General features: G+C 40.2%; 59 protein-coding genes and 2 riboswitches (1 of these 61 running past the window's edge). Of the genes, 46 read left to right on the top strand and 13 right to left on the bottom strand.

Features of this window, described 5'->3' with window-relative positions; translation table 11 throughout:
- Positions 1 to 3 precede the first annotated feature (3 nt).
- Together AE2B122_RS16650 and AE2B122_RS16655 are read right to left on the bottom strand one after the other, a co-directional pair.
- The gene (locus AE2B122_RS16650) at positions 4 to 372 is read right to left on the bottom strand and encodes a DUF3139 domain-containing protein (RefSeq protein ID WP_175074779.1); all 369 of its coding nucleotides are present in this window, start codon (positions 370 to 372) and stop codon (positions 4 to 6) included.
- An 11-nt stretch (positions 373 to 383) separates the two neighbouring features.
- Complete coding sequence (locus AE2B122_RS16655) at positions 384 to 1,220, bottom strand: hypothetical protein (protein ID WP_175074780.1); 837 nt, start codon at positions 1,218 to 1,220, stop codon at positions 384 to 386.
- Positions 1,221 to 1,633: 413 nt separating this feature from the next.
- On the opposite strand from AE2B122_RS16655, the gene AE2B122_RS16660 reads away from it, so the two are divergent.
- From AE2B122_RS16660 to AE2B122_RS16670, 3 genes are all read left to right on the top strand, one after another.
- On the top strand, positions 1,634 to 2,830 hold the full coding sequence (locus tag AE2B122_RS16660; RefSeq protein WP_175074781.1) for a class I SAM-dependent rRNA methyltransferase: 1,197 nt from the start codon (positions 1,634 to 1,636) through the stop codon (positions 2,828 to 2,830).
- 12 nt (positions 2,831 to 2,842) lie between these two features.
- Complete coding sequence (locus AE2B122_RS16665; protein WP_175074782.1) at positions 2,843 to 3,031, top strand: hypothetical protein; 189 nt, start codon at positions 2,843 to 2,845, stop codon at positions 3,029 to 3,031.
- Positions 3,032 to 3,105: 74 nt separating this feature from the next.
- Positions 3,106 to 3,882 (top strand): putative hydro-lyase, encoded by a 777-nt coding sequence (locus AE2B122_RS16670; RefSeq protein WP_175074783.1) that lies wholly within the window; start codon positions 3,106 to 3,108, stop codon positions 3,880 to 3,882.
- Between the two features lie 99 nt (positions 3,883 to 3,981).
- Here the strand turns inward: AE2B122_RS16670 and AE2B122_RS16675 are convergent, their stop codons facing one another.
- A complete protein-coding gene (locus AE2B122_RS16675) occupies positions 3,982 to 4,587 on the bottom strand; it encodes a hypothetical protein (RefSeq protein WP_175074784.1) in 606 nt (201 codons plus the stop codon).
- Between the two features lie 327 nt (positions 4,588 to 4,914).
- Here AE2B122_RS16675 and AE2B122_RS19390 point away from each other — a divergent pair, with 327 nt between their 5' ends.
- The 3 genes from AE2B122_RS19390 (at position 4,915) to AE2B122_RS16685 (ending at position 8,263) form a co-directional block, all read left to right on the top strand.
- The gene (locus AE2B122_RS19390; RefSeq protein WP_256366467.1) at positions 4,915 to 5,040 is read left to right on the top strand and encodes a hypothetical protein; all 126 of its coding nucleotides are present in this window, start codon (positions 4,915 to 4,917) and stop codon (positions 5,038 to 5,040) included.
- Positions 5,015 to 7,360, top strand: coding sequence for an ABC transporter permease (locus AE2B122_RS16680; RefSeq protein WP_175074785.1), 2,346 nt, complete (start codon positions 5,015 to 5,017; stop codon positions 7,358 to 7,360). The genes AE2B122_RS19390 and AE2B122_RS16680 overlap by 26 nt, the downstream gene beginning before the upstream one ends.
- A 135-nt stretch (positions 7,361 to 7,495) precedes the next feature.
- Positions 7,496 to 8,263: an ABC transporter ATP-binding protein gene (locus AE2B122_RS16685; protein ID WP_175074786.1), complete on the top strand. Its 768-nt coding sequence runs from the start codon at positions 7,496 to 7,498 to the stop codon at positions 8,261 to 8,263.
- Positions 8,264 to 8,708: 445 nt separating this feature from the next.
- Here AE2B122_RS16685 and AE2B122_RS16690 read toward each other — a convergent pair whose 3' ends face one another.
- Entirely contained in the window at positions 8,709 to 10,394 is a 1,686-nt protein-coding gene (locus tag AE2B122_RS16690; protein WP_175074787.1) for a methyl-accepting chemotaxis protein, read from the bottom strand.
- A gap of 374 nt (positions 10,395 to 10,768) precedes the next feature.
- Here AE2B122_RS16690 and AE2B122_RS16695 point away from each other — a divergent pair, with 374 nt between their 5' ends.
- The 5 genes from AE2B122_RS16695 to AE2B122_RS16715 all read left to right on the top strand — a co-directional run bounded on the left by AE2B122_RS16695 (position 10,769) and on the right by AE2B122_RS16715 (position 16,399).
- Entirely contained in the window at positions 10,769 to 10,939 is a 171-nt protein-coding gene (locus AE2B122_RS16695) for a hypothetical protein (RefSeq protein ID WP_170937620.1), read from the top strand.
- Positions 10,940 to 11,985: 1,046 nt separating this feature from the next.
- Positions 11,986 to 12,072: riboswitch (cyclic di-GMP riboswitch) on the top strand.
- 106 nt (positions 12,073 to 12,178) lie between these two features.
- On the top strand, positions 12,179 to 12,547 hold the full coding sequence (locus AE2B122_RS16700; protein WP_095218992.1) for a hypothetical protein: 369 nt from the start codon (positions 12,179 to 12,181) through the stop codon (positions 12,545 to 12,547).
- A 42-nt stretch (positions 12,548 to 12,589) separates the two neighbouring features.
- Positions 12,590 to 13,300 (top strand): hypothetical protein, encoded by a 711-nt coding sequence (locus AE2B122_RS16705; RefSeq protein WP_095218991.1) that lies wholly within the window; start codon positions 12,590 to 12,592, stop codon positions 13,298 to 13,300.
- Between the two features lie 44 nt (positions 13,301 to 13,344).
- Complete coding sequence (locus tag AE2B122_RS16710) at positions 13,345 to 14,469, top strand: methyl-accepting chemotaxis protein (RefSeq protein ID WP_175074788.1); 1,125 nt, start codon at positions 13,345 to 13,347, stop codon at positions 14,467 to 14,469.
- Positions 14,470 to 14,764: 295 nt separating this feature from the next.
- Positions 14,765 to 16,399: a pyridoxal-dependent decarboxylase gene (locus tag AE2B122_RS16715; protein WP_175074789.1), complete on the top strand. Its 1,635-nt coding sequence runs from the start codon at positions 14,765 to 14,767 to the stop codon at positions 16,397 to 16,399.
- 341 nt (positions 16,400 to 16,740) lie between these two features.
- On the opposite strand, the gene AE2B122_RS19540 is transcribed toward AE2B122_RS16715, so the two are convergent.
- Both AE2B122_RS19540 and AE2B122_RS16725 read right to left on the bottom strand, forming a co-directional pair.
- A complete protein-coding gene (locus tag AE2B122_RS19540; RefSeq protein WP_371809677.1) occupies positions 16,741 to 17,007 on the bottom strand; it encodes an HAD hydrolase-like protein in 267 nt (88 codons plus the stop codon).
- Entirely contained in the window at positions 16,934 to 17,428 is a 495-nt protein-coding gene (locus tag AE2B122_RS16725) for a hypothetical protein (protein WP_175074791.1), read from the bottom strand. Before AE2B122_RS16725 ends, AE2B122_RS19540 begins: the two co-directional genes overlap by 74 nt.
- A 180-nt stretch (positions 17,429 to 17,608) precedes the next feature.
- Between AE2B122_RS16725 and AE2B122_RS16730 the strand changes: the two genes are divergently transcribed.
- Complete coding sequence (locus AE2B122_RS16730; RefSeq protein ID WP_175074792.1) at positions 17,609 to 18,841, top strand: MFS transporter; 1,233 nt, start codon at positions 17,609 to 17,611, stop codon at positions 18,839 to 18,841.
- 55 nt (positions 18,842 to 18,896) lie between these two features.
- On the opposite strand, the gene AE2B122_RS19395 is transcribed toward AE2B122_RS16730, so the two are convergent.
- The 3 genes from AE2B122_RS19395 to AE2B122_RS16740 form a co-directional block, all read right to left on the bottom strand.
- Positions 18,897 to 19,031, bottom strand: a complete 135-nt coding sequence (locus AE2B122_RS19395) for a hypothetical protein (protein ID WP_255212167.1) — start codon at positions 19,029 to 19,031, stop codon at positions 18,897 to 18,899.
- 118 nt (positions 19,032 to 19,149) lie between these two features.
- Positions 19,150 to 19,290 (bottom strand): hypothetical protein, encoded by a 141-nt coding sequence (locus tag AE2B122_RS16735; RefSeq protein WP_175074793.1) that lies wholly within the window; start codon positions 19,288 to 19,290, stop codon positions 19,150 to 19,152.
- 15 nt (positions 19,291 to 19,305) lie between these two features.
- Positions 19,306 to 20,358: a tetratricopeptide repeat protein gene (locus tag AE2B122_RS16740; protein WP_175074794.1), complete on the bottom strand. Its 1,053-nt coding sequence runs from the start codon at positions 20,356 to 20,358 to the stop codon at positions 19,306 to 19,308.
- A 368-nt stretch (positions 20,359 to 20,726) separates the two neighbouring features.
- On the opposite strand from AE2B122_RS16740, the gene AE2B122_RS16745 reads away from it, so the two are divergent.
- From AE2B122_RS16745 to AE2B122_RS16770, 6 genes are all read left to right on the top strand, one after another.
- Entirely contained in the window at positions 20,727 to 22,061 is a 1,335-nt protein-coding gene (locus AE2B122_RS16745; protein ID WP_175074795.1) for an alpha-glucosidase/alpha-galactosidase, read from the top strand.
- A gap of 61 nt (positions 22,062 to 22,122) precedes the next feature.
- On the top strand, positions 22,123 to 23,370 hold the full coding sequence (locus tag AE2B122_RS16750) for an ABC transporter substrate-binding protein (protein ID WP_175074796.1): 1,248 nt from the start codon (positions 22,123 to 22,125) through the stop codon (positions 23,368 to 23,370).
- A 60-nt stretch (positions 23,371 to 23,430) separates the two neighbouring features.
- A complete protein-coding gene (locus AE2B122_RS16755; RefSeq protein WP_095272809.1) occupies positions 23,431 to 24,345 on the top strand; it encodes a carbohydrate ABC transporter permease in 915 nt (304 codons plus the stop codon).
- A complete protein-coding gene (locus AE2B122_RS16760) occupies positions 24,345 to 25,175 on the top strand; it encodes a carbohydrate ABC transporter permease (protein ID WP_038558293.1) in 831 nt (276 codons plus the stop codon). Before AE2B122_RS16755 ends, AE2B122_RS16760 begins: the two co-directional genes overlap by 1 nt.
- A 93-nt stretch (positions 25,176 to 25,268) precedes the next feature.
- Positions 25,269 to 26,165, top strand: coding sequence for an AraC family transcriptional regulator (locus AE2B122_RS16765; RefSeq protein ID WP_175074797.1), 897 nt, complete (start codon positions 25,269 to 25,271; stop codon positions 26,163 to 26,165).
- Positions 26,166 to 26,253: 88 nt separating this feature from the next.
- Positions 26,254 to 26,475 carry a hypothetical protein gene (locus AE2B122_RS16770; RefSeq protein ID WP_095233258.1) on the top strand — a complete coding sequence of 74 codons (222 nt, stop codon included), beginning with the start codon at positions 26,254 to 26,256 and terminating at the stop codon, positions 26,473 to 26,475.
- 131 nt (positions 26,476 to 26,606) lie between these two features.
- Here the strand turns inward: AE2B122_RS16770 and fbp are convergent, their stop codons facing one another.
- A complete protein-coding gene (gene fbp, locus AE2B122_RS16775; RefSeq protein WP_175074798.1) occupies positions 26,607 to 28,538 on the bottom strand; it encodes a fructose-1,6-bisphosphatase in 1,932 nt (643 codons plus the stop codon).
- Positions 28,539 to 28,809: 271 nt separating this feature from the next.
- Here fbp and AE2B122_RS16780 point away from each other — a divergent pair, with 271 nt between their 5' ends.
- From AE2B122_RS16780 to AE2B122_RS16795, 4 genes are all read left to right on the top strand, one after another.
- Positions 28,810 to 29,220, top strand: coding sequence for a hypothetical protein (locus tag AE2B122_RS16780; RefSeq protein WP_175074799.1), 411 nt, complete (start codon positions 28,810 to 28,812; stop codon positions 29,218 to 29,220).
- 164 nt (positions 29,221 to 29,384) lie between these two features.
- A complete protein-coding gene (locus tag AE2B122_RS16785; RefSeq protein WP_175074800.1) occupies positions 29,385 to 30,257 on the top strand; it encodes a YitT family protein in 873 nt (290 codons plus the stop codon).
- A 186-nt stretch (positions 30,258 to 30,443) separates the two neighbouring features.
- Positions 30,444 to 31,586, top strand: a complete 1,143-nt coding sequence (locus AE2B122_RS16790; protein ID WP_175074801.1) for a winged helix-turn-helix domain-containing protein — start codon at positions 30,444 to 30,446, stop codon at positions 31,584 to 31,586.
- 71 nt (positions 31,587 to 31,657) lie between these two features.
- Positions 31,658 to 32,896: an MFS transporter gene (locus tag AE2B122_RS16795; RefSeq protein ID WP_175074802.1), complete on the top strand. Its 1,239-nt coding sequence runs from the start codon at positions 31,658 to 31,660 to the stop codon at positions 32,894 to 32,896.
- Between the two features lie 95 nt (positions 32,897 to 32,991).
- Here AE2B122_RS16795 and AE2B122_RS16800 read toward each other — a convergent pair whose 3' ends face one another.
- Entirely contained in the window at positions 32,992 to 33,639 is a 648-nt protein-coding gene (locus AE2B122_RS16800) for a zeta toxin family protein (RefSeq protein ID WP_175074803.1), read from the bottom strand.
- A gap of 176 nt (positions 33,640 to 33,815) precedes the next feature.
- On the opposite strand from AE2B122_RS16800, the gene AE2B122_RS16805 reads away from it, so the two are divergent.
- From AE2B122_RS16805 to AE2B122_RS16825, 5 genes are read left to right on the top strand one after another with little or no spacing between them, the layout of a single operon-like run.
- Positions 33,816 to 34,880 carry an LLM class flavin-dependent oxidoreductase gene (locus tag AE2B122_RS16805; protein WP_175074804.1) on the top strand — a complete coding sequence of 355 codons (1,065 nt, stop codon included), beginning with the start codon at positions 33,816 to 33,818 and terminating at the stop codon, positions 34,878 to 34,880.
- A gap of 12 nt (positions 34,881 to 34,892) precedes the next feature.
- Positions 34,893 to 35,792, top strand: a complete 900-nt coding sequence (locus AE2B122_RS16810) for a carbon-nitrogen hydrolase family protein (RefSeq protein WP_175074805.1) — start codon at positions 34,893 to 34,895, stop codon at positions 35,790 to 35,792.
- 21 nt (positions 35,793 to 35,813) lie between these two features.
- Positions 35,814 to 36,356 (top strand): NADPH-dependent FMN reductase, encoded by a 543-nt coding sequence (gene ssuE / locus AE2B122_RS16815; RefSeq protein WP_175074806.1) that lies wholly within the window; start codon positions 35,814 to 35,816, stop codon positions 36,354 to 36,356.
- Positions 36,357 to 36,392: 36 nt separating this feature from the next.
- Positions 36,393 to 37,133 (top strand): sulfite exporter TauE/SafE family protein, encoded by a 741-nt coding sequence (locus AE2B122_RS16820; RefSeq protein ID WP_175074807.1) that lies wholly within the window; start codon positions 36,393 to 36,395, stop codon positions 37,131 to 37,133.
- Between the two features lie 16 nt (positions 37,134 to 37,149).
- Positions 37,150 to 37,794: an isochorismatase family protein gene (locus AE2B122_RS16825; RefSeq protein ID WP_175074808.1), complete on the top strand. Its 645-nt coding sequence runs from the start codon at positions 37,150 to 37,152 to the stop codon at positions 37,792 to 37,794.
- Between the two features lie 50 nt (positions 37,795 to 37,844).
- On the opposite strand, the gene AE2B122_RS16830 is transcribed toward AE2B122_RS16825, so the two are convergent.
- Positions 37,845 to 39,278, bottom strand: a complete 1,434-nt coding sequence (locus AE2B122_RS16830; RefSeq protein ID WP_175074809.1) for a PrpR N-terminal domain-containing protein — start codon at positions 39,276 to 39,278, stop codon at positions 37,845 to 37,847.
- 242 nt (positions 39,279 to 39,520) lie between these two features.
- Between AE2B122_RS16830 and AE2B122_RS16835 the strand changes: the two genes are divergently transcribed.
- The 8 genes from AE2B122_RS16835 (at position 39,521) to AE2B122_RS16870 (ending at position 44,950) form a co-directional block, all read left to right on the top strand.
- Positions 39,521 to 39,778, top strand: coding sequence for a YesK family protein (locus tag AE2B122_RS16835; protein WP_175074810.1), 258 nt, complete (start codon positions 39,521 to 39,523; stop codon positions 39,776 to 39,778).
- Between the two features lie 46 nt (positions 39,779 to 39,824).
- Complete coding sequence (locus AE2B122_RS16840; protein WP_175074827.1) at positions 39,825 to 40,115, top strand: DNA-binding protein; 291 nt, start codon at positions 39,825 to 39,827, stop codon at positions 40,113 to 40,115.
- 21 nt (positions 40,116 to 40,136) lie between these two features.
- Positions 40,137 to 40,577, top strand: a complete 441-nt coding sequence (locus AE2B122_RS16845) for a GNAT family N-acetyltransferase (RefSeq protein ID WP_095270611.1) — start codon at positions 40,137 to 40,139, stop codon at positions 40,575 to 40,577.
- A 237-nt stretch (positions 40,578 to 40,814) separates the two neighbouring features.
- Positions 40,815 to 41,651, top strand: coding sequence for a transketolase (locus AE2B122_RS16850; RefSeq protein WP_175074811.1), 837 nt, complete (start codon positions 40,815 to 40,817; stop codon positions 41,649 to 41,651).
- Positions 41,648 to 42,598 (top strand): transketolase family protein, encoded by a 951-nt coding sequence (locus tag AE2B122_RS16855; RefSeq protein WP_175074812.1) that lies wholly within the window; start codon positions 41,648 to 41,650, stop codon positions 42,596 to 42,598. The genes AE2B122_RS16850 and AE2B122_RS16855 overlap by 4 nt, the downstream gene beginning before the upstream one ends.
- Positions 42,599 to 42,619: 21 nt before the next feature.
- Positions 42,620 to 43,378 (top strand): SDR family NAD(P)-dependent oxidoreductase, encoded by a 759-nt coding sequence (locus tag AE2B122_RS16860; protein ID WP_175074813.1) that lies wholly within the window; start codon positions 42,620 to 42,622, stop codon positions 43,376 to 43,378.
- A gap of 58 nt (positions 43,379 to 43,436) precedes the next feature.
- Entirely contained in the window at positions 43,437 to 44,768 is a 1,332-nt protein-coding gene (locus tag AE2B122_RS16865; RefSeq protein ID WP_095270622.1) for an MFS transporter, read from the top strand.
- A gap of 38 nt (positions 44,769 to 44,806) precedes the next feature.
- Positions 44,807 to 44,950: a GapA-binding peptide SR1P gene (locus tag AE2B122_RS16870; RefSeq protein ID WP_141230063.1), complete on the top strand. Its 144-nt coding sequence runs from the start codon at positions 44,807 to 44,809 to the stop codon at positions 44,948 to 44,950.
- Between the two features lie 32 nt (positions 44,951 to 44,982).
- On the opposite strand, the gene AE2B122_RS16875 is transcribed toward AE2B122_RS16870, so the two are convergent.
- The gene (locus tag AE2B122_RS16875) at positions 44,983 to 45,678 is read right to left on the bottom strand and encodes a FadR/GntR family transcriptional regulator (RefSeq protein ID WP_217468096.1); all 696 of its coding nucleotides are present in this window, start codon (positions 45,676 to 45,678) and stop codon (positions 44,983 to 44,985) included.
- Positions 45,679 to 45,959: 281 nt separating this feature from the next.
- Between AE2B122_RS16875 and AE2B122_RS19295 the strand changes: the two genes are divergently transcribed.
- From AE2B122_RS19295 to AE2B122_RS16925, 11 genes are all read left to right on the top strand, one after another.
- A complete protein-coding gene (locus AE2B122_RS19295; protein ID WP_255212168.1) occupies positions 45,960 to 46,046 on the top strand; it encodes a putative holin-like toxin in 87 nt (28 codons plus the stop codon).
- A 630-nt stretch (positions 46,047 to 46,676) separates the two neighbouring features.
- Positions 46,677 to 46,779, top strand: a riboswitch (SAM riboswitch).
- An 89-nt stretch (positions 46,780 to 46,868) separates the two neighbouring features.
- On the top strand, positions 46,869 to 48,056 hold the full coding sequence (locus tag AE2B122_RS16880; RefSeq protein WP_175074815.1) for an acyl-CoA dehydrogenase family protein: 1,188 nt from the start codon (positions 46,869 to 46,871) through the stop codon (positions 48,054 to 48,056).
- 264 nt (positions 48,057 to 48,320) lie between these two features.
- Positions 48,321 to 49,028: an AAA family ATPase gene (locus AE2B122_RS16885; RefSeq protein WP_175074816.1), complete on the top strand. Its 708-nt coding sequence runs from the start codon at positions 48,321 to 48,323 to the stop codon at positions 49,026 to 49,028.
- 221 nt (positions 49,029 to 49,249) lie between these two features.
- Positions 49,250 to 50,047, top strand: a complete 798-nt coding sequence (locus AE2B122_RS16890) for a MurR/RpiR family transcriptional regulator (RefSeq protein ID WP_175074817.1) — start codon at positions 49,250 to 49,252, stop codon at positions 50,045 to 50,047.
- 52 nt (positions 50,048 to 50,099) lie between these two features.
- Positions 50,100 to 51,494: a PTS transporter subunit EIIC gene (locus AE2B122_RS16895; RefSeq protein WP_175074818.1), complete on the top strand. Its 1,395-nt coding sequence runs from the start codon at positions 50,100 to 50,102 to the stop codon at positions 51,492 to 51,494.
- An 86-nt stretch (positions 51,495 to 51,580) separates the two neighbouring features.
- Complete coding sequence (locus tag AE2B122_RS16900; RefSeq protein WP_175074819.1) at positions 51,581 to 53,017, top strand: glycoside hydrolase family 1 protein; 1,437 nt, start codon at positions 51,581 to 51,583, stop codon at positions 53,015 to 53,017.
- A gap of 111 nt (positions 53,018 to 53,128) precedes the next feature.
- On the top strand, positions 53,129 to 53,596 hold the full coding sequence (locus AE2B122_RS16905) for a GNAT family N-acetyltransferase (protein WP_175074820.1): 468 nt from the start codon (positions 53,129 to 53,131) through the stop codon (positions 53,594 to 53,596).
- Between the two features lie 12 nt (positions 53,597 to 53,608).
- Positions 53,609 to 54,037 carry a GNAT family N-acetyltransferase gene (locus AE2B122_RS16910; protein ID WP_095218950.1) on the top strand — a complete coding sequence of 143 codons (429 nt, stop codon included), beginning with the start codon at positions 53,609 to 53,611 and terminating at the stop codon, positions 54,035 to 54,037.
- Positions 54,038 to 54,061: 24 nt separating this feature from the next.
- Positions 54,062 to 54,649 carry a type 1 glutamine amidotransferase family protein gene (locus AE2B122_RS16915; protein ID WP_175074821.1) on the top strand — a complete coding sequence of 196 codons (588 nt, stop codon included), beginning with the start codon at positions 54,062 to 54,064 and terminating at the stop codon, positions 54,647 to 54,649.
- Positions 54,650 to 54,768: 119 nt separating this feature from the next.
- Positions 54,769 to 56,640, top strand: a complete 1,872-nt coding sequence (locus tag AE2B122_RS16920; protein WP_175074822.1) for a BglG family transcription antiterminator — start codon at positions 54,769 to 54,771, stop codon at positions 56,638 to 56,640.
- Positions 56,641 to 56,728: 88 nt separating this feature from the next.
- Positions 56,729 to 57,671: the 5' portion of a PTS sugar transporter subunit IIC gene (locus AE2B122_RS16925; protein ID WP_254593542.1), read on the top strand. The gene runs 395 nt beyond the window's last position; the window shows 943 of its 1,338 coding nt (coding positions 1–943); its start codon is at positions 56,729 to 56,731; the stop codon falls past the right edge of the window.

Consider the following 57,671-nt stretch of genomic DNA (forward strand, 5'->3'; position numbering starts at 1 on the left):
ATATTATGGTAACACTTTATCAGAAGGTTGATGTTTGAGTTCCTTGAAAAATTCATCATCCATTGAAACTTCATTGCCACGTACATTTGCAAAGACATCAACTCTATCATTATCTTCGTCATATTCAAAAATATAAAAGTTTTCCCCATCATCTTTAGTATAGATTATTTTAACAAACCCCGGTGGTGAATTGAGGGATCCGAATAATGGATAATTCTCGTCGCTTATATCTTCTTTAGAAATACCATAGTCTTCTATATACGAGTCTATTTTCTTTTCTGCAGTGTATCTATCGATGAAGTAATTTCCAAAAGATACAACACCTACAATTACAATGATTAGTAATATTATTATCATTAATTTCTTCTTCATATAAACTCCTATTAATAAGTATGGACTTTTGATGGCTTATAGCTTCTGTTAAAAAATGTGATTAGATCATAAGGAAATACATAACCAGAGTGTTTCTTCATTACACTTTTTGACCCTGAACCATAATAGTATGCATCATACACTAGCTTTGAGCAATAGCTTGGAGTCAATGAATACAAATGTGGAGTCAATCCATATTTTATATGAATATCTTTCGTTGTTGTTCCTTTAGAAGAATAATAGTGAGTATCCGCGTAGCGAGCTACTTGAGCTGCCAAGCTACTGTTCTTTATTCTATACACTTTTATCCAACCATCACTATATTTTGATAACCATTGGGAAACAGTCAACTGACGATTATTATTCTCTGGGGATGCCCCTCGTTTAACTCCTGGCATATCTAAAATATGGTTTGATCCGTTAGCTATTGCTGCATGCCCAACAATTCCGGCTGCAGAAGTTGCATTAGTGACAAAAATATCTCCTGGTTTTATAGTGAACTTAGCTTTTGATTTAGCGTTTATTCTGAAAGAAACTACTTCCTCATTATTTTCATCTTTTGGCTCCTGCCCGTAATTATTTAATTTTAACCATTCGCCATATTTAAGAGAAGTAGAATCAAGAACATCTAGTTCAACCCCCTCATCATAAATCTGTTGAAACTCTTCATTCTGTTTTAACCATTCATCTAAGCTTAATTCATCTTTATTTACAATACCTTCTTGTATTGCTTGATTATAAAGCGCCTCATAATCTGACTCAGTATTTTCTGCTGCGTTAGCAGTCACGGGTAATAATAGGGTTAAGGTAAATATTGTTGCCAGTAAAACTGATATAAATTTGTTCAAAGGACTACACTCTCGATTTCTTAGTATTTTTTTGGTTTGATTACTAGGCGTAAGACGTCAAAATACCTAATAATACGCTAAAAAATCGGCCGATTTGAATAATTTACCACCCTATTGTGTTTTTGGTGTGTCTTTCTAGGTGAAATTACATGCTACAACCTCCTTTTTACCTAATTACTACACGGTCACCTCTTTGTACATGCCCCACCTTTACCACGCTTCGTATCACGATTGGTTCCATAAGTTCTAATCAGGCCTTCTCAGTCAATGGTTTGATAAATGACTCTTCTTAGTAAGATTTTTTGGGAGATGTACTGCGCGCTTAGCCAAACAAATGAATATATTACTACTTTCGCTTATTCTATAAAATAATGGCATAATAAAGAGAAATCATAAAAATTAAGGATGACAAAATGAAACAGTTAGTAGAAGTAAAAGTAAAACCGAAATCGGTTAAAAATATTAAAAATGGTTATCCGTTACTCTCAAAAGAAGCGATTGAAACTTCAGGAGTGATCATGGATGAGGGTAGCATATTGCGCTTAATTGACACCAACGGCAAGTACATTGCAACAGCCTATTATGGTCTACAAAATAAAGGAATGGGTTGGGTATTAACTCGTAAAGAACAAGAAAAAATCGATACTAAATTCTTTGTTAAGAAGATTAGTGAAGCTGTTTCAAGACGTAAGAATTTATATGAAACCGAAGACACAACTGCTTTCCGTGTGTTTAATGGGGAAGGAGACGGAATTGGCGGATTGATCATTGATTTCTATGACGGCTTTTATATGGTGAGTTGGTATAGTGAAGGTATTTATTCTTTCCGTGAAGATATATATCAAGCTTTGAGTGAAGTGGTACAAGTACGTGGTTTATATGAAAAATTACGGTTTAATACGAATGGGCAATACGTGGAACAAGATGATTATGTGTCAGGTGAAAAGGGAGAATTTCCTTTAATCGTGTTGGAAAACGGAATGAAATATGCGGTAGATTTAAATGATGGCGCTATGACAGGGATATTCCTAGATCAACGTAATGTACGAAAAGCATTACGTGACCATTATTCAGAAGGAAAAACGGTTTTAAACACATTCTCTTATACAGGTGCGTTCTCTGTTGCAGCAGTTCTTGGTGGTGCGATAAAAACAACTAGTGTGGATGTAGCAAAACGCAGCCTGCCAAAGACGATTGAGCAATTTACAGTCAACGAAATTGATTATGAATCACAGGACATTAAGGTGATGGATGTCTTTGATTACTTCCGATATGCGGACCGTCATGAATTGAAATTTGATGTTGTCGTATTGGATCCGCCAAGCTTTGCGCGGACTAAGAAAATAACATTCAGCACGGCTAAGGATTATCCGAAGCTGCTAAAAGATACATTGAAAATTACAAATGATGGTGGAGTAATTATTGCGTCCACAAATAACGCAAGCTTCAACATGAAAAAGTTCAAAACATTTATCGATAAAGCATTTTCGGAAGCTAACACACGTTACAAAATCTTAGAAGAGCATCAATTGCCAGAAGATTTTACGGTACCGCACAACTATCCCGAATTTAACTATTTAAAAGTCGTGTTTATAAAGGTAATGAATTAAGGATGTGTTCAAATGAAATACAATAAAACAACAATGACGAAATTAATTAATCAACAGAGAGAATTACATGATGAGTTAAAGAGGCTGAAAGCTGAAATGGGCTTAGAGAAAAATTTAGCAATTAAAGCACTGTATCATTCATTTGTAGCTAATAGTGGTAAATATATGGATGAATATAAAAAAATAGATCGTCCGAGATAATAGGATACAAAGCTATACAATCAAGATCAGTGAGTTAGTACTGGAATTAAATAGACAGACTGGGGGAATTACAAATGAATCCAAGCACCTTAAGAGAAAAAATCAGAAGTGGCGAACACAATACCCATACTTCTGGATTAGGCAGTGATTATGTTCAAGCGAATTTAGCGATTGTACCAAAGGAATATGCTTTTGATTTTCTGTTGTTTGCTAATCGAAACCCGAAGTCTTGTCCGATTATTGATGTATTAGAACCAGGAGTGGTTGAATCTGCTCTTGCTGCTGGCTCAGACATCCGTAGTGATATTCCTCTTTACTTTGTTTATGAGAATGGCAAACTAACGGAGAAACGTCAGGATCTTAAGGAAATCTGGCGGGATGACTTTGTATCGTTTTTGATAGGCTGCAGCTTTACCTTTGAAAGTGCATTACTAAAGGAAGGCGTTCCTTTAAAACATATCGAACAGAACAGAAATGTTGCGATGTATATAACGAACCGGCAAACGAAGCAAGCAGGTGAATTTAGTGGGCCTGTCGTAGTCTCAATGAGACCAATTAAAAATGAGCTCGTTCAAAAGGCAATTGATGTCACTGCACAGTTTCCGAACATGCATGGATCTCCAATTCACGTTGGAGATCCAAAAGAAATTGGTATCGACGATATTAGCAAGCCTGATTTTGGTGAATTTACGGAGTTTGGAGAAGGAGAAACACCTGTATTTTGGGAATGCGGCGTAACGCCTCAATCTGCAGCAATTCACTCACAAATTCCGTTTGTAATTACGCACGCACCGGGTCATATGTTTATTACAGACATCACCAATGGTGAATTTTTACGTAATAATTCTTGAATACATTGCTTCTAGTTAGCTCTAAAAAAGCGCCGAACTTAAAGGTTTGGCGCTTTTTCTGCCTTGATTTTTACTTCAAGGATGTATGTATTAATGAAATTACTGCTCTTCAACACTTAAGATAGTGCCGCTCCGTTCCATATATGTGAACCGGTATGTTGTGCCTTCTTCTATCTGATAATTATTGATCAGCAGCGTAAGCTCTCGTTCATCCGTTGTGATGAGTGCAATAGTTGAGTGGCCACCAGTGTATACATCCACAACTTTAAAGTCATCCACTTTCATTTCACCATTTGCGTAATCCTTCATATCTCCCACACTATTAATTGTTAAAGAACTTAATTGTGAAACAATGAAAACACCTATGGTAAAACAAACTATCCCTGTTAAACCAAAATATAATACCTGTCTTTTGCCAACTTTTTGGGGATTTTTTATTGTAATAACAAGACTTGTGTAAACAAAAAAGGCAATAAGAGTCAAGGCAGCCAAGTACAACAAGGCAGTTCCTATCCAATCATAGATGAATGCCTGATAAAGACTCGAAGCAAAAAATGTTCTTAAAACCATAAAAGTTACACCTAAAATAACAAAAGCAACCATTACCATGATGAAGCCAAATATAATTCTTCTCCTCTTGCTATTAGCAACCTCACGTTTCAATTGATCTGAGCTTTGTAAATGCCATCGTTTTTTCCTGCCCATTAAATCTCCCCTTTAAAATATCTATATCTTTTTTATGAAATATAATCTAGTTCTTGTAGCCTCTCATAAGATTTATGAGAGGTTATTTAATTTGTAATATCATTACTTAAAACTTATGTTTTGAAATACCAAGTGTCAAGGTTTATCACAGTTGTCAAAATATCTTTCACTCCTTTTTTTAAAATTTCTACATTCTCCAATAGCCGATTTACTAAAATAAGGCTGAAGGCGTAGTAATTAATCAGCCTTAATCAGGTTTTTCAAATAAATACCATTTTGTATGATTACTTTAATACAATAAAAATCATTCAAGGAAAAATATGATCCATGATAAAAGTAGCTGAGAATTATTCCTCTGAAGAAATGTCAAAGAGTGATAGGTACAAGGATAGAATAAAAATAGATGCTGTAGGAAGGAGAAAAAATCATGTTTTTGAAAATGGTGAAGAATGATTTCATCAGGAACAAAATTATAACGATGACAGTATTTGTATTTATCACAATGGCCGTTATTTTGGCAGCCAGTGCAGTTAATAACATTGGAAATCTGATTCAGGGGATCTCAAAATTCCAGCAAAGTGCAGTGCCAGCTGACATTACGGTGATGCATGCAGGAGAATATGATCAAGGGAAGATCGATCGATTCACAGATCAATATCGGGACCATATAGCGATGCAGGAGACGATGGTACTCCAGAATATTGATGGAAGTAATATTCATTTTGGTCAAAATCAAACGATGGCTGGAACGATACAGGATATTTCATTTGTGGTACAGAATAAGAATTTTGACTTTATATTGAATCTGGATAATAAAAGGTTGGATGTAAAGAAAGGTTTTGTAGCTGTTCCAATCTATTTCATGGAACAACATGACCTAAAAATAGGTGATACGATTACGGTGAAAAGCGGCTGGTATGAGAAGGCGTTTGTCATTTCAGATTATGCAAGGGATTTTGAGATGAACTCGCCCCTTACTTCTTCGAAACGGTTTGTGATTAATCAGGATGATTATAATGAAATGCTTAAAATGCAGGCTGGGGAACTGGAATATCTGATTGAGTTCAAGCTGAATGAAAGCGGAGATTCTGCTGCTGTTCAGACTGCCTATAACGAAGCAGGTCTTCCGGCAAATGGTCCTATATTGGAAGGTAAGATATTTGCGATTTTCAATAGCATGTCGGATATGATAGTTGCGATTGTCATTATATTTATAAGTATGCTGCTTCTTGTGATTGCTTCGCTCTGTATCAGACTTACATTCTTGGCAACGATTGATGAAGATATGAGAGAAATCGGTGTTATGAAAGCGATGGGGATATCCAGAAAAGATATAAAGAAGGTTTATCTTAATAAGTACAGAATCATCGCAGCAGCTGCCGGAATTATCGGTTATCTCATGTCCTTTGCAGCTGTAAATCTGTTAAACAGTAATATGAGACTTTATATAGCTTCCGATTTATCAGGGAGCTTAAATTATATACTAGCCCTTATAGCTCCATTACTCGTGTATGTCATAATTGTGATGTACTGCAAGCGAGTACTAAAAAGAATCGATAAAATTTCTGCGGTGGAAGCTTTGCGTTCAGATATCATGGAGCGCGGAAAGAACAGTTTCCCACTGCTAAAGAACAAATTCTTCAGCACTAATATTTACATGGGGCTGAGGGATGTAGGCAAACGATTCAGGTTATACAGGTTGCTGTTAGTGATTTTTATCGTATGTACGTTCATTGTCATACTTCCTGTAAATATTTATAACACTATGAGTTCACCTGAATTTTCCTCATATATGGGTATAGGAAAACAGGATATGAGAATCGATCTTCGAAGGACAGATTCTATTACAGAAGATTTTAAAAAGCTGCAGGAAGAACTGCAGAATGATTCGGATATTGAAAAGTTTGCACCCTACATCACAAGTTCCTACCAAGTCAAAAACGCAGAAGGTTCCTGGGACTATATGAATATTGAAACCGGAGATTTTTCCGTATTTCCATTAAAGTTTCTGGAAGGCAGAGCACCGGAGCGGGAAGGGGAAATCTCGCTTTCACTAGCCAATGCTGCAAAAGACGGATTAAACAAGAAAGTAGGAGATGAAGTAACCGTCAAGACTGGCGGACAAGAACAGAAGTTAACAGTTACGGGTATTTATCAGGATATTACAAATGGAGGGAAAACAGCAAAAGCGCATACAAGTCTTGGGGTAAATGAAGAAGCCATTCTTTGGTATATTGTGAGTTTGGATTTAGCTGAAGGTGTTGATGCTCGTAAGAAAATGGAATACTACCAGAATGCTTACAGCACAGCGCAGGTAAATGATATTAAAGAATATACGCAGCAGACATTAGGAAATATCATCGACCAGATGGGTACCGTCGTGGTAGGTGGAATCTCCGTCGCGATCATCATAGCTGTATTAATCACGGCATTATTTCTTCGAATGCTATTATCAAAGGATATGTCTCAGATTGCCATCATGCGAAGTATGGGGTTAACTTTAAAGCAAATTAGTCATCAATATATGGCAGGCACTCTGATGGTACTAATATTGGGTATTATACTTGGAGTTTTGACTGCGAACCTTCTAGGAGAATTTCTTGTAAGTTTGGCCATGTCCTCTATGGGAGCGGCAAAAATTGAATTTGTTCATATTATATGGCAGACTTGGCTACTTTGTCCGTTAGCGCTGATCATAGCCGTTGGATTGACGATATATATCTCCTGTAAGGTAGCCGTAAAAGATGATTTATCTGTCGTTTTGAGAAGTTGACAGTACTGAAGGCACAGGTAGAAAGCTTTGGAGAAATACTCTGCGCATAGACACCAGCTGTTTTTCTGAAAAGCATGCCAGAACCCTCTGAGAAAATACTTTTTGATAGTAATATTTGCTATGGGAGGAATTTAGGTGACCAATATAATAGAAGCTAGAAGTGTGACCAAAAAAGTAGCATTAGGAAAAGATAATGAGCTTCATATCTTAAAGGATGTAAACTTAGAGGTGGAAGAAGGAGAATTCGTATCGGTCATGGGACCGTCCGGAAGCGGGAAATCAACACTGCTATATAATATAAGTGGTATGGATAGAATTACCTCTGGTAGTGTGAAGATTAAAGGTCGTGAAATCGGCAGTCTAAAAGAAGAAGAATTGGCGAAGATTCGACTGGAAACAATGGGATTTATCTTTCAGGATATTAATCTATTAAAGAATCTGTCCCTGATTGACAACGTTATGTTTCCTGCACTTGTGTCAACAGATGCGGATAAAAATGTAGTCAATCAAAAAGCAAAAGAACTGATGAAAATGACAGGAATTGAAAAGCTTGCAGATCATACAATCACGCAAGGCTCTGGAGGACAGCTACAGAGAGTGGGCATTTGCAGAGCATTGATAAATGATCCGGCTATCATATTTGGAGACGAACCGACCGGAGCATTAGACTCCAAATCGACAGAGGAAATTATGTCAATTCTTGCTGAGATTAATAAAGACTGCACAACGATAGTGCTCGTTACGCATGATGTAAAGGTAGCAGCAAAAACGGAAAGAATACTGGTTATGGCAGATGGAAATATTGTTTCACAGAAGAAAATGCGTAAGTATGATGCACAGAAAGACGATAGTAAGGAAAGAGAAGAAAGCATTATAAAATGGTTAATGGAGAATGGGTTATAAGTTTTCATTGGCATAAAGTTCATATGGGAAATTTCTAAAAGAAAAGTCTATAAGAAAATTAAAAACTCGCTATTATTTTGCTAACACATGTTAAAGCGTCTTCAAAGAATGAAGATTACTCTTCTAATGAGATCGTAACAATTTCTGACGCATTAAAAAAGCGGCTGGGACAAAAGTGTTTTAGCCATATAAAAAAACCGAACTATATTGTAAATCTTCTTAAGAAAATTGCATAAGTTCGGTTTTTTGATTAGTTATCCATCTAGCGTAGGCAGAACACGGAGACTCCTGCGGGAACAGCACGAGCTGAAGACCCCGCAGTGGTGAACTTTCCACGAGGAGACTGAGGCCGTGCCCGTGGAAAGCGGAGTGTTCTGCCGAAGCGGCGCTCAAGAATAACATCCGGTCTTAAGTAATGGGAATTTAGTTATGTCCCAGCCTCTTTTTAGTACTTAAACCGGTTAACAATCGTCTGTAACTCTTCCGCTAAATCTGAAAGAGAAACAGCCGCATTCGAGATATCTTCCATGGAACTCAATTGTTCCTCTGTTGCTGAGGCAATTGCTTTAGAGTTAGATGATGTTTCTTTTGTTCCTGTTTCAAGAGTTGAGAGACTATGCTGCACGACTTCTACACCTGCAGTTAATTGCTGGGTGGCAGCTGCAACTTCTTGGATTTGAGCTGTTACTTGTCCAACAAGATTTAATATCTCACTAAACTGTTGCTGGCTTTCGCTAGCGTAACTCATGCCTGAATCCACATTTTGCTGCACGTTATGGATATTGCTTACGGTATCTTTTGAGTCCGTTTCTATTGTGGAAACTAAATGTTTAATATGGCTGGCAGATTGATTTGTTTCATCAGCCAGCTTTAGAACTTCTTCTGCTACAACGGCAAAACCTTTTCCTTGTTCTCCGGCTCGCGCAGCTTCAATGGCTGCATTTAATGCAAGGAGATTGGTTTGTTCCGAGATGTCTGTGATGAGAGAGGACATATGACTTATTTCTGTTGTGCTTCTCACTAATGACTCTAATCCGCTCCCAGCTTCTTGAACAGACTGATTGATTACAGTCATTTGTTCTGACATCATATTTACAGAAGATGCGCCCACTTCGGCTTTGTCTTTCATAAAGGAGGCATTTTCAGCAATGCTGTTTGTATTGTCTGCTACATTGGAAAGGCTCTCTAATATCTCTGTTATGGATCCGGAGCTCTGTTCTGTCATATTGCTTTGATTTGTACTAGTTAAGGCAATTTCCTTCATTGATTGTGAGATTTGGTCCGATGTAGCTCTAGACTGTTCGGAGCTTGCCGATAATTCTTCTGAAGCGGCCGCGACCTGTTGGGATGAACTACTGATTTGCTTTACGATACCTGCTAGTGAGTGAACAAAAGCATTAAAAGATGCAGCAAGCTGACCAAATTCATCCTTACTTTTAACGGCGACTTTTTGGGTCAGGTCCGCATCTCCCTGTGCAATATCTTCCAGCTGTTTATTTAGACTTCTTAGAGGTACCAAGATGGACCTTAAAAGAAGCATACTCAAAAGGATTCCTATAATGATAGAAAGTATTGTCACTGCACTAATGAACCAACCACTGACAGTTCCGTATCTATTAATCTCTGTTTCTAAATCATCTACATCATTATTTAATTGATCGACTAACTCATTTACGGATGGATCTAATACTTCCTTCCGTAATGTTCTTTCTTCTCCTAAGTGAAGGGATTCCGCTTGTTCTGGACTGGAGGCAAATTGAGATATCACCTCCTGATTGATACTCCAAAACTCTGTGAAGTTATCTCGGATATCATTCACGTTCGTCATATAATCCTGATTGTGGATGAGTGATTCCAATTGATCTAAAGTAGAGAAGATATCATCAGATTTCTCTTCCATTCCGTCTGCAAAATCCTGTTCACCAGTGATGATGAATCCTCTTTCATCATTCGATAAGCCAGCTAACCTATATTGGACATGCTTGATTTTGTTTTGAAACTCCATCTTATCCTTTAAGATATCATTCTTCTCGGTAATGGAAGAATTGATGAAAATGGATGAAACCCCAATTAATAATAAGGAAAATATTAAAATTGAAATTATCCCTAGAAGTTTTGTTTTGATTTTCACAATTAAATTCCTTTCTAATAAAAAAAGCTCTTCAAACTAACATATTAATTAGCTGCTCAAAGCTATCAAGGCGCCCAAACCGAGATACTCCTTTCTGATTAATTAATATGCACGGTATATATATCGACCAACCTAGGTAATCTTAAAGGCTCTTACGAGATATAAAAAGAGAGCTAGGTGTTCCGGGTTAATTTAAAAAGCCCCAGTTTAATCTATAGCTAGCTATTATTGTTCAATAACTGCCTCTTTCATGTCGATTAACGTCAATAATGATCGTTCGCATTAACAGCCTGTTTACAAATAATTGACCTGTCCTTAACAGGCTTCTGGTATCTTACTTATGTACCTTAATTTCTTAAAAGGGAGAGGCTTCAATGCTTAAAAAATGGATGGTAGCATTGGGAATGGTATCAGTACTTACGTTGGCGGCATGTAATAACAATGATGATGAAGATCCAGCTGATGATGAGCAAATTGAGGAACAAGAACAGGATCAAGATCAAGATACTGATGATACAGAAGAAGATACAGATCAATCTGAATAATATGTAGTGTCAAAAGGCGTTCCATCATGGGACGCCTTTTTTATTCTTACATTGGGAGCATAGAAGTGAAAAAAGGTATGAGTGTAGAAAGTAAACATATACGTAGTTACTAGCCTATATAACAAGAGGCTAAGCGCGAAACAGAGGTGATTTCTTGTTTAACACTACTAGGTACGTAAGTATGAAAACAGCGGTATTATTAGGGATTTGTTTTTACTCTTTCACAATCTTAATTCATATTTTGGTTATTAGCGGCATTCTCCCATATACATGGGTGAATGGTGGACGATCTGATTCGTTCGCAACTCAATTCCAACTATCTATCATCAGTATTATTATTTGTATTATAGGAGGACTTTTTACTTTTTTTGCTGCTGAAAACAGAGTAGGAAGATTCAATAGAGCCATAACCATTATATGTTGGTTTCTTGTTGTGCTGTGTGCAGTTGGTTTTATCCAACAACTGTTAGGAACATCCTTTGAAAAGTTGGTTTGTTCGTTCATAGTGCTTCTTGGAATTATCTCGAACTTACGGATAGCAGTTGAAATAAGAAAGTAGTAAATGAAGATATTATAACCAAAAAAAAGCGTGAAATCTCGTTCAAGAGACTTCACGCTTTTTTAACCCAATAAGGAAGGGTTTGCTGGGATGCTTTTAAGGTAGGTGATACAGCAAAATTCATTAATGATCCTGATTTATATTCAACTAGAATTTATAACAGCCTTCCATATTTGGAATTTTGATTAAATGTTTGTATGAGGACTCACCTATTCTTTTGAACTAGCTGGAACGATACTATATCGTGAACATCTTTAAACATTTAACAATTTCTATTTAAATTGTCTGTAGTTGACCGATATAAGGAAGGTAGGTGGTTTTAATGTATAGTAAATTAGACCTGCGACATCACCCTTAAAATGGTGGTTGGTGAATTAATATACCTATAAACCAGAGAGGTAGTTATAATTAGACAAGAAAATATGAGTAATTTATAATGCAAAAGGGAACGTGAAGTTGTGGTGGAGTGTATTTAGAACTATAAATCAAAATTATTAGGCAAACTTATCGAAAGATAGGGACGCAAAGCTACGAGTCTAATATCCGTATGGATGATGATAGTCGGGTTGCCAAGTATGAAATTATATCATTGGCTATCCTTGTCTATATTAGGATAGCTTTTTTTCACACTTAAGCGGTAATAATAGTTTTATCAGGCTATAGAAAAAGGAGCGAACGAAATGATAGTAGTAGATAAAAAGAAGTATAAGATGGCGATTGATGAAAATTCCAAAGAAGTACATGTCCAGGTGCATGGATTAATGAGGGAGGAAGATGCAGAAGGATATATGGTCGATTTGCAGGATACGATCAATAAAGTATCTAGAAAAGATTATACTTTTGTTGTCGATGGAACTCATCAAACACCTGTACCTTCGAAGGTTGTACCGCAGTTGGAACAAACAATGCAATTCTATTCTACTTTAGGTTTTAAAGATACAATTGTAATAAAACCTTCTTCTAAAATTGCTCAAGTGCAAATTAGGAATGCCCTTGAAAGAATTGAATTCACTGGAAGGTTTATGGATAAAGTAAATCATTCTATGTAACATCCGGTTCGCCAAATTTGCAGTTAAAAGGGAGAGTAAAACATGCAAGCAACTCAAGAATTGTATACATATGAAATTTTAACAAAGAATCAAACAGAAATGATTCAAAAAGCTGCCGAATGTCTTGCCCGTACATTTATTGGTGTTGATGTTGCAGGGAAATGGGTTCAGGAACCGATGGTTGGACAATTAAGTATAGCGTATGAAGATTTCTATGCTTTTACCAAGGATTATTTGGATTCAACTGTAGACCAAGGATATTGTGCAGTCGCTCTAGACACTGATAATCATGTTGTAGGTGTACTTGCCGGTGATACCAATGCACCCGAAATTATCGGAGAGGATGTATTCGAAGGTTCTTTCTATGATATGAATGTTATTCTTCACGTACTGGAAGACGTAGATAAACGCTTTATCGAAGACTATAAAAGACGTAGCGGAAAAGATATTTCCAATGGGGATATGTTGCACCTATTTATGTTGGGCGTGATAGCTGAACAAGAGCGTCATGAAGTAATTAAGCAATTAGGAAATAGATTGATTACAAAAGCAGCGACGCAGGGGCTGAAGGCAGTAGTGGGCGAAGCGACAAACCCTAAATCGATTCGTGTGATGGAAAAATATCACAACATGAAAAAATACCAAGATATCGAAGGTAATCATATTGTTCATATGTATAAAGACAATAGCAAACTGCAAGCCATTCCTGCGAATGTAGCTGATGGAACATACATTATTATAAGAGAACTATAAAAATATAATTCTGATTGAAACAGAAAGTAGGAGTTTAATTTATCATGGAATTTTACTTGATAGGAATAATAGTCATTCTATTGATAGCTTTAGGTTATTTTGCTTACCAATATGTTGCACTGAAACGTCGTGCACAATTTAACACTTCAGGCAGTGGCGATGAAATTATTTTGAATAGCGCTGGGAATGAGCAGCGGCTTGAGAACTTCAGCCATATAGAAAAGAAACTACTATCGTTATCAAAAGATGTGAATGAAAAAGGCATAAATCTTGCGGAAACAGGTGAATATGCTTCTGAACAAGCTGATATTGTCAGAGCAGCAATTGACGAAGTAGGCAGAGGATTAGAGAAACAATTAGTAGCCACAGAAGAAAGTGCTGCCTCCATGGAAGAAATGACACAAGCGATAGAAAATTTATCAGTTAGATCTAATCAGATTTCAGAACAATCCAATACTACGCTAGAATTAACGCAGCAAGGAAATGAGAAATTAAAAGATTCCTTGGTAAAGATGGATCAATTTAATCAAACAGTAAATACAACCTCTAATGCAATAAACAAACTTGGAGAAAAATCTTATGAAATCAGCAGTATTGTTAAGGTGATTACAGAGATCTCTGAACAAATTAATCTGCTGGCGCTGAATGCTGCGATAGAAGCTGCTCGAGCAGGCGAAAATGGTAAAGGATTTGCTGTTGTTGCAGATGAGGTAAGAAAATTAGCAGAACAAACTCGCCAATCTACTTCAGAAGTATCACATATCGTGAAAAATATACAAGAAGAAACAGCTATAGTGGTTAAGTCAATGAACCAGGGGACCGAAGAATTTAAAGATACGAATGCAGACATTTTAGAGGTTGGAAATATGTTCGAAAAGATACTATCTACTACAAAAATTATTGCTGAAAACAACGAGAACTCTTCTGCAAACACAGAAGAATTATCTACTGCTTCACACCAGATCATGACAACAATTGTTGAGATTGCATCTATCTCACGAGAATCGGTGGAGATGTTTGAGGAACTAATTGAGATTAATGATGAGGAACTTCATACGATACAAAACCTGGTTGAGAAAGCAAGGAATCTTATAGACCACAAAAACGTAGTAGGCGAACTACTAAAAGAGAATGATGATGTCAAAGCAGAGGAAGTAAAAGCGAGTTAGAAATGCCAGAATAAAAGGTCAAGGTAGCAGTTTGACAATATTCGCCTTACAGAATAAAAATATAAGGCTTCTCCATAATTTTTCTAATATGGGATGATCCCCTTTTAGTGAACAGATTTAAAAATAAAGAGAGCATTCTGATCTGTTTACAAAGGAGGGGATCTTTTTCTTATGAGAAAATTACTTGCGCTTGTCTTAATTTATTCTTATAGCTAACATTCCCCTTTTATCTACCTAAAACATAAAATCTCAATCAGTAATTTCTATAATTATTTAGACATTAGGAGGTAAAACAATGAATGAAATTCAAAAATTATATCCTAGTATGGACGGGAATGACCTTCAAAGAGAGGAATTATTGTCCTTTTTCAAGTCGATTTTAACAAAAATAGATGAATTAAAAGATCCTAACAAACTAACGCTAGGAGAAATGCCTGAGTACACAGAGGATTACTATAATCGCGTTATTCAAAAGGCGTCTGTTCCGAATACAGGAGTGTCGATGGAGGAAGTGGTTCAGGAGCTTCTAAAATTAGTAGAAGGGCACCGGTTCGTCAATCGAAACTATGTAGCCAATGCAGCTCCCCTTCCCAATATTGCTAGTATCCTTGGTAATCTGGTGATGGTTCTAGTTAATGGTAATAATCTATGGGATGTGGAGGGACCAGCAGCAGCAAAAGCAGAAGTCGAAGTAGCTGCAATGCTATCCAAACTTATCGGATACGATGAAAGCATCAGCGCAGGATATACAACATGGGGAGGACAAGGGGCTGTCTTTAACTCTTTACGTCTTGCCATTGCCCGTTACGAGCCGTTCTCTAATCAAAATGGTGTACCGCAAAATCTCTATTGTTTCTGTTCAGAGCTATCACACTACAGTCTGCTTAAATCTGTAGAAGCAACTGGGATTGGCATAGAAAACATGATTCGAGTGAAAGTTAATGCTGATCATTCAATCAATCTAGAAGATCTAAAAGAAAAAATGGAGCATATTATTGCAAAAGGCGGTGTTCCGCTTTATGTCCTTGCCACAATGGGAACTACTGATACATTTGGGGTTGATGACATTAAGGGGATTAAGCATATAGCGGTAGAAATGGAACGCACATATGGCATAGATCCAATCTATATCCATGCAGACTCTGCTATGGGGGGCATGTATACTTTCTTTAATAATTACAGCTTTGAAAGCAATACTTTGCAATTTACAGACAACGTTATTGAGGTATTGAAATCCTATCAACAAAAATTTAAAAATATAAAGCTTGCAGATAGTATGGTCTTTGATTTCCATAAGCTTGGACAAACGCCATATATCACAAGTTTATTTTTAATCAAAAACAAAGAGTATCTTAAGAATGTTGATTTAGATGCAGTAGAAACGCCGTATGTTGGGAATCGCGGTTATGGTAGTTATCATACAGGCTACACACTCGAATGCTCGCGAATGGGAAGTGCTTTGGCGATTTATGCATCTTTACTAGCATTTGGAATCGAAGGCTATCAAAAGCTTTTAGCCAATTATATTCATGTTAATATTGCATTTAGAGAGACACTAAAAAGGGAATTTCCGAATGTGGCAATCACGAATGAGGTTTCTCCTATTACAACATTCCGTTTTTATCCCGAGAAGAATAAATGGAATGGTGAATTGAATGGACTGCTAACTATAGAAGAAATGACGGAAATTAATCAATTTAATGACGAGTTTGCAGAGATGATTGGAACCGAACGAGATACCGTCTACTTTGGATTTACAAAAAAGCAGTGTCTCGTGGAAGCAGCAAACTCAAACGATCGAATATCCATATATGCTCATAAATTTTTTGCAATCTCGCCATACTCGACAATAGAAGAAGTCGACCGTTATGTTGGATTCTTAAAAGAACACTTAGAATTATTTATGAAGACGACAGTAGTAAAAGTATAATTGTAAGATTCTGTTCCACTCTCTAACTATTTCTCCTGGTTTATAGGAGAGGGAATCTTTATATTAGCATGTACTATGAAGTAGCTGACAAGTCAGAAGAAACAGCTGGCAGCAGTCCTTACCTTACATGATGTAATATCATTTCTCAAAAAAACATCAAACCTTGATACACTAAGGTTTGATGTTTTTTTATCGGAATATGTTATAGGTGTATTTAAAATTGTTAAATTCAATCGTCCTTATCCCAAACCAAGCTTCTACTATTAATCGCATCACTGACGGTACAACATCTTCAAACAGCTCTAATAAATTCTGTATTATATAATTTGGTTCTATTTTCGTTATTTAAACATAGTGCAGGCAGATATACCAGTCAAGACGAGGCAGGTAGGTACGTTATAGCTTTTGCCCATCAAGATATCCGTTTCTAACCGGTCGCCAATGATTAAGCATTTTTCCTTTGAAACATATAAGTGTTCCTGGATTTTTTGAATGCAATAAGCTGATGGTTTACCGATCACCTCATCAACTGCATTATAAACTCTTACACAAAACAATGACCCAATAAGGAGTAGCTTGAGCTGGGATGCTTTTTGTTGTGGGTCCATATACAACAATCAAATCCCGGTTCCCAAGGTCACCAGTAAAAGCTTGCCCATTCGTTAATACTAGCGGTGTAAACTGTGATATATTCAGCTGCAATTGTCCATCACTGCTAACCAGCTGATTATTAAAGAAACTAACTTTCACATTTTGATTCTGGTTTTCCTTCACCATAACAAGTGCTGGGAACTGGGGAGGATAAATAAGAATCGCAGGTGCATCTCCATCATAATAGCCAGTTACACGATCACCTAGGGATACCATTGCATGATCAACGAAGTAAGTAGTAGGTGATACAACAAAGTTCACTATTGATCCTGTATCGTTTTCGACAGTAAAGAATTTAAAACAGCCATCCGCTCGGCCATTCCCCTGGAAATCACTAATCATCGTTACAGTTCCATGGAAGGAATAAAAATTGGTCATATACATACCTCCATTGTTTTCCATGTACGATATGTAGGTCATTGCCTAAGGGACTGTGCGAATGCCTATAGGGAGACGCGATATTCATAATAATTATTAACTGTTGAATAAACTTCTTCTTCCAGTTTAAATTATTTGTTATGATGAATTATTGCATCTAACTTAGGAAGGATATTTTATGTGAACAGATCTAATACAAATACGCAAAAACGTTATTATACATTTTTATTGATACTAGCAATTCTTTTCATTGCTGCTACCTTGCGTTCACCGCTTACTTCCGTTGGGCCGCTTATACCATTCTTCCGGGAAGAACTGGACGTTTCCAACTCCATGGTTGGTCTGGTAAATACATTACCGCTGCTTGCTTTTGGTGTTTTTTCATCATTAGTACCTAAGATATCGAGTAAGTTTGGCATGGAGTTAACGCTGTTAGCTGCAATGTTCATGCTGACTGTAGGTATTTTTATTCGGGCTTTGAGCGGTCTTCCGCTATTGTTATTCGGTACGATTTTGCTCGGAATGGCGATAGCTTTTGGTAATGTGCTGATGCCTGGTTTGATTAAGTCTAGTTTTCCTTATCAAATCGGGCTGATGACAGGCATATATTCCGTTTCGATGAACATTTTCGGAGCGCTTGCTTCAGGTATTTCCGTGCCGATAGCATCTGTACCTAGCTTTGGCTGGCGGAATGCGATGCAAATATGGAGTATCCTCTCCTTAATAGCAATAGTTATCTTATTGCTTCGATTACCGGCAGCACGTTCGGAAAAGAAAGTATTTGTGAAAGTAGAGAACAAGGCCTCTTGGGGGATTTTCAAATCTAAGATTGCATGGGCAGTAACGCTCTTTATGGGTTTGCAATCCTTCATACCGTACAGCCTGTTTACGTGGCTGCCAGATATACTAATGTCCAAAGGGTTCGATGAAAGTGAAGCAGGTTGGCTCATTGCCATTTATCAGCTAGGGCTTATCCCTACGACATTCATTGCACCTATCATTGCGGGCAGAATGAAAAACCAGCGGCTGCTTGGCTGTATTGCCGGCCTATTATTTTTCTTTGGTTTAGTGGGAGTTACGTTTATTTCCTCTCAGCTGATCATCGCACCGCTTGTACTAACGGGGGTTGGTGCAGGAACAGCATTCAGCTTAGCCATGATGTTCTTTGTTCTACGGACTAATTCTATTACGGAATCTTCCCAGCTATCAAGTATGGCGCAATCGGTCGGCTACTTGGTTGCTGCCATGGGGCCGCTTCTGCTTGGTACTATCGCTGAAAAGACGAATGGATGGTTGGTCCCGCTCATTATTCTTATGATCGCCGCCTTATGTATTGCCTTTTTAGGGACGATTGCAGGTAAGAATCAAAAAATATCTGTTGGTACACAAGGAAAGGATAGAGAGAGAATCTAGGGAACAGTAAATATGTACAAAAAAAGAAGATCAACATGTGATCTTCTTTTTTTGTTTAAAATCTAATGGATAAACCAGCACCACCGGGATCCCCTTGTTTTTCAGCGGTATCAGAGTGTTCTGCATATCCTGCAATTCCACTTACAATAACCGTAACAGCTAGAAACAAAGTGAAAACTACTTTTTTCATAAAAAGCCCTCCTTTTAATGTAGAGCAAGATAAAAGTATCGTACGGCAATTTTCTAGATTTACTTGGAAGTATAGTGCTTGTCTTTTTACGATGATCGGTGGGTGATCTATATTATGATTATTTATCTAAGATGATAGAAAAACCGCCGCCACCTGGATCATTTTTGTTACTTGCGGTAGAGCCATGGTCAGCATATCCTGTTAATCCACTTACAATAATTGTGATAGCCAGAATCAAAGTAAAAGTTACTTTTTTCATAAAAAGCCCTCCTTTTTATTGTAGAGCAAGTGCATAGTAACGATTTGCAAGTTCATAGTTCTTCTTGGAAGAATAATAGTCAGCTAATTCTTTTGTATAATGTCTTACATTGTAATTATCGTTGATTCTGTGAAAGTAGTCTATGCCTTCTTGCCATACGCTTTCAAAATTTAATCTATCTTCATATTTTTTATGCAGCATAGCGAATTCCCACTTCATTTTCATATTATCTTCCTCAATGCTAGCTTGGAATCCTTCGTTATATGCTTTAGTAGCTTTGGAACGTTGATTAGTCTTCCAGTAGCAATCTGCTAACAAAAATAAGACTTTTAATTGTGTGCGCTGCTGTTTATTTTTGTAGGCTTCCTTCAAATAACGAATTGCTGCAGCTGGTAAACCTCTTCTCGCATAAAGCCCGCCTAGATTATGATTAATGTATGAAGTTAAAGCATGTTCTTCAGTTTTTCTAGCATGCGTTAGAGCATTATGAAGATATTCTTCTGCTAAATCATAATTAGCAAGCTCTATAAAATTTAATCCTTGTAACATTTCCGAACGAGCTAGTAAAAAATGAAATGGTTGATGTGGTTTAAATGATTGAATGGCTTTTTCTGTATGTACGACTGATAGAGCAATAATTTCTAAGAAGAAATACGCCATGGCCTTACGAAAATGAAACTCGCCAACATCTACAGGGTCACTCAGTTTATGGAGATATTTTTCGGCTTTTTCGAAACTATCCAGTGCTTCCTGATAATGCTCTTCTTCATAAAAAATCATAGCTTCTGCTAAATGAAGGTGATAACGGTGGGTGTCGGAGAAGTAGTCAAAGAGATCTTTTGCTTGTTCTAAAGAGGCAATACTTTTCATCAAGTCATTCTGAATGATGTAATGTCGGCTTTCCAATAGGAAGTACGAAAGCTTTGATTCATGATTGTATTCGTCGATGTGGCGTTGCAGTTCTTTATGGATACTAGCAGCAGCTTCTTTCTTATCAAGTCGAATGCTGACAGACCAGTTTTCCAAGCGAGCTGCAATGTCGATAAGTTCGGTACTATTTCGACCCATAGTGCAAGGCTCCTTAAATTTAATAGATTACAGTTTAATTTTACCAAGTATTGTCGATTTGTGTATTGGGAATTATTTACACTGTGTAGTTCATTTAAAACCGATATAATCTAGTAGGTTTCCTGAGATAGTACATATGATTCTTTTAAGACATAGGTAGGATTGTATCGTTTTTCAAATCTAAAGATAAATGGATCTACTACAGATCCCAGAGCAAAGATTGTGAAAATTATTAAGAAATATAGAAAGCAATATTTTACCCTTTTTTCGATTTTATTTACCATTGCCTCTTATCTTGTGAGCGCTGTAATATCGAATAAAGCAACGATATTAAATTGCAATCTTTGGATTATCCAGGAGGCTGGCAGATGAAAAAAATTACGTTTATCGGAGCAGGAAGTACAATTTTCACAAAGAATGTATTGGGAGACTGCATGTTAACTCCTGCACTGCAGGGATTTGAATTTGCCTTATTCGATATCAATGAGGAGCGGTTAGAGGAGTCGGAGCTGTTATTAAATGCCTTGAAGTTTACGTTGCAGGCAGATGTCACCATCAAGGCATATACAAAAAATCGCAAAGAAGCATTAAAGGATGCGAGTTATGTTATTAATGCGATTCAGGTTGGAGGCTATAAGCCAAGTACTGTAATCGATTTTGAGATTCCGAAGAAGTATGGGCTTCGGCAGACGATTGCCGATACGGTTGGTATAGGGGGGATATTCCGGTCGCTGCGAACGATTCCGGTAATGCTTGATATCGCTAAGGATATCGAGGAGGTCTGTCCCGATGCGTGGCTGTTAAATTACACGAATCCAATGGCAGCTCTTACTGGTGCGGTTTCTCGCTTTACGAATGTGAAAATGGTCGGGCTATGCCATAGTGTACAGGTATGTACGAAGGATTTGCTGAAGGATCTGGATATCCCGCACGAGAATATAGAGGAGCGGATTGCCGGTATTAACCATATGGCATGGCTGCTTGAGATTAAATCGAATGGAAAGGATTTGTACCCGGAGATCAAGAAGCGTGCAAAAGAAAAACAAAAAGAAAAGCATCATGATATGGTCCGCTATGAGTTAATGGACAAATTCGGCTATTACGTGACTGAATCCTCTGAGCACAATGCGGAATACCATCCTTATTTCATTAAAGATAAGTACCCGGAATTGATTGATCATCTAAATATTCCGTTAGATGAGTACCCGCGGCGCTGTGAGGCGCAGATTGAGAACTGGCAGAAGACTAAAAGCGAATTGCTTAACAATCAAGGTTTGACCCATAAGCGTTCTCGTGAATATGGTTCGCGGATTATAGAAGCGATGGAAACAAATGAGGCGTTTGTATTCGGCGGAAACGTTGTAAATACAGGAGGTCTGATCAGCAACTTGCCTGAAAAAGCGGTCGTTGAGGTCCCTTGCATAGCAAACCGAAATGGGATTACTCCGGCCTACATGGGCGAATTACCGGAACAGCTAGCGGCTTTAAATCGCACGAATATTAATACGCAGCTCCTAACGATTGAAGCTGCAATCACAAAATCGAAAGAAAAAATCTATCAGGCTGCTCTGCTAGATCCGCACGCCGCTGCTGAGCTTTCCATGGAGGACATTATCAGTATGTGTGATGATTTGATTGAGGCACATGGAGAGATGCTGCCTGTGTATTATTCTGAAAATGAAACAATCAGCCTTAGAAACTAAAGGCTGTTGTTTCTAAAGATAAATGTAAGCGCTTTAAATTAAAATAAAAGTGAGGGATACCATGAAAAAGCGAATAACGTTACTTCTGGTTTCTTTATCAGCGACGGTTATGCTGGCGGCATGCGGGAACGGTGCCAGCGGCGATGGACAAACGAAATTAACGCTCATGTCAACAGCAACGAATAAGGCAGACCAAGAAATCTTTAAGGAAGTTGTGTCTGAATTTGAAGAGGAAAATCCGGATATCGATATTGAAGATACGTATCCGACAGATGGGTATGAAGAGATGGCGCGCGTTAAGATGGCAGCAAACGATATGCCGGATTTATTTGATACACATGGATGGTCAACTACTCGTTATGCCGAATATACAGAGGATTTAAGTGATATGGAATGGTCAGAGAATCTGGATGAAGCCATGGCAGATATCTTAACTGATGAGACTGGGAAGCTGAATGCTTATCCGATAAACCAAGCACTTGATGGACTGACCTACAACAAAAATCTGTTGGATGAGTATGGAATTGAGCCGCCTGAAACATTTGATGAATTTATGACAGCACTAGAAACAGTGAAAGAAAAGAGTAACGGAGAAGTTGTACCTTTCTGGCTGGGCGGATCAGATAAAAGCCAATTTGGTCAGTACTTTGATCAGTTCGCAACGCCACTGTTGATCACGTCGCCTTCCAACAGGCATGGTGATGCGTTACTGGATGGGTCCTTTGACTGGTCAAATTACACATACCTGCCGGAAAAGCTTGAAGAGATGAATGATAAAGGGTTGCTGAATAAAGATGCTGTTACTGCTCAAACAACCCAGGTTGCGGATTTACTAGCTCAAAATAAAGTGGCATTTATTATGATGAGTGGTTCGATTGGACGTGAGGTATCTGAGCTGAATCCAGATGTACAGTTGGGCACAATGCCGGTTCCTGCTATACATGAAGATGATAAGCCAAGCTGGATTGGCGGCGAACGATTTACTTTAGCTATTTCAAAGGACTCCGAGTATAAGGAAGAAGCTAAGAAATTCATCGAGTATATTGCACAGCCGGAAGTAGCGAAAAAATTTGCAGAAGGAACATCATTGCCGGATGCGTTAACGAATGTTGATGCCGATAATTATTTTGCCGATTTTTATAACCAGTATGAAGGTACACGGATTGAGCCATATTTTGACCGTGCATATCTGCCAAGCGGAATGTGGGATCCTATGGGCGCTACGGGTCAAGAGCTTGTCTCAGGAGCAATGACGCCGGAACAAGTATCAAAGAAAATGAGCGAAGAATATAGTCGCTTAGTGAAATAGTGATATTGCAAACAGAGGGAGCTGATGCTCCTTCTGTTTAGTAAAAGGAGATGAAAGAGAATGGATCAGCCTTTATCATCGACTGAACAAGCGAAAAAAGTAAAAAAACGCAGAAAAGAATCCTCTCTTTGGTGGATGTACCTGCCAAGTGTTTTGCTCGTCATGCTATTTATTGTTTACCCCTTTTTAGATGGCATCCGAATTTCCTTGACGAATTGGAATGGATTTTCACAAATCTATGATTATGTAGGGCTTGAACAATACAAGCGAATGTTTGCAGATCCGGACACATGGCTGGTTGTGAAAAACACCCTATTGTACGGAATCGGGAGTACGGTGCTGCAAAATATTATCGGGCTTGGCTATGCTTTACTGCTTAATTACAACTTAAAGGTGCGGACTTTAACGCGTACAATCATTTATCTACCTGTTATTATCAGCCCACTTGTTATGGGTTACATCTGGTATTTCTTCTTTGCCTACCAAGGTGGAGCGCTGAACGATATTTATAATTGGCTTGGTTTGGATCCGGTCAATGCGCTCGGTAATCCAGAGGTGAACCCATACATCATTGTTTTCGTTAATACCTTCCAGTTTGTTGGTGTTGCGATGATTATCTATCTGGCTGGTTTGCAGAGTATTTCCAAGGAGTATTATGAAGCAGCGAATATTGATGGCGCATCAAGTTGGTCGAAATTCAAAAATATTACGCTGCCGTTGTTGGCTCCTGCAATCACAATCAATGTTGTTATCAATATAATCGGCGGATTGAAGCTATTCGATGTCATTGTCTCACTGACAAATGGCGGACCAGGAAATGCCTCTCAATCGATGTCGACGTTTATGTACTCGCTTTATTTTGCGCGGCAGGATGCGGGTTACGCAGCAACGCAAGGTGTATTGATGGCCCTGATTATCCTGGTGCTTAGTTTGGCAGCGCTTCTCTACCTAAAACGAAAAGAGGTGGAAGCATAATGAATCAAGTATCCAAAAGAGCCAAATGGTTTTTAACAGCTGTAGCTTTAGTGATAACCTTGCTTCATTTAATTCCATACTACATTTTGTTAACGACGGCTTTTAAGCGGGCCGGTGACTTTTCGTCTAAATGGTTGTTCCCAGAATACTTTAGCTTGGAAAACTTCACGGCTGCTTGGGAACAGGCGAATCTGTCTAATGCGTTTATGAATACCTTTGTGATTACCTTCTTTGCAGCAGCGATGCTTATACTATTCGGCTCCTTGGCAGCTTACGCACTGGCAAGACGCCAAACAAGGCTGAATAAGTATGTGTATATGTTATTTGTCGCAGTTATGGTCATTCCGCCTCTGACAGCACTGGTACCGTTATATCAGCTTGTCGTAGACGTTGGTCTGATGAACACACGCCTGGTAGCTGTACTTAATAATGTGGCTGCATTCTTACCGTTAACCATTTTCCTGTATGCCGGTTTCATTCGTTCCACGGTACCAAAAGAATTGGAGGAAGCAGCAAAAATGGACGGAGCCAGCACTATCGGCATCTTCTTCCGAATAGTGTTCCCGCTGCTGAAACCAATTACTGCAACAGTATTGATTTTGTCTTGTGTTTATATTTGGAACGACTATCAGTTCGCCATCTTCTTCTTGCAAGATTCCGATATGCATACATTGACTGTAGCCCTGGCAAGCTTCTTTGGTCAAAATACCAGCCAGCTTGGACTTGTAGGAGCAGCAGCACTGATTGCATCATTGCCAATGATTTTCTTGTTTTTATTCCTGCAGCGCTTCTTTATTGAAGGACTTGCGGCCGGAAGTGTCAAAGGGTAAGAGGGCGGTCTTATCAAAAAAAGCATACTTGAGCAAAACAAGCGGCTATTTTCAGTCGCTTTGTTTGTGTTTATGCCTGATTGGAGGATGAATATGTCTGCTCATCAGCGAGAGGAAGGGTACGGTGTATATGGTTTTCACTTCTATGACGCACTCTTTAATGAGATGGCAAACATTTTACTGCTTGGACGAGATAAAAAAATACCAGGAACTGTTTATGATTGGTACGGAATGCAACGTGAGGACGTAGGAACTTACGTATTCCAATACACCTTATCCGGAACAGGGCAGATTCAGATAGAAGGAACAAGCTATGCATTGAAGCCAGGAGAAGCATTTATCGTAGAGATACCAAGTGATCATCGGTATTACTTGCCCAAAGATAGTGACGGATGGGAGTTTATTTTTATCACCTTAGTGGGCAGTAAAGCAGCAGAATGCTGGCGATTTGCCAAAGCACAGAGTGGTTCTGTGCTAAAGATCTCCCCTGATTCAAAATTGATTCAGCTTTTGTTTCGTATTTATCAGGATACAGCAGAACAGAAGATTACAGATGTTTACCATGCCTCTTCACAAGCCTATGAGTTTATGATGGAATTGTATCGTTTTGTAAGGAATCTTGAAAAATCACCAATTGACCTTTCTATTCCAATTGCAAAGACGCTCTCCTATATTCAGGCGAATTATGCTGAACCTATTGCACTAAATGATATTGCAACTGCTTCTGGCTACTCGCGTTATTACTTTCTGAAGCAGTTTCAAAAAGAGCTGCACATGACTCCGATTCAGTATCTGACAAAGATTAGAGTGCAAAAGGCAGCCGATCTCCTGCTTGCGACAACACATTCTGTTAATGAAATAGCTTTACAAGTAGGATACAGCAATGCGAATTACTTTAATAAAGTCTTCCGCAAAGCGGTAGGGATGTCTGCGGGCAAGTTTAGAAGAAATAAGATTCCATCTAAGATTGATCATTTAATTATTGATTAGATGATATTCAGAAAATCTAAAAAGCACGAACTAAAGATTAAGTTAAAGAACTATATAATTCAGCCGATAGATAGAGCGGAGGGGTTATATGGATAAATTGGATTTTTCAAGTGTTGATAATTCTATCATTAATGAGATGGCTGGCAGACTAGGAATCTTTATGGGGGCGTTACTAGGGGTAGGAATAATAGTAATCATAATTTTTAAGTTATTAAGAGTTCCTAATAAGTTAGCTTCTTTTCTATCTACCTGCATAATGCTTTATACTGCTTATCTATTAGTTACTAAATTTAACGTTTTTACAATGTAAGAAGTGTATTTTATTGAATAATGAGCAGTTATAAAACCGGACATTAGTTGTAGGTATAACAAAGGCCCCTATGTTTGAATAGGAGCCTTTGAACCACGCCAGGTTAAGTAATTCTCACGTTTCTCTTATTTTCACTTCATATACCGATACTCCATCAAATCCTTGAGTATATTAATCTCCTGACATAATTCCTCTCCGACATTCGTTTCGAGGACCTTTTTCCGCTCCAGTTCTTTATCGACTAATCGCTTAACGGATAATACATCGGTTCCGTCATGCAGCACTTCGTCTTTGGAGTTAAAGTGCTTATGGGCGACGAGCTTCATGCCATAGGAGTTATACAATAATGTGTATCCGGCGATGCCTGTTTTAGATTGATAGGCTTTAGAAAATCCGCCATCGATGACGATGATTTTTCCATTTGCTTTGATCGGGTTCTCTCCCTCAATCTCTTTAACTGGTGTATGTCCGTTGATGATGTGGCCATGTTCGGGATCCAGATCGAATTCTGCTAGAATCTTTTCACAGGTTTCCTCGTTCTCGCGCAGGTGGTAATAATGATTCTTTATTTCTTTGTGCGTTACTTTATCCTTGATAAAATAACGTTCAAAGGTTGTCATGGCTCTTTTCCCGAAGAGGGAAGAGTATTCACCTGTCCATAAATACCAGACCATATCTGTCGCCAGGTCATCCGTTACTTCTGGATGAGCAAATGAATAACGAAGGAATTGCTCGAACCTATCTAGCAGCTCGCGGCCAGCGTATTTTTTACCCTCGATCTCCATATTCTCCATGTTGCCATTTTCATCTATCGGTATGCATCCGTGTATCAATAGGTTGCCGTTATAGCGCAGATAAAGACTGCCTTTCCTCATGAGGAAGTTCATGTGTCTAGCCAGCTTTTCAGAATGTTGAACAGAGAATAGCAGCTTTTCGATCACTTGCTGTTCTTCTTCTAATAGCATATCAGGCTGCTTCGGATTGATTGTGCTAAAGCATGTATTTTCTAATGGGTAAGATTCGCCATTCAGTGTAATCTCGTTTGAGTTAAAATCGATTTTCTCAAGCAATAACCGTTCTTCCATATTGAAAAACGCTCGTCTTTTGATAATTGGGCTTTCTAGTTTGAATTGAATCATTGAAATTGCTTGGTGCATTTTTGTTATTTGTACAATTTCTTCCTCAGATGTTTTCTTATCTGCTTGCGTTTTAGGACGGAACGCAGGGTTATCGTCATAATATTTCTCCGCCAGATTAAGTAGCGGGCGAAGGTTGATGCCGTACACATCTTCAATAATGTCTAAGTTGTCATAGCGCGCACAAATACGAAGGATATTCGCTAGACAAACCTTTGATCCAGCAAAGGCGCCGATCCAAAGCACATCATGATTTCCCCATTGCACATCAACAGAATGATAATTGATGAGTTCTTCCATAATTTTATCCGGTTCAGGTCCGCGATCATAAATATCGCCTACAACATGCAGGTGATCTACCACAAGCTGGTGCGTACTGTATGCAAGTCCTGTGATTAACTTGTCAGCTTGTCCGAGCGAGATGATTTGTTCGAGAATTTCGTGGTAATATTGCTCCTTATTTCCGGATTCCTCCGTCTTATATAGGAGTTCTTCAATAATATAAGCAAACTGATTAGGCAATGCCTTCCGCAGTTTGGAGCGAGTATATTTAGAAGAGGCATACGAGATAAGTTTGATCATGCGTTTGATTGTCTTTTTATACCACTCGTTAAGATCCTCGTCCTGATTAAAATCATTTTTTATGATTTGCAGTTTCTCTTCTGGGTAATAAACCAAAGCTGCCAGCTCATCAATTTCTTTTTCAAAGATGACACCGCTGAAGATATCTCGGATTTTTTCTTTTACTCTTCCAGAGCCATTTCGCAGCACATGCTGGAAGGCTTGATATTCCCCGTGTAAGTCACTCACAAAATGCTCCGTACCCTTAGGGAGATTGAGAATCGCTTTTAAATTGATGATTTCAGTGACTACTTTTTCTTCCGTATCATATTTCTGAGCTAGTAAGTCTAAGTATTTGGTGTTCAAGAATATGTATCTCCTTTCAGAATTACTAACTTTTACATAATTTTACTTCTTCTATTATAAGATAAATCTGCAAGTATAGGTGGAATTTGTGACATTGTATCGTATTTTTAAAGTTATTAAAATATTATCTTATATATTCCCTTTTTAACAAGTTATGAAAATAGAAGAACTAGAATCCTGAAATTTTTATATTAACTATTTAATTGGGAAACCTTTATTTATTATTATAATGGTAAAATAGCACTATTGGTGAAATATTTAGGAGGATTCGATGAAGAGAATTATAACGTTGGTAGGTATTATTTTATTTATTAGTTTTGCTGCTAGAATTGTTTTCTACTACGCTTCAGGAGACGTAAGTCAAAAAGACTACGCGAAAGACTTAGTCAAAGAAGAACTAAGTGAGAATGAGGAAATTGATAAGTATAAAATACTTGATGTGGTAACTTTTGGTGAATATAACATTGCTAATGCTACAGTGATGGGGTTACCGAAAGATAATGTTAGACGCTTAGAGATTGAAGTACAAGTAAGAGAAACGACTGAAAATGGGATAGAATCTGAACAAAGCTACTATTATGATTTTTTTAAACTAGAAGGGAGTAACGAATGGCAATATGGTCGGAAGGTATCTTCAGGTACAGCCGATGGAACTCAGCAGTACGAATTAGAGGAGTTTTAATGATCTTATTAAAAAGGGCCTAGGAAGCCCTTTTTTATTGAATGAAGACTAGAAAAAAACAAATATTAACTAAATGGAAACGTTATTAAGTACTTTGAATTTCAGAGGTTTCTTTACTTTATGGTACAATTATAAGGTTAAAAAATTTAGAATGAGGTATTTGTATGAGCAAAAGCAGAAAGCGTAACCGAAGTAAGTTATTCATCTTCTTACGAGGACTGTTCGTCATCCTCGGAGGATTCATCGCAGCATACGGCCTGGAAACCGTCCTGATTCCAAACAATGTATCAGACGGAGGCGTCACTGGTATCAGTATCGTCATTTCTCAACTAGCCGGACTGCCGCTAGGTGCACTAATCGCAATTATCAACCTTCCGTTTGTATGGTTGGGTTATAAACAGATAGGGAAAAGCTTCGCAATATATTCCATTATCGGAATCGCGTCATTATCAATTGGTACCGTTCTTATGCATCACACGCCAGCCATTATCGAAGGAGACACACTGCTCGTCACTGTAGTCGGGGGTATTATCTTAGGTTTAGGTATGGGTCTCGCATTGCGTAACGGCGGAGCAGTAGACGGCATTGATATGCTGGCCGTACTGTTAGCACGTAAGTTGCCATTTGGAACAAGTGATTTGATCTTATTCCTTAACATGTTTGTCTTCATCTTCGTTTCCACTGTATTTGGTCTGCAGGGAGCTATTCTTTCCGCAATCGCCTACTTTATCGCATCCAAAGTCATCCACATTGTAGAAGAAGGTCTAAGCGGTTCGAAAACCTTCAAAATCATTACAACCGAGCCCAAGCTAATGGTAGAAACCATCCGCGATCGACTTGGAAGAAGTGCTACCTATAAGGAAGCATACGGCGGCTATACACATGAGAAATTCATGGAAATTACTTGTGTTATCAACCGTCTAGAGGAAAGTAAGCTGAAAGAAATCATCAATGATATTGATGACGGAGCTTTTGTTACGATTTATGATGTAGCTGAAGTTAAGGGTGGGAACTTTAGGAAGAGTGATATTCACTAACCTTAATGCTGAAATAAGATACTTTTTAAAAACGTGTAATCTTGCTAAACGAGATTGCACGTTTTTATATTTCGGTTTTTCTTTTAGAAAGATGTTATTTATTTTTTTAGAATATGACCATCTAGCAGTAAAATATTGTATCTTTAGTAATAAGGAAATCATATCCAGTTAAAGGGATTGATAAAGATGCAGGGCATATTATTTCAGTCGGATCTTTTCCAGATATGTTATGGATCCGAAAAGATTACACTTTTACCAAAAGAATATGAACTTTTTCAATTACTCTATCAACATCCTGCACGTATATTTTCTCGTCAGGCATTGCTTGATCGTCTTTGGTCTATGTCTGATCCAGTTGATAGGACGGTGGATGATCATATTTATCGCTTGAGGAAAAAGTTAGCTCCTTTATCAGCCGTGGTAACTATTCGAACAGTAAGAGGACAAGGTTATGTATTGGAACAGCTGGCTCAATCCGAATACAATCCGCTTTTGAAAGACCAGGATTTGGCTGAGAGTATGGGCAAGCTGTTCCGGAAATATCACTTATATGGCCAAGGTGATGCACTGAGATTGATGGCAGATAATCAATCGGTTTTTGGGGTGGAATTGGATGATTCCAGCCAGCTATATCTCTATTTTATGAATGGTGAATTTGAGCGTCTGTTGCATTTCGATCATACTGATTTTTGGGATAAGTGCTATTATCTGCTTCATCTTCATTACTATACTTGTGAGGATGCAGAGAAGAGTTTGTTCTATTTCACCAAGGCATTAAATTGTGAGCATTTGCCTCTGCAGCACAAATTAGAGATCAGCTTGCTGAATCGGCTAACTCTGCTGATCCTCACCAAACAATTAGATGAGGCAGCTGTTCTCCTTAAGATTTCCAAACAAGAGATCCTCGATGGAGAGATGGAAGGTTTCGTTCTTATCTTGTACCTAATGGAATTAGGCCTTGCTTTTCTCCAACGGAATGATGCTTGGATTGAGGCTGTATTAGTGATGATTGATAGTGAGCTTATAAAGCGTCCTTTCTCAAGAGAGAAAGCTCTCTTTTCAATCATGCAGGGACTGTATCAACTTTATAAGGGCAATTCCGTTAATGTGAAAGAAACAATAGCAGAGGGTTTTGCCCAATTCCGCAAGGCAAAATATGTACCTGGCATATTCCAAAGCTTGAAGATAATTATCGCCTTTTTAGAAGAATTCGAAGACTATCCAGATTTACATACCTATTACTTCAAAGAATTAGAACAATATAGAGAAATGTATCAGCTTGTAGAATTGGGTCCATATATTAGCTGTGAACTGGAAAAACACTTATAATCCTGCTCTGATATTCCTCTGACATTGCAAAGTTACACTGAAGTCAATAACAGAGGATGGGAGCTTAAAGTATGAGTGTTTGGAAGAACAGCAATTTTACAAAGTATTTCTTCGCCAATGGATTAGCTAACCTCGGGAATTGGTTCGATTTCATTGCCGTGCTGATCCTATTTCGTTTTACCTGGAAAGCAGATCCCATGCTTATTGCTTTAATTCCAGTGTTTTATGCATTACCTAGCATTCTCTTTGGTCAATGGGCCGGCGTGTTGGCCGATCGATGGGATCAGCGAAAGATTCTCATATATTCTGATTGGGTGCGGGCTGTGCTGACTGTCATTTTGCTTTTTTCCAGCACACCCTATGTCGCGCTAGGGATATTATTGCTGCGCAGTACTTGTGGTGCAATAAGCGTGCCTGCTCAGCAGGGTTTTATGAGAAGGATAGTGGAAGAAGATCAATTAATGCAGGCAGTATCACTTAACGGCGGAGTAATTCAATTGGTTAAAGTAGTTGGTCCTCTCATTGGCGGTACTGTAGTAAGCATTTTTTCTACTCACATTGCAATGGGGATGAACGCCTTAGCCTTTATCTTATCTGCATTGCTGCTTTACAGAATACAGATTATCACTTCACATGTTGAAAGGAACAAATCAGCGGTAAAAGAGGGTGTACTGGAATCCTGGAAAAAAGGATGGTATGCAGTTATACATAACCGCATTATTCTTTCCAGCTTATTGTTTGGACTGTTAAGTACACTCGTTATCCAAATGATTGACGTGCAATTAGTCACGTTATTCAGCACGTTGTATCCGGAGCGAGAAGAACTGACTGGGTGGATCACAGCTAGTATTGGGTTAGGATCACTGGTCATGGTTTTAACCTTGAACAGACTCGAAGAAATTCGCAGGTATGGATGGTTTTTCGGAACCGGCTGTTTTAGTCTCGGATTGATGACAAGTGGGTTCGGTTTTCTAACTACAGGAGAAAGCTACATTTTTATAGCACTTGGCTTAGCTTTTATCGGAGGTCTTGGAAATGGACTTGTCTTTGCAGGTGTGAACTACCTTATTCAAAGAGAACCACCGAAGGAAATGGTAAGTAGAGTAGCTGGTATTGTTGATTCTAGCTTGAGCACTTTGTTTATTTTAGGTCCGTTATTGGGCGGTTTTATTATAAATAATATTGGAGTACTTGCAGCTTTCCGCTTAACAGGGAGTGTTATTGCTTTGATTGGGATCGGAGGTATTGTATTTCAGGCTTTTATTTGGAAGAGTGAGTATAGTAACACCAAAAGAAGAAGTGCGAGCTAAACTACATTGAAAGTAGACTTTTTTCGGAACACATGCGACTTCGAAATAGATTAGATATATAGGAAGAAACGGAAGTAAGGTTTTACTGTTTCTTTTTATATTAATCCAAGATCCCTTTTTACTAATTCATAACTCTGGTCGACAGAAAAACTTCCATCCAAACATAAAGTTCTAAGACTCATGTCTTCTGCATCCTTTACAACCTTATGTGCAAACCCACTATCTCTTTTCATCCAATTAGAAAAAGCCAAACCAGGATCATCATACTGATCAAGAATACGATGAATCCATTCTCTTTTCTTATAATGATCTTCTTGAAATTCCGGCGTCGGCACCATCCAAATTGCATGGTTCAAGTCAGTAAGAAGTGGAGCAACTTTATGAGGCAACAACGCTGCTCCTTCCACAACGATAGGTGTTGTTTTAGGACGGGATAATAAGTCCTCCAGTATTAGACTAAACTGCTCCTCATACACACGAACTACATCTTCAATTTGTTCCTCAACGGTTAGCGAACAAAACTGCGTAGACCAGACCTGATTCCATGTCTGGTCTTTTATTTTGTACATGTTAGGATGCTGATCCGGTGTACTGCGGGACATATGGTCATCATAGCAATCATCGCATTTGTAATAGGTAAAGCCGTATTCAGCTGCGAGCTTTCGGGCAATGGTTGTTTTACCGGCACATGGAGAGCCGCCGATCCAATAGATGTGTGAGAGTGGTTGTGCGAGATTAACCAATGGATTACCCACCTTTTCGATACATTAGTGAGCATCCATTATAGCTTAATCCGAGAAGATGTACTTAATGGTTACACTTTGTCACTTTTGCTTAACACATTGTAAGCTCCTTTTATTTTCTGAATAATTATACAATTTGTGTATGTTAAATACACAACACAAAAGGAGCGATACAAATGGACTTCGGAATTTTCTTGCCAATAGCGAATAATGGGTGGATCATGTCGAATAACTCACCGCAGTATATGCCAACGTTTGAATTGAATAAGGATATTGCGCTGCGGGCAGAGAATATGGGGTTGGATTTTGTGTTGTCGATGGTAAAGTATCGCGGGTATGGAGGAAAGACGGAGCATTGGGATTATGCGATGGAGTCCTTCAATCTGATGGCGGGTCTGGCAGCTGTTACAGACAAGATTGGGATTTATGCGTCGGTGCAGCCGCTCACATATAATCCAGCAATGGCAGCGCGGATGGCGGCGACGATTGATGATATCAGTGATGGGCGCTTTGGCTTGAATGTGGTGGCAGGCTGGAATAAGTATGAGTATTCTCAGATGGGGCTATGGCCTGGGGATGAGTTCTATGGCGATCGTTATGACTATGCGGATGAATGGCTGACGGTTGTGAAGCAGCTGTGGGATAAAGGACGGCTAACGCATAAAGGCAAATACTTTGAGCTGGAAGATTGCATGTGTCAGCCGACGCCAAAAACGAAGCCGAATCCGCCAATTGTTTGTGCAGGTATGTCTGACAAAGGCTTGGAATTCACGATCAAGCATGGTGATATCAATTTTGTTGCAGGTGACTTTGACCGCATCGCCGAGCTTAGTGCCAAAGGGAAAGCAATTGCAGCGAGCATGAACAAGTCGATCAAGACTTATGCAGTGTATACAATTATTTCTGCTGAAACAGATGAAGAGGCGGAGGACATCTACTTGAACTATATCGAAGGTACAGATAAAGGTGGCTTCGATGGGCTTCAGGATGCACGTGATAACGATAAAACAGGCTCGACGATGGAACTGCTCGGTGAAATCTTTATTGTACCAACGCTTGTTGGATCCCCAAAAACAATTGCCGAACAGATTGAAAGAATTGAGAAGGAAACGATGATCGACGGCTTGCTGTTCACATTCCCTGACTTTGTGACAGATATGAATTTCTTCGAAAGTGACATCGTGCCATTGCTGGATGCCAAAGGACTCCGCAATACAGTCGTAAAAGAAATCATCGGTTAAGGGGGAGATTTAGTGAAGGAAAGTATGGTGATTGCTGGGCTGCAGAACGGTGCTTATGCGGGCGATGTGGAAACGAATTTGCAGAAAATCGTGACAGAGTGCAAGCGTGTAATTGCGTTAGATAAGCCAGACTTGCTTGTCTGTGCAGAGCTGATGACAGCGCCGTATTTTGCGGCGGTCACGACACCGGATGAGACGTTCTTCAATTTTGCCGAACCGATGAATGGTCCTACAGTGAGCGCTATGGTGGAGTTGGCTAAGGAAACAGATACACATCTGATTGGTACTGTGTTCGAGAAAGCGGAGGAAGGGGAGAGTACGAACTATTATAATACGGCGTTTGTCTGTTCTCCGACAAGAGGACTGATTGGAAGCTATCGCAAGGTGCATGTGCCAAAGGTTGATGATGCGACGATGAAGACAGATGAGAAATTCTATTTCGAACAATATGGCGGCGGTGGGGATGCGTTCCCGACAATCACTTTGGACAATGGCTGGAAGATTGGCATCCTCATCTGCTTTGATCGGTCATTCCCGGAAGCATGGCGTTCATTACGCATGCAGGATGTGGACGCGGTCGTCGTACCGACTGCGACATATGGTTATCGAAAAGATTTGTATGTAGCAGAACTCCGGGTAAGGGCAATGGAAAATAACTTATTCGTTATGGGTGTGAATAAAGCTGGTACAGAAGCGCTGCAAGGCGAGGAAGTGCTGCGTCACCATTTTGGCCAGTCCTGTATCCTCAGTCCTTTCGGGGATGTCGTGACGGTTACAGATGACGAAGAGTGGCAGCATGTATCCGCAGAGATCAGCAAAGCTACACTTGCACAATCCCGGAATCGTGTCGACTGGCTGGCCAACCGCAAACCGGAAGTCTATGAACGCTATCAAACGGAAGTAGTAAACTAATGCAAATGGAGGGCGATTAATTTGACGAAAGCAGTTGTGATTACAGGCAGTCCGAAGAAAACGTCCCGATTGAATGGCCCCGTGGAATATGTGATTGCTGATTTGGAACTGAAGGGCTGTGACGTATCACATGTTGTTGTGGCAGATTTGCCAGCCGAGGACTTGCTGTATGCCAATTTCACAAGTGATGCAATTATCCATGCGACTCAGCAGGTCAAAGATGCGGATGTCGTCGTAGTAGCGACACAGGTGTATAAAGCTTCCTATACCGGTGTATTGAAATGCTTCCTGGATTTAGTTCCGGAAAGAGGTTTGGCTGGCAAAAAGGTGCTGCCGCTTGCGATGGGCGGTACGACAGCTCACTTACTGATGCTGGAATTTGCTTTGAAGCCAGTGCTGTCTGTGCTGGGTGCTAATGCAATCGAACAGGGTGTATTCATTCAGGATAAGCAAGTAGTCCGTACGGAGGACAACAGTTTTGAGCTGGGAGAGGACTGCAAGTTAAGACTGGATCAGGCGGTCGAGGGCCTTTTGGAAGGTGTGACGATCAAACAGGTTGTGTGATTTCTTCACTAATTTAAACAGAAAAGGTCGGAACGTATGATGATGCTGGCGACGATGTTTGCATTAGGGCTACTATTGGGCTTTGCTGGCGGGGGAGGATCTGGATTCGTGCTAGCACTATTGATTAGTGTTTTCCAGATCCCGATTCATACCGCACTCGGCACGTCTACAACTGCGATGATCTTCACGGTCATTTCCGGGTCGATCAGTCATTTTAAAGAAGGCAATATGAAGCTGAAAACTGGCGCCATGGTCGGAGCGTTTGGTGCAGTGGGTGCCTATTTTGGGACACAAGTAGCGGCTCAGCTGCCGGAAACACCACTTATTATTGTCTCTGCCTTGCTTTTATTCGTTTCTTCTATCCTGCTGTTTTTCCGTACGAGGCTTAGCGGGAGTGTAAAGGTAGAGAAAGTGTTTAGCAGAAAGCAATATTTGCTGCTGGCAATGGGAGTTGGCGGCAGCACTGGCTTTCTGTCCGGATGCTTCGGCATCGGGTCGACGCCCTTGATTCAATTGGGCTTGATGATCTTTTTCGGACTAAGCATCCAGCAGGCCGCAGCGACGAGCATGTTTGTGCTGATTCCGATATCATTTCTCGGTGCTTTCGGTTTCGCGCAAGCTGGTTTCGTTGATATAACACTCTTAGTGCAAGTAGTGGCAGGTACGATGATAGGCTCGTTCATCGGTGCGGAATTCACGCGCCTTGCTCCAGTGCAGGTGCTGCGGACAGTTATTATTTTGCTGCCGATCTTCGGTGGTATTCTATTGCTTACATAAAACAGGAGGGATGCATATGACAGATAAACAAGCAGTCTATCAGCAAGCAGGTTATGGTCAAAAGCAAGTAGGATTTGGGGAGAAGCCAGCATTATTGCTGGTAGATTTCCAGCATGCATTTACGAATAGTGAATATCCGACCGGAAAAAGTCCACTCATCAAGCAGGCTGCGGCGGAAGCGGCAGAACTTCTGGAGTTAGCACGCGAAAAGGACATTCCGGTCATCTATACAGTTGTTGGCTACAGGGATGACCAATGGGATACAGGTAATTGGAAAACAGATATCGGCTGGATTACCATCGGATCACATGCAGCAGAAGTAAGTACGGAAGTAGAGCCAGTTAAGGGGGAACCAATTGTACTGAAAAAATATCCGTCGGCATTCTTCGGGACAGAGATGCTGTCGTTGCTGACAACAAAGCAGGTGGATACCGTCATTGTCACAGGCTGCACGACAAGCGGCTGTGTACGGGCAACGATCATCGACGCGTTTTCATATGGGTTCAAAACGATTGTGCCTGAGGAATGTGTAGGAGATCAAGCAAAGGAATCACATGATGCGAATTTGTTTGATGTGAATGCGCGATATGCCGATGTACTGCCAAAACAGCAAGTAGTGGAGTATTTGACGGCGTTGAAGGCTACGCCTATTACAACATAAGATACTATTAAAAACACATCTCTTTGTTGGGGGATGTGTTTTTAATTCGGCTACATATTCATATGGTAGATGTTTGCAGTTTGATGTAGCCTGCCTAATTTCTCCACAGCTGTTTTTAGCTCCTGAACACGCAACTCAAGTGAAAGAGCAAAGCGTTTTTCAGGCTCAGTCAGTAAGCCAATCAAAGCTTCTATTCGTTCCAGATGACCGTACACTGTTTGTCTGGATACTCCTAAATGATTCGCGACTGTAGTAACAGATAAGCCGTGATCCAGCAGCAACCGAAGCACTTCCAGCAGCTTGGCTGTATTACGATGTCTGAAAAGAGGAAGAAGCAAATTGATCTCTGGCAGGGCTTCACTGCGTACAAGCGGCAGCAGTATGTGATACGGACTGTTTTGGTCTAGAAGACAGATATTTTCAAGTGAATTAAATTGCCTAGCAAGCTCTAATGCTATTTGAGCTTCCCGTATATTATCAGTTAGATTATTTGTTTGGGACGTCTCGGAGCTGATACCAGCAATAAGATCAGGAATAGTTTTGAGAAGTTTTAAACGTTCTCTTATCTGGTTCGAGTCCTTGGAAAAGAACAGCACATGTGCTCGGTTCTCTCTGATAGAGTAAATAAAGTCTTCCTCACCGTCAGCTTCCAGCTCGTTCAGGGAGGCAGTTAAATGTCCGATTCCTTCTCTACTTTCCAGCACACCAACGGAAAGATAAGGATATTCATTACAACAGGCCGGTACTTCCAATGGATATAGGAAATCATCAATCGCTTGCTGTCTTTTGCTTTTCTTTTGTTGTAAGGGTTGGCGTATCCATTGTTGTGCCGGATAGGAAGCTGGTTCATACGCATCAAGTGGGTGCCGCATGAATTCCTGCGCCCATTTCCTAGTTACCTGTTCAATTTCCGTTCGTGAGGTTTCCAAGCGAGCAACGTGCTCCAAGATTTTCATAATAGAATCTTTCGAATGGAGGAAGACAGATGGTATCTCAAATTGATCGGCTAGGGTACAAATAAAGCCGCTGCCGATAATAGCATCGATTCCTGCTTGTTTTAATGATGCAAGTAGTGCGGCTGCATCATTCTTGGAGCTGTATGCGAAAAACAAATACTCCCCATCCAGATGCTGCACAACATCCTGATAACTCTGCAAATCCTCTCCATAATGAATAACGGCAATACGGGAACCAAATTGTCTGGCCTGCAATGCAGCCTGAAGCAAATCGTAACGTGTAATTGGTATTGGGAGTATCGGAAGCGCTGACTGATAAACACTTTTATCCAGCATCGTCCAATGTGCGCCTCCAGTAATAATCATCTGAGGCTGAATCGTATGCAGATGATCGTTCAAGTAATCAACAACATGTCCAAAATGAACATCACGGATCGTCACATCCGGCAGCTGCTCCGTACTATCCATAACCTGCTGCACAACATTTGTCAGCTTCGGGTGACTGAGAATCAGGACTTTTGATGGCACTGCATACACTCCTTCACCTTTATATTATCCGTTTATAATTTCTAAAAAATATAGCATGACAACGGTTATGTTACAAAGCTTCTGTCATGTTAATTAACAAGAAATTTTATAAGGATGGGAGAAAAATTAGAAACTTTTGGTAATCCGATTCGTAGTACAACTTATACAGCATTTTTCAAGGCATCTCAGAAGAATGAAGGGTTATACAGATCATTGATAATAATCAGCAAGGAGGAGTCATGATGGAATTTTGGTTTATGATAATTATTTTCGCAGCACTTATCATCGGCATTTTCTTATTCTTTAAAAATAAGAAGCCACCAGTTATGTACATCATTCCATCTGCATTTACGGCAGTAAGTATCGTATTGCTAATAGCTAGCTTCACAATTGGCGGCTTTAGTGGAATGGGAATGACAGCTATTAGTATCAGCTTGTTAAATTCTTCAGCAGCTGCATTAATTGTTGTTAGTTTGTTTGGTTTTTTAAAGAGCGAATAAAATGTAAGTCTTATAAAGCCGTAAAGGAGTTAAATAAATGGACATCATGGAAATTGATTTCTTCTGGATAGGTCTAGGTATAGCCGCATTTGGCTACTTCATCGGTAATGGATTAAAAAATTTCAATAATCCGGAAGGTGAGTTTCTGTTTGACGACGAATATCCTACTTTAATCAAGGAGAAGGATTTGCATACATATCTTAATTTGAGTAAGGCAGAGGTTGCAGATTTACTGAACAAGCATCCTAATGCTCCAAAAATAGAATTGGATGGAACTACATATTATCCTTATAAGCAGTTTATGAAATGGGTCACGTCGACAGAGATTTATCAATAAGTACAGAAGGGGGAATCTTTCATGGAAATAACCTTAAGAGCCATTGATGCCGATAACTGGCATGACTGTATCAAGCTTACAGTAAGTGAAGAACAGAAACAGAACGTAGCCGAAAATGCCGTGTCGCTCGCACAGGCTGCTTATGAGAAGCAGTGGTATCCGCATGGTGTATACACGGATGATACGTTAGTTGGTTTTCTAATGTTTGGAACAGATCAGGAAACAAAGCGCGTAGAGGTGTGCCGTTTCATGATTGACATGCAGCATCAAGGAAAGGGCTACGGACAAGCGGCGCTTGTTAAGCTATTCGATCTGATTAAAATCAGGTATGGCGCTATTTCTTTCTATACCAGCATCGTGCCGGAGAATCATGCTGCAAAGAAGCTTTATGAAAGTACAGGATTCAGCATGACAGGGGAAGTCATGTGGGAAGAGCTAGTGATGATGAAACAGATAGTGTAAATTTCTCTTGTAGAAATAATATTTGTTGGCTTTAAACACAATTCTGTGTAGAGAATTGTGTTTTTTTGTATTCTCATGTGATTTTATAACAATTCCATTTAGGCTTTTGCATCAATTTAACATTTATACTGGACACCGTTTAAAAATGGAGTTATGATGTTTTCAACACCACTTGTAATACAAGTATACAAGTATATGAGTTTACAAGAGGATCACTTAGGAACAGGAGTGTGGCATATGCAGCAAACAAGCGTTGAACAGTTGAAACAGCATGCGATTGAATTACGCAAAACAGCAGTCACGATGGTGTATGAAGCACAGTCTGGGCACCCGGGAGGTTCCTTGTCGGCTGCGGATGTTATATCTGCTTTATATTTCAGAGAATTGAATGTAGATCCGACCAATCCGAAATGGGAAGATCGGGATCGATTCGTTTTATCAAAAGGGCATGTAGCCCCAATACAATATGCAGCTTTAGCTTTACGAGGCTTTGTTTCAAATGAAAGCGTATACACTTTACGCCAGTATGGATCACCTTTCCAAGGGCATCCGGATATGAAGAAATGTCCAGGTATTGATATATCAACAGGATCATTAGGCCAAGGTCTATCTTGTGCTGTCGGCATGGCAATTGCAGGGCAGCGTGATGAAAAAGACTATCGCGTATTCGCAATGGTAGGCGATGGGGAGTGCCAGGAAGGACAGATTTGGGAAGCGATTCAAGCGGCAGTCAAATATAAGCTGGATAACTTGATCGTATTCGTGGACAATAACAGGCTGCAGATAGATGGTTTCTGTGAGGATGTTATGCCGCTGCTCGATCTGGAAAAGAAATTCGATGCATTTGGTTTTAATACTACGCGCATTGATGGACATAGCATGGAGCAAATCGTCGAGACATTGGATACCTTTGCGAAGCAGAAGAACGGGAAGCCGAAGTGCATTGTCTGCGATACCGTGAAAGGAAAAGGTGTTTCTTATATGGAGGACCAAGCTGCATGGCACGGTACAGCACCGAACAAAGAAGAATTTGAGTTGGCAATCAAGGAACTAGAAGGAGGCTTGCCGGTATGAGTGTGACAAAAAAAGCCGTCGAGAAAAAAGCGACAAGAGCTGCATTTGGAGACGAAATTGTCCGTTTGGGTGAGTCGAACAAAGATATTTATGTTGTGGATATTGATATCGGGAAATCTTGTAAAACAGATAAGTTCATTGAAAAATTCCCGATGCAGCATATCAATGTTGGAATTGCCGAACAGAATGGTGCTGGTATCGCAGCAGGACTAGCGACAACAGGAAAGATTCCATTCATCAGTACGTACGCTGTGTTCGGATCCCTTCGTATGGCAGAGCAAATTCGTCAGGAAGTCTGCTATCCGAACTTGAATGTGAAGATTGCTTGCTCCCACGGCGGGCTGACACCAGGAAATGACGGCGGAAGTCACCAGGCGATTGAGGACATGGGTGTCATGCGATCATTCCCGAACATGACAGTCATTATGGGAGCGGATTATCATTCTACTCGCAAATTGATTGCCGAAGCAGCTGCGATGTACGGTCCGGTTTACCTGCGGTTTACGCGAGATGCGGTACCGATGATTTATGACGAGAACGAGACATTCGAAATCGGCAAAGCCAAGAAACTTCGTGACGGGGAGGACATTGCCATCATTGCAAACGGTGATACCGTGCGTTTAGCAATTGAAGCGGCTGAACAGCTCGAGCGAAATGGTGTTTCCGTTAAGCTGCTGGATATGCATACAATCAAACCGCTTGATGTAGAAGCAGTTAAAGATTGTTTGGATATCGGCAGAATCATTACTGTTGAAGATCACAACATTCTTAATGGTCTTGGCAGTGCAGTAGCAGAAGTTATAGCTGAAGCAGGGAAAGGTCAGCTGGCTCGTATCGGTGTACAGGACAGATTCGGTGAATCTGCACCTTATGAAAAGCTACTCGAAATCAACGGCATTACCGTAGAAAACATTATCGCAAAAGCAAATCAATTACTAACAAACTAATAGCATAGGAGTCTGAAGAACATGTTCAAATTGGATGAGCGAGTCGCAATCGTTACAGGTAGTGGATCTGCAAAAGGAATCGGCCGGACTATCGCACTGACATTGGCAGAGCAAGGTGCGAAAGTGGTCATTGCCGATATGAATAAGGAAGGTATCGAAGAGACTGTAGCTGTCATAACAGAAGCCGGCGGGACAGCTCTTGGAGTGGAAGTCAATGTAACAGATAAAGCTTCTGTCGATGCAATGGTGGAGAAGACGCTGGAAGCATTCGGGCGTATTGATATCCTTGTCAACAATGCCGGCATCTCGCAAAAAGTGACTGTAGAGGAAATGACACTCACTGACATCACAAAGGTTTTCAACGTCAATATGTTCGGGCTGTTTCTTTGCACGCAAGCGGTATTGCAACCAATGCGTAAGCAGAAATTCGGCCGCATCGTCAGTTTATCTTCTGTTTCTGCGAAGCGCGGCGGCGGTGTTTTTGGAGGGGCGCATTACTCGGCATCCAAAGCAGCTGTACTTGGATTCTCCAAGAACCTTGCACGGGAAGTGGGGCTGGATGGCATCACTGTTAACTGTGTTGCGCCGGGATTAGTGAATACGGATATTTGGAAGTCGCTGCCGCAGGAAGATGCATTGCAAGTCATCTCTGGTATTCCGCTTGGCAGACCAGGGGAGACGAAGGAAATTGCTTCTGCTGTTGCATTTCTTGCATCAGAAGAATCCTCCTATATTACTGGGGAAGAGATTGATATCAATGGTGGCTCGCACATGGACTAAAGAACTGGGGCGGGCCACCTAGCCCCGTCCTGCATCAGAAATGATTGGAGGGTTAATCTTGGAGCAGCACATGCTGGAGAAATCGACTACCCGGAAAGTGACATTACGTCTGATACCGTTTCTGTTTCTTTGTTTCTTCATCTCGATCCTGGATCGTGTGAATATCAGTTTTGCAGCTTTACAGATGAATGAAGATCTTGGTTTTTCAAATGCTGTATATGGTCTCGGAGCGGGTATATTCTTCTTAGGTTACTTCCTGCTGGAAGTGCCGGGAAGCGCGATAATGACCCGAATTGGAGCGCGGCGCTGGATCAGTCGAATCATGATTTCATGGGCAATTATCGCAATCCTCATGGCATTTGTAACAGAACCTTGGCAGTTTTATACTGCGAGATTCCTCTTAGGAGTAGCTGAAGCAAGCTTCTATCCATGTATGGTGTATTACTTGAGTGGGTTCTTCCAATCGAAGCACCATGCGAAGGCCATTGCTGCCTTCATGCTGGCCATACCTGGAGCTAATGCAGTTGGGGCACCATTATCTACGTTCTTGATGCAGATTAATTGGTTAAACCTTGCAGGATGGCAGTGGTTGTTTATTTTGGAAGCGGTTCCAGCTATGATTCTAGGAATCATCTGCTTCTTCTATTTGGATGATCGTTTGGAAGATGTCAAATGGCTGAAGGAAGAAGAAAGGAACTGGCTGCTGGAAGTAACACAAAAAGAAAAGGAGGCGAAGCAGCAGGTAAAGCATTATACGTTTGCGCAGGCACTGAAGGATCGAGATGTCCTGATTCTATCCGCGGGCTACTTCTGCTGGATGTTCGGCTACTACGGCATCAATATGTTCCTGCCGACCGTAACAGAGTCTATGTCTGAATCCTTGTCTATCAGTACGCAGGGGCTGGGCTGGCTGCTCGGGCTCATGTATGCTATCGCCATGGTGGCAATGATCCTTGTCGGGAATCACTCAGATAAAAAGAACGAAAGACGCTGGCATGTGGCTGCTTGTTTAACAACAAGTGCAATCGCTATGATTGCGAGTAGTTATGTGGCGGAATCGAATATCATTCTTTCCTTTGTGTTACTCACAATTGCATTGTGCGGGGCTTTCGGAGCGTACTCTCCGTTTTGGGCAATACCGCCTTCCTTCCTTACTGAATCAGCCGCTGCAGGTGCGATTGCTTTGATCAACAGTATTGGGAATCTTGGCGGATTCTTCGGACCGTATGCCGTCGGTTATATCAGAGATACAACAGGTTCTTTCACAATGAGTATGTTTTTCCTTGGTATAAGCATGATTCTAAGCTCGCTTATCATAATATTCCTAGTGAAGCAGTCCGGAAAAGCAGTCTCTCGGATTGCTGAAAAGAAACTCGGTAAATCAAGCTGATAGATGCATGACAAAAAAATCAATCGGAGGCGAAGAAAATGGAAGAGAGATTAAATTCGAAGCAAACGATTATTTGTCAAGATTGCGATGATGTGATTGATGTGACAGTCAGTCCGGAAGGCGGTCGCACTTTATACGGTGTCTGCCCGGAATGCTCAGACGATAGCAATACAGCCCAATGATGAAAAGAGGAGTCAGCATCTGCTGACTCCTCTTATACTTTCCAATACCGTTCATACAGGTTATCCATGTGAAGCTTCATCAAGGCTTCTGCTTTTTCCGCGTCATGATCCTCAATCGCTTCGATTAAATTCTTGTGCTCATGGAAATTTACGCCGCGAAAATCAGGTCTTGTTACTGTACGATCACGGATGAAAGTCCACATTTGCTGCTGCTTCATCGCATTGCTGATCGTAGCCATGAACTGGATGTATAGATCATTATGGGATGCTTTTGCTATGCCATTATGTAATTTTTCATCCGTTTCTGGAACATACACGCCTTCATTTGTTTCCTTTTCCATTTGCTTGATTGTTTCATTCAGCTCTTTCAAATCTTCCTCTGTGGCTCGCATGGCCGCAAATCGTACGATAAGCGGCTCGATGTTCATCCGAGCTTCCACGATGTCCTCTGGAGAGACATTTGATAAGAAAGCAGGGGAATAAATCTCATCTGCGGGCAAGGACTTAATAAACACACCTTCGCCCTGTCTGGAATAGGTGAATCCGTTCATTTCCAATGCACTCATCGCTTGGCGCACCGGGGCTCTGCTTACACCAAATTGTTCACATAGTTCTCGTTCTGATGGCAGCTTATCTCCGACCTTGAAAGCACCGGACTTCATCTGCTCTATGATTTGTTCGTAAATCTGTATGTATAGTCTTTTATTTGTTACTGGATTAAAGTTCATGATGATCCACCTCATTATAGGAGTTCCTTCTTAAATTATAATGCTTTGCGGTCGTCCCGGCAAAAGAGGAGTAAAAGAAGGCGTGCAGGAGTATGATTTACTCGTCTTATTTGAAAAAAATGCAGAAAAGTTATTTAAGTCCTACATCATTATGGAAAAATATGGACTATAGTAACGTATGTTCGGCCCTTGACCTTTGATATAATAGTAGGACAATAGCATAGGTGACTCAAGGGTGGTTTGCGCATTACTCTTTCCTTTAACGGAGGGTGGTGTAGCGGATGACGGTGGCTGAGGCGTTGACGTTGATGATCGGATTTGGAACGTTGATTGTTGCGATCTTGTCGGAAAAGAACGAGAAAAAATAACCACCCTTGAGTTGGCAGCTCGAGAAGGGTGGTAATGTTTCCTCTTTTTCGCGCAGATCCCCTAGGGAATCATGCTATTACTGGACAGACCGATTGGTGTTGGCAGCATCGAACGGTCTTTTTCTATGCACAAATATTATAGTAACGCAATTGGAAGGGATTGTCATGTGACTATTGGAGTAAATGCTGCTTACTAATCCATTTCCGTAATTGGTCTTTGTCAAACCGGTTTTATGTACTGCAGTCCTATTGGTAAGCGATTGACTTATCCATGGGGTTGTTCCCTTGTAATGCTTGTCTACATTTTACCGGACAGCAAATTGTATTTCCATTTAGAACCAGCTAAGCAACTATAATTGGTGCTTCGGACATATAGAAATTAGACCTATAAAATATTTGAAGATTATTTAAACCCTTGGTACTGTAATTGTATGGATGGTGAAACAATTTGGAAAAGAGGCATCAGTAGGAAGAATGAGAACAATAGTCTCTTTGAGAGCCTGCTGCGTACTACATTTAGTATCTTCTCATTAGCTTCAGTAAAATAAATAACATGCGATATTATTTAAATTTTCTAAAAGTATTGACTTTATTTTATACATAATTTATATTTCAACTAACAATTAAATAAACTTATCAAGAGAGGTGGAGGGACTGGCCCTAGGATACCTCGGCAGCAGACTTTTTAAAGCACTGTGCCAAATCCAGCAAGCGTATGCTTGAAAGATAAGCGGAGTATAACGGAACGGTTTTTTTACCTCTTCTTATTTCAAGAAGAGGTTTTTTTAATGCCCGAAGTACACTATGGAAAGGGAGATTTGAATGGAGACTATAATTGCTAATGATGCCACACAATATGTGAAAATAGCAGCAACTCTAGCTCAGGAGTTTTCGAAGGACGCAGCAGAACGTGATAAAGCTGGCGGTACAGCTAAGGTACAGCGAGACGCTTTAAGGGAAAGTGGACTATTGAATCTTATTATTCCTAAAGAGTACGGAGGAGAAGGGCAGCCTTGGTCTCTTGTTCTTAAAATTGCTCGAGAATTAGCCAAAACGGATGCGGCTCTTGGACATTTGTATGGCTACCATGCTTTTCAAACAGTTTTGCCGCACACTGCGGGTACTGCAAAACAAAAAGAGTATTTTTATACGCAATCAGCAAAAAACAATTGGTTTTGGGGAAACTCGTCTAACCCGATTGAGCCTAGTTTAATCGGGAGAAGGCAAGGAGACTCTTTTACTCTGAATGGACATAACACGTTTAGCACTGGTGCTAAGGATTCTGATCGCTTGGCTATTACATGGTACGATAATGCGGAAAAAACAACCTTCTATCTTGGAATTATTCCGAGTTCTAGACAAGGTGTCACGATTAATACCGATTGGGACGGTATGGGGCAAAGACAAACGGATAGCGGATCCGTTACCTTTGAAAATGTTGTAGTGGAAGCAGATGAAGTTATTGATTTCACGGAATCTAAAGGGACACCTTTTGCCACTTTTGATGCCATTTTATCGCAGATTTTTTTAGCGAATGTTTTTGTTGGTTCTGCTGAAGGAGCATTAGAAGAAGCAAAGAAATATACGATTGAGAAATCACGACCATGGTATCTTACAAATTATGAAGAAGCTATTGATGATCCTTTTATTCAACGGAGCTATGGGGATCTTTGGATTGATGTTCAAGCTGCAGTTCAATTAGTGGAAAAAGCCGGGGAAAAGGTAGACGAGGCTTGGGCAAAGGAGCGTTCGCTTACAGAGGAAGAACGGGGAGAAACGGCTCTTTTCACAGGCGCAGCGAATGCTTTTGGAACCAAGGTTGCCTTACACGTGACAAGCGAAATTTTTCAGGTAATGGGTGCCCGTTCAGCTACCAGGAAAAATAACTTTGATCGGTTTTGGAGAAATGTCCGTACCCATTCCCTTCATAATCCTATTGAATACAAACGGAAGAACATAGGGCGTTGGATGTTGACTGGGGAGTATCCAACTCCTACTGTTTATTCATAAGAAAAATCATGTATGTTTTATATCAAAAGAAGCACTATAAGAAACATTAACTTGGAGATTTTATAAAGAAAACAAGCTTGTTAGGCTGCCAGGCTATCGAATCCTTATGGTATACGGCAGCCTATTTTTTTTTGGTCCGCTCTACAGTCAATTCGTTCTCTATCTTCTTTGATCAGAATGCTCAAGACCTCTGGATAGTTTCTATTCATTTTCGTATCATGGAATAGATGTGATAAACGGCATTTTCTAATAAGGAGGTAAGTCATGTTTTTGAAAAGAGTAAAACTGCTACAGGAAAATAGCTATAATTCCAATGCCTATCCATTTTCCATACCAGCTCTCCAGCAACTGAATGAACTGGATTTCAAGAAACCTGTCACCTTCTTCGTCGGTGAAAATGGCAGCGGGAAATCGACATTAATGGAAGCAATCGCAGATTTGTGCGGATTCAACACAGCTGGGGGCGGGCGTAACAATACATATGACCTGGAAGCATCTGAAGCTGCGCTTTCTGATCATATTCGGCTATCCTGGCTGCCTAAGGTGACCAAGGGCTTCTTCCTGCGGGCAGAATCTTTCTATCATTTTGCTTCACATATAGATGACATCGGCTCTATTCAAGCCTACGGCGGAAAATCACTGCATCATCAATCCCACGGGGAAGCTTTTCTTTCTTTGTTTCAGAATCGATTTGGAGGCAAGGCAATATACTTACTCGATGAGCCGGAGGCAGCACTATCACCGCAACGCCAGCTTACGTTTCTCCGCATCATCCATGATTTAGAGAAGACAGGGGAAGTGCAATTTATCATTGCTACCCATTCACCGATTTTACTTGGTTATCCGGGAGCGGAGATTTTGCACTTCAGTGAGGAAGGAATCCGGTCTGTGGATTATGAGGAGACGGAGCATTACCAAATTACGAGAGGTTTTTTGGAGAATAGGGAAGGGTATTTGAAGCATCTTTTCTAATAAAAAAAGGCACATCCTAAAATTTTAGGGGATGTGCCTTTTTTTGTGCTTGTCGTTAATAGAGAGCAGGCTTATGATATTTTCACCATAATACAAATTTATGACATGGCTTTGGGTTCAATTTTTGCACCACAAATAACTCTCGGGCATTCTACAATAATATTAGGAATAGAAACCGTTTTCAATGATGCTTATTCCTAGTTGAAAAGGAGACTATGACAATGACGGCCGATCAATCTAGTCCATTGCATTCCAGCTTGCTTCACAGTTTATTCTCTATCATCAACGAAGGAAATGTCCGCGATACGAACTATGTGTTGGCACATTATTTCCTGGAAAATTACAGTGAACTGCAGAATTTGAATATTTTTGATGTCTCGACGGATTGCTTTGTATCTAGATCTAGTGTGAGGAGGTTCTGTAAAGCGATAGGATACGAGAATTTCATTGATTTGAAAGCAGAATTCTTTCGCTATGACGAAGTGTATTACAAAAATATCGAGTACTATAAACAACCAAATTATCAGCAGCTGCTTTCCTTTGAAATCAATAAGATGATTCAGGATATGTCGATTGCACTAAATGAATCTGTCTTACAAGATCTATTGGAGCGATTTCAGAAGAGCAGAAATGTCATCTTTATGACACCAGGTGCTTACGGTGGCTTGATCAAGGATTTTCAAGAAAAGCTGATTACCCATAAGCGGATCATCTACTTGATTTCTGAACATTACACTGAGAATGAATTGATCAGGAATTTGGATGAGAAGGATTTGTTAATTACACTCTCAACTTCAGGTGTGTTCGCAGGTCAAGCTTGCTCGTTTACAAAAGGACTGAAGGCATCGAAAGTATTGATTACTGGGGTGGCAAATCCCCAGATCGAATTGTTCTATGACAAGGTGTATTACCTATCAGCTAAGAAGAATGAGGAGCTAAATTTCCCTATCTACAGCAAGTATGGAATCCATTTCATGCTGGATCTGCTTTATAGCGAATACGTCAAACAGAATAAATGAACTACGGCATTACTCAGATTACCAACCATTTAAATTTGAGGATGTGGAAGAGATGAGCAAATATAACGAGCTCTCCAAAAAAATTATCGAAGGTGCTGGCGGCACCAACAATATTAAAGTTGTCAATCACTGTGCAACAAGGCTGCGGCTGACAGTTTCGGATATCGAGCAAGTGAAGCAAGACGAACTAAAGCAGCTGAAGGGTGTCATGGGCGTTGTCAGTCGCGGAAACGAATTGCAAGTCATTATTGGTACTGATGTAGCTACTGTTTACAGTAGCGTTCTCCAGGTTGGCGAATTCAGTGAGACTCAAGCCAAGCAGGCTGCCGCGGTTGATCCTGTTCAAGATGAGGAACAAAAGAAGAACAAAAAGAATCCATTTGCAATGATTGTCGATTTTATCAGCGGAACATTCGTGCCGGTGCTTCCTGTACTAGTTGCTGCAGGACTTGTTGCTGCTGTACTGAATATTGCTGTTACTTTCTTCGGTCTTTCAGATACAAGCGGGACGTATACGGTATTAACAGCCGTTAATAATGCAGGTTTTTTCTTCCTACCCATTTTCATTGGTTATAGTGCCGCAAGGAAATTATCTATCAATCCTTTGATGGGGATGTATCTTGGTGCCATCCTGGTGCATTCCAGTATCAATAATGCGGAAGGTCTCAATTTTTTAGGTATTACCATTCCACAAGTTACCTATAGTACATCAGTCATTCCAATCATATTGGGTGTGTTGTTCATGTTAGTAGTCGACAAAGGATGGAACAAGGTTATCCCGAAAGAGATTAAGTTCTTTGCTCAGCCTCTGCTTACGATATTAATCGTAACACCTGTTACATTGATTGTCTTAGGGCCACTTGGAAACTTTATTGGTACGTATATTGCGTCTGGTTTAAATTTCGTCAATGCAGAGCTTGGATGGTTTTCTGTTGGATTAATCGGTGCATTGACACCGCTTCTAGTTATGACTGGTACGAATCAGGCGTTATTCCCGCTCGTATTTGCGGCTATGGCTGACAATGGCTATGACGCGTTTGTAATGAGCGGCATGTTAGCTGCGAATGTGGCAATCGGAGCCGCGGCGCTCGCCATGTCCTTCCTTAAAAAAGATAAGGATACGAAGGCGATGAGTCTGTCTGCAGGTATTACTGGTGTAATGGGGATTACTGAGCCAGCAATTTTCGGTGTATTGATCCGATTCCGGGCGGCATTCGTCGGAGCAATCACAGGAGGACTTGTTGGCGGTATATTTGCTGGAATCGTCTTCTTAAAACAATACGCAGTTGTTTCGCCGGGGATTGCTGCGATACCAACATTCATCCCGACAGATGGATCAGGCTTGAGTGCGAATTTCTGGTATGCCCTTGTTACTATCATCTTGGCGGCAATAGTATCTTTCACAACTACATTTATAGCTGGAAAATCAGGCAAGTTCAAAAGCTAGGTTCCAAAAGCTGCACCACATGAAAAGATAGGAAGGCTTACAGTAATTATAGGAACACAAAATAAAGATTGGAGAGGGATGGGAAAATGTTCTACAAACAAGATCCGGTATTTCCGAAAGACTTTTTGTGGGGAGCTTCCAGTGCTGCCTGGCAGGTAGAAGGAGCAGTGAATGAAGATGGCAGAACAACAGCAATTATCGATTTGAACAGTCAAAAGAAAAAACCTTATACAGACAACTCTATTGCTGCTGATCATTATCACCACTACGAAGAGGATGTCAAATTGATGGCTGAGTGCGGCTTTTCATCCTATCGTTTCTCGATTGCTTGGCCGCGTATTTATCCTCACGATTCTAGTGAACCGAATCAAAAAGGAATCGATTTCTATAACAATCTAATTAATGAATTGATCAATCATAATATCGAGCCGATTGTTACACTTTACCACTATGATATGCCAGTGTGGGTCGATGAAAAATATAATGGCTGGTATGACCGCGGCATTATTGATGCATTTGACCGATATGTTCGCACTTGCTTTACTGAATTCGGGGATAGGGTGAAATACTGGCATTCTTTGAATGAACAAAATATGCAGATTTGCTATGGTGATTGGCTTGGTGTAGCGAAGTATCCGGAAACATGGTTTAAGGATAAATGGAAGGTCAACCACATTATGAACATGTGTCATGCGAAAGCAGTCGTAGCTTGTCATGAACTGGTTGAGGACGGCAAAATTGGTCCTGTTCCAGGTTATGTTCCGATCTATCCGGCGTCTGCACATCCTGATGATCAGATTGCTGCTATGAATGCAGAAGAATTAACTGAAAAAGTGTGGAACGATCTCTACGCTCATCGCGAATATAATGGTTTTATCAAGAGCTACTGGAAAGAAAATGATATCGATCCGGAAATACAAGAAGGCGATATGGAATTGATTAGGGAAGCTAAAATCGACTTCGTTGCCTTAAACTGCTACCGATCTAACACGGCTAAGGCTTGTGAAATCGATGAAGAACCTCGCGAATATAAGCTGAATAAAAGTGGTGTAAAAGGTAACCTGGAATTCCCGAAAGTACCGGGACTTTATCAGCTCACAGAGAACCCATATGTTGAAACGACAGATTGGGATTGGGAAATCGATCCTGTAGCTATGCGCTATATGCTTCGATATGTATGGGATCACTATCAGCTCCCGATGATGATTACAGAGAATGGCTATGGAGCATATGACCAAGTATCAGAAGATGGAAAAGTTCATGACCCGAAACGGATCGAATTCCTGCGTGACCAAATCTATCAAGTAGGACTAGCCATCATGGACGGTTGCGAAGTAATCTCGTATAATCCATGGTCTTTCACTGATCTGCTTAGCACAGGTAACGGTATGGCGAAGCGCTACGGTTTGGTTTATATCAACACAACTGATGAAGAGATATTAGATTTAAAACGTATACCAAAGGATTCTTACTACTGGTATTCAAATCTAATAAAATCCAATGGACGTGACTGGGGTAAATGAAAATAGCAGAAGACCTTCCTTACGTGGGAGGTCTTTTTTTGTTATTTGTATCACTTATGCATGCGATTCCTGTAAAATATAAGAAAATATGGAATTCAGGAGGTCTACTTAATGTCAGTTACATTCGAGGAAATGAACACTGAAGAAGTACAGCAGTATATTGATTTTGAAATTCCTAACTATGCGGAAAATGTATCTGCTAATCTCGGTATTCCAAAAGAGACAGCTCTTAAAGATGCCGACAAACAGCTGTACAGTTTAATAACAGAAGAAAACAGAAAGAAAGATCATTTTATTGGGCACGTAGTTTGCGAAGATAAGAAAGAGAATGTTGGTATCATTTGGTACAACATTCAGCCAGAAAGAGACAGGATTTTTATTTTCCACATCTACATATTTGAAACATTCCGGAAGAGGGGCTATGCCAGTGCTGCGCTGACTCTTTTAGAAGAAGTGGCGAAACAAGAAGGTATTGGCACAATAGCACTGAATGTATTTGCTAACAACGCGGGTGCGCAGCATGTATATAGTCGGCTAGGTTATGAGACGGTATCAATGGTGAAGACAAAGAAACTTTGAGGTGGAAATCATATGGGAATACGATTATGTAAAGATGATGATTTGAAAGCATGCAGCGATACTTATGCCAAAGTTTTCAATGAAGCTCCATGGAATGAAGCCTGGACTACAGAAACTGCATTTTCTTACTTGATTGATTTTTATCAAACACCTGGTTTTACAGGAATTGTTGCGACAGAAAATGAGGAAGTGATTGGCTTTCTCTTCGGTGTGAAAAGGAAATGGTGGTCTGGTGATGAATTCTTTATAAACGAGATGTGTGTACGAACTGACCAGCAGAGTAAAGGCGTCGGCAAGGCTCTTATGGAGTACCTTATTGGAACTACAGATGCAGAGACAATCTCCTTGCTGACAGACCGTGGATTGCCAGCAGAAACTTTTTATAAGCGAAACGGGTTCAAGGAGATTGAGAGAATTATGTTCATGAGCAGGGACGTTTAAAAATAGTAGAAAAGAGGTGCATGAATGAAAAAAACAGTTCTTATTTTTCTTACTGAACAATATGCGGATTGGGAAGTGAGCTATGTAGCAGCAGAACTGCAAGCACCGCATTCAGAGTATCAGGTGAAGACTGTCACGCTGGATGGAAAGCCAGTTTCATCTATAGGAGGATTCAAGGTTCTCCCAGATTATAGTTTAGCAGAAACAAAGACTATCGACTTTCACATGCTTATCCTGCCAGGCGGTAACACGTGGAGACAGCCCGAAACTGTCCCAGTAAAAGAGCTGGTTGCACACTGTGTGGCAAACAATATTCCTGTGGCAGCCATTTGTGATGCAACTGTTTTTCTTGGAAGGTATGGTTTCTTGGAAGGCCGGAAGCATACAAGCAACACCTTGGAATATCTGAAGGAAGGTGCTCCAATTTATACTGGGGAAGAAGATTATATTGATGCACAATCAGTCCGAGATGGAAACTTGATTACAGCTAATGGAACCGCACCTTTGGAATTTGCGCAAGATATCTTAAAACTGCTGGCTGTACGGGAAGACGAGAAGATTGATAGATGGTATAGGTTTTTTAAAGAAGGTTCTATTGTTTCAACGAGGTAGACAGCTTTACTGTGGCATAAGGAGGCATTTACTATGTATGCCTCTTTTCTATGGAATAGAAAATATGTTGTCGGGATCCGTACTGTATGAGCGGATTCAATAGATCGGGGTGATAGAATTTGCTGTCAAAGAGACAGATTGGAATTCTTGAATTGATGGAACTCGGGGACGAGTATACTGGTGAACAGATTGCAGGTATGCTAGGCGTAACAGCGAGAACAGTAAGGGCTGATATGCGCGTGTTGACTAGTACCTTATCAACTTTCGGAGCGGTCATCGATTCGAAAAGGGGCAAGGGTTATAGACTGACCGTGCATGATCCTGAAGCCTATAATCGCATGAAAATGCAGACGCAAGAGATGGAGGATCAATCAGACCGTGTTGTAAAATTAGCCCTTTTACTGTTACAAAGAAAGACTTTCTTGAAATTAGAGGAAGCTGCAGAAACACTGTATGTTAGCGAATCTACCGTTAAGAATGATCTGAGAGTGCTAAAAAAAGATTTGGAATCCAGAGGTCTTGCTGTTATCACAAAGCCGAAATATGGGATACGTATTATTGGATCTGAACGACAGCTGCGAAATGTGTATCGTTCATTTCTTGAAGCAGATGCTATTATACCTGGACTTAAGGATAAACGGTATCAAGAGCTTCGGGAGTTAGTCGTTTCAGTACTCAAGGAAGAAGATACATTAGTAACGGATATAGGTGTGGATAATCTAGTAATTCATATTTGGATTGCTAGTGAACGGATGGATGCAGGTTTAGTTGCAGATATATCCCAATCAGATCAGGAATCTATTACTCGATCGAAGGAATACCATGTGGCACAAAAGCTTGCGAAAAGTGTTGGGATTGTACTGGGAGTAGACCTGCCAAAAGACGAGATTATATACATGACAATGCATATACTAGGAGCTAAGTCGGTTTCTTATGAAGAAAAAGGAGTGAAAGATTTTACGAAAGTTGTAGAGCCCCGAGTCATGGAAATCTCAAGAGAGCTGCTACGTATCGTGGATAACCATATGCAGCTTGCACTTTCGACGGATAATGAGCTGCTCTGTGGTATCGCTCTGCATCTTAAACCAGCATTGAACCGCTTCAAATACGGACTCACAATTCGGAATCCAATGCTTTCAGAGATCAAGCAAGCATATCCAGAAGCGTTTGATGCCAGCGTATTGATGGGGAAGAAATTGCAGGAACTGACAGATGTAGCGATTAATCAAGATGAACTAGGCTACTTAGCTTTACATGTCGGAGCTGCAATGGCAAGACAAGAAAGTCAGCGTGTAAAGAAACGCGCTTTGGTCGTATGTGCAACTGGGATAGCTAGTTCGCAGCTGCTGTACTATAAATTGCGAGCACGATTTAGCGGTAGGATGGAAGTTGCAGGTACGTGCAGTGCTGCAGATTTACAAAGACGGTCACTTGAAGATATTGATCTTATTATCAGCACAGTGCCGTTGACGAGTACCTTGTCGACACCAATTGTAAATGTTCATACGTTGCTTCGGGAGTCTGATGTAGGCCAGATTGAACGTATACTTACGGATAGAAAGCAAACCCTATCAGCCTATATCCGGTCAGATCATATCTTTTTACAACAAACCTATACGAATCGGGATGATGTTTTGCAGTTTCTGGTTGAGCAAATGGAAAAGCGCTTCGTTGTCCCATCTAATCTACTGGCACTTATAAAGGAACGAGAAGAGATGGCTCCGACATTCCAGGAAAACCTTGTTGCAGTCCCACATCCTATTTATCCAGTTATGGATGAACCAGTGGTGCTCTGTTGTACGCTGCAGCAGCCTATTGATTGGGGAGGAAATGAAGTACAAGTCATATTCCTTTTCTGTATACCAAAACAATATAATGAGGGTTTGCAGCAGCTTTACGAAAGTATGGTCGTTTTCATCGAAGATAGACAGAAAGTGAAACAGCTTATACACGCACAGGATTTAGCAGCCTGTCTCCCCCTGTTAAGCTGATAGTTTTCCTATGAATGAGGAAAAACAATGTATGTAAATGTAAGCGCTTTTATAATAGACTCTGGTATAAGCGAAGGGGGAGAGTCAGATGGGCAAGAAAATGGATAAATTCACAGGTGCCTTGGAAAGCGTAGCTTATACCATATCCAACCAGAAGCACATAAAGGCGATTAAGCAATCATTCGTAACCTTGATGCCAGTCATTATTGTCGGGGCGTTTGCAGTCCTGGTCGAGAATATGATTCTGGATCCGGAGACTGGTTTAGCAGCCTTCAGTATGTTTTCATTCTTGGCTGAATTACAAGGAATCATGGGCGCAATAAATTATGCAACATTGAATTTCATTACCATTGCAGCAGTGGTACTGATCGGGATAGAACTTGGGAGAATCAATGGTCACAAATCATTATTCCCAGGCTTGATGGCCTTGATCTCGTATATCTCCGTCATACCAACAACGGTATTACTAGAGGTAGACGGTTCTTTGCAGGAAGTGGTCAATGTATTAGCTAGGGAGTTCTCAGATCCGAAAAGTCTTTTCCTTGGCATGTTCATTGCTCTCATATCTGTAGAGCTGTTCACCTGGTTTTCCAAGATGGATAAACTTACGATTAAGATGCCTGACAGTGTTCCATCCAATGTAACGACATCGTTTGCTTCTTTATTTCCATCGATTATTACGGTAACGATTATTGCCAGCTTCGGGTTTGCATTCCATCGATTAACAGGTATTTATTTACATGAAGCAGTCTATAACGTGATACAGCGTCCCTTGGAGTCTGCTATCCAAGGCTTGCCGGGAATCTTATTGCTAATGTTCGTTGCACAATTCTTCTGGGTAATCGGTATTCATGGGAACCAGATGATCAAGCCGATACGGGAACCGCTTTTACTCGGGTCTATAGCAGTCAATATGAATGCTTACGCTGCCGGTGAGGAAATCCCAAATATCATCACGATGCCTTTCTGGGATGTTTACATGAACATTGGAGGCTCGGGTGTCACAATCGGACTTTTGGCTGCGATATTCA

This window comes from Terribacillus sp. AE2B 122, assembly GCF_902497585.1.
Taxonomy (GTDB): Bacteria; Bacillota; Bacilli; order Bacillales; family Amphibacillaceae; genus Terribacillus; species Terribacillus saccharophilus_A.

Excerpts from the sequence above, each read along its gene's own strand:
- AE2B122_RS16650 (WP_175074779.1), bottom strand. The coding sequence starts at position 372 with ATGAAGAAGAAATTAATGATAATAATATTACTAATCATTGTAATTGTA.
- AE2B122_RS16660 (WP_175074781.1), top strand. The coding sequence starts at position 1,634 with ATGAAACAGTTAGTAGAAGTAAAAGTAAAACCGAAATCGGTTAAAAAT.
- AE2B122_RS16665 (WP_175074782.1), top strand. The coding sequence starts at position 2,843 with ATGAAATACAATAAAACAACAATGACGAAATTAATTAATCAACAGAGA.
- AE2B122_RS16670 (WP_175074783.1), top strand. The coding sequence starts at position 3,106 with ATGAATCCAAGCACCTTAAGAGAAAAAATCAGAAGTGGCGAACACAAT.
- AE2B122_RS16675 (WP_175074784.1), bottom strand. The coding sequence starts at position 4,587 with ATGGGCAGGAAAAAACGATGGCATTTACAAAGCTCAGATCAATTGAAA.
- AE2B122_RS19390 (WP_256366467.1), top strand. The coding sequence starts at position 4,915 with ATGATAAAAGTAGCTGAGAATTATTCCTCTGAAGAAATGTCAAAGAGT.
- AE2B122_RS16680 (WP_175074785.1), top strand. The coding sequence starts at position 5,015 with ATGTTTTTGAAAATGGTGAAGAATGATTTCATCAGGAACAAAATTATA.
- AE2B122_RS16695 (WP_170937620.1), top strand. The coding sequence starts at position 10,769 with ATGCTTAAAAAATGGATGGTAGCATTGGGAATGGTATCAGTACTTACG.
- AE2B122_RS16700 (WP_095218992.1), top strand. The coding sequence starts at position 12,179 with ATGATAGTAGTAGATAAAAAGAAGTATAAGATGGCGATTGATGAAAAT.
- AE2B122_RS16705 (WP_095218991.1), top strand. The coding sequence starts at position 12,590 with ATGCAAGCAACTCAAGAATTGTATACATATGAAATTTTAACAAAGAAT.
- AE2B122_RS16710 (WP_175074788.1), top strand. The coding sequence starts at position 13,345 with ATGGAATTTTACTTGATAGGAATAATAGTCATTCTATTGATAGCTTTA.
- AE2B122_RS16715 (WP_175074789.1), top strand. The coding sequence starts at position 14,765 with ATGAATGAAATTCAAAAATTATATCCTAGTATGGACGGGAATGACCTT.
- AE2B122_RS19540 (WP_371809677.1), bottom strand. The coding sequence starts at position 17,007 with ATGGACCCACAACAAAAAGCATCCCAGCTCAAGCTACTCCTTATTGGG.
- AE2B122_RS16725 (WP_175074791.1), bottom strand. The coding sequence starts at position 17,428 with ATGACCAATTTTTATTCCTTCCATGGAACTGTAACGATGATTAGTGAT.
- AE2B122_RS19395 (WP_255212167.1), bottom strand. The coding sequence starts at position 19,031 with ATGAAAAAAGTAGTTTTCACTTTGTTTCTAGCTGTTACGGTTATTGTA.
- AE2B122_RS16735 (WP_175074793.1), bottom strand. The coding sequence starts at position 19,290 with ATGAAAAAAGTAACTTTTACTTTGATTCTGGCTATCACAATTATTGTA.
- AE2B122_RS16740 (WP_175074794.1), bottom strand. The coding sequence starts at position 20,358 with ATGGGTCGAAATAGTACCGAACTTATCGACATTGCAGCTCGCTTGGAA.
- AE2B122_RS16745 (WP_175074795.1), top strand. The coding sequence starts at position 20,727 with ATGAAAAAAATTACGTTTATCGGAGCAGGAAGTACAATTTTCACAAAG.
- AE2B122_RS16750 (WP_175074796.1), top strand. The coding sequence starts at position 22,123 with ATGAAAAAGCGAATAACGTTACTTCTGGTTTCTTTATCAGCGACGGTT.
- AE2B122_RS16755 (WP_095272809.1), top strand. The coding sequence starts at position 23,431 with ATGGATCAGCCTTTATCATCGACTGAACAAGCGAAAAAAGTAAAAAAA.
- AE2B122_RS16760 (WP_038558293.1), top strand. The coding sequence starts at position 24,345 with ATGAATCAAGTATCCAAAAGAGCCAAATGGTTTTTAACAGCTGTAGCT.
- AE2B122_RS16765 (WP_175074797.1), top strand. The coding sequence starts at position 25,269 with ATGTCTGCTCATCAGCGAGAGGAAGGGTACGGTGTATATGGTTTTCAC.
- AE2B122_RS16770 (WP_095233258.1), top strand. The coding sequence starts at position 26,254 with ATGGATAAATTGGATTTTTCAAGTGTTGATAATTCTATCATTAATGAG.
- AE2B122_RS16780 (WP_175074799.1), top strand. The coding sequence starts at position 28,810 with ATGAAGAGAATTATAACGTTGGTAGGTATTATTTTATTTATTAGTTTT.
- AE2B122_RS16785 (WP_175074800.1), top strand. The coding sequence starts at position 29,385 with ATGAGCAAAAGCAGAAAGCGTAACCGAAGTAAGTTATTCATCTTCTTA.
- AE2B122_RS16790 (WP_175074801.1), top strand. The coding sequence starts at position 30,444 with ATGCAGGGCATATTATTTCAGTCGGATCTTTTCCAGATATGTTATGGA.
- AE2B122_RS16795 (WP_175074802.1), top strand. The coding sequence starts at position 31,658 with ATGAGTGTTTGGAAGAACAGCAATTTTACAAAGTATTTCTTCGCCAAT.
- AE2B122_RS16805 (WP_175074804.1), top strand. The coding sequence starts at position 33,816 with ATGGACTTCGGAATTTTCTTGCCAATAGCGAATAATGGGTGGATCATG.
- AE2B122_RS16820 (WP_175074807.1), top strand. The coding sequence starts at position 36,393 with ATGATGATGCTGGCGACGATGTTTGCATTAGGGCTACTATTGGGCTTT.
- AE2B122_RS16825 (WP_175074808.1), top strand. The coding sequence starts at position 37,150 with ATGACAGATAAACAAGCAGTCTATCAGCAAGCAGGTTATGGTCAAAAG.
- AE2B122_RS16835 (WP_175074810.1), top strand. The coding sequence starts at position 39,521 with ATGGAATTTTGGTTTATGATAATTATTTTCGCAGCACTTATCATCGGC.
- AE2B122_RS16840 (WP_175074827.1), top strand. The coding sequence starts at position 39,825 with ATGGAAATTGATTTCTTCTGGATAGGTCTAGGTATAGCCGCATTTGGC.
- AE2B122_RS16845 (WP_095270611.1), top strand. The coding sequence starts at position 40,137 with ATGGAAATAACCTTAAGAGCCATTGATGCCGATAACTGGCATGACTGT.
- AE2B122_RS16850 (WP_175074811.1), top strand. The coding sequence starts at position 40,815 with ATGCAGCAAACAAGCGTTGAACAGTTGAAACAGCATGCGATTGAATTA.
- AE2B122_RS16855 (WP_175074812.1), top strand. The coding sequence starts at position 41,648 with ATGAGTGTGACAAAAAAAGCCGTCGAGAAAAAAGCGACAAGAGCTGCA.
- AE2B122_RS16860 (WP_175074813.1), top strand. The coding sequence starts at position 42,620 with ATGTTCAAATTGGATGAGCGAGTCGCAATCGTTACAGGTAGTGGATCT.
- AE2B122_RS16870 (WP_141230063.1), top strand. The coding sequence starts at position 44,807 with ATGGAAGAGAGATTAAATTCGAAGCAAACGATTATTTGTCAAGATTGC.
- AE2B122_RS16875 (WP_217468096.1), bottom strand. The coding sequence starts at position 45,678 with ATGAACTTTAATCCAGTAACAAATAAAAGACTATACATACAGATTTAC.
- AE2B122_RS19295 (WP_255212168.1), top strand. The coding sequence starts at position 45,960 with ATGACGGTGGCTGAGGCGTTGACGTTGATGATCGGATTTGGAACGTTG.
- AE2B122_RS16880 (WP_175074815.1), top strand. The coding sequence starts at position 46,869 with ATGGAGACTATAATTGCTAATGATGCCACACAATATGTGAAAATAGCA.
- AE2B122_RS16885 (WP_175074816.1), top strand. The coding sequence starts at position 48,321 with ATGTTTTTGAAAAGAGTAAAACTGCTACAGGAAAATAGCTATAATTCC.
- AE2B122_RS16890 (WP_175074817.1), top strand. The coding sequence starts at position 49,250 with ATGACGGCCGATCAATCTAGTCCATTGCATTCCAGCTTGCTTCACAGT.
- AE2B122_RS16895 (WP_175074818.1), top strand. The coding sequence starts at position 50,100 with ATGAGCAAATATAACGAGCTCTCCAAAAAAATTATCGAAGGTGCTGGC.
- AE2B122_RS16900 (WP_175074819.1), top strand. The coding sequence starts at position 51,581 with ATGTTCTACAAACAAGATCCGGTATTTCCGAAAGACTTTTTGTGGGGA.
- AE2B122_RS16905 (WP_175074820.1), top strand. The coding sequence starts at position 53,129 with ATGTCAGTTACATTCGAGGAAATGAACACTGAAGAAGTACAGCAGTAT.
- AE2B122_RS16910 (WP_095218950.1), top strand. The coding sequence starts at position 53,609 with ATGGGAATACGATTATGTAAAGATGATGATTTGAAAGCATGCAGCGAT.
- AE2B122_RS16915 (WP_175074821.1), top strand. The coding sequence starts at position 54,062 with ATGAAAAAAACAGTTCTTATTTTTCTTACTGAACAATATGCGGATTGG.